The 55,155-nt window shown below is 68.3% G+C and carries 47 protein-coding genes and 4 pseudogenes (2 of these 51 running past the window's edge); 36 read left to right on the top strand and 15 right to left on the bottom strand.

Going from position 1 to position 55,155, the window contains the following annotated elements; all coding sequences use genetic code 11:
• Nucleotides 1–799: the 5' portion of a radical SAM protein gene (locus tag ACZ5RK_RS10835; protein ID WP_464909170.1), read on the bottom strand. 275 nt of this gene lie to the left of the window's left edge; only the first 799 of its 1,074 coding nucleotides appear in the window; its start codon is at nucleotides 797–799; its stop codon lies beyond the left edge, outside the window.
• Between the two features lie 18 nt (nucleotides 800–817).
• On the opposite strand from ACZ5RK_RS10835, the gene ACZ5RK_RS10840 reads away from it, so the two are divergent.
• From ACZ5RK_RS10840 to wecB, 4 genes are read left to right on the top strand one after another with little or no spacing between them, the layout of a single operon-like run.
• Nucleotides 818–1,660, top strand: coding sequence for a phosphotransferase family protein (locus ACZ5RK_RS10840; RefSeq protein ID WP_464909171.1), 843 nt, complete (start codon nucleotides 818–820; stop codon nucleotides 1,658–1,660).
• Between the two features lie 39 nt (nucleotides 1,661–1,699).
• The gene (upp, locus tag ACZ5RK_RS10845; protein ID WP_464909172.1) at nucleotides 1,700–2,326 is read left to right on the top strand and encodes a uracil phosphoribosyltransferase; all 627 of its coding nucleotides are present in this window, start codon (nucleotides 1,700–1,702) and stop codon (nucleotides 2,324–2,326) included.
• Nucleotides 2,323–3,408, top strand: a complete 1,086-nt coding sequence (locus ACZ5RK_RS10850) for an MraY family glycosyltransferase (RefSeq protein WP_464909173.1) — start codon at nucleotides 2,323–2,325, stop codon at nucleotides 3,406–3,408. Before upp ends, ACZ5RK_RS10850 begins: the two co-directional genes overlap by 4 nt.
• Entirely contained in the window at nucleotides 3,405–4,523 is a 1,119-nt protein-coding gene (gene wecB, locus ACZ5RK_RS10855) for a non-hydrolyzing UDP-N-acetylglucosamine 2-epimerase (protein WP_464909174.1), read from the top strand. The genes ACZ5RK_RS10850 and wecB overlap by 4 nt, the downstream gene beginning before the upstream one ends.
• Here wecB and ACZ5RK_RS10860 read toward each other — a convergent pair.
• Nucleotides 4,498–5,694 carry an MFS transporter gene (locus ACZ5RK_RS10860; RefSeq protein WP_464909175.1) on the bottom strand — a complete coding sequence of 399 codons (1,197 nt, stop codon included), beginning with the start codon at nucleotides 5,692–5,694 and terminating at the stop codon, nucleotides 4,498–4,500. The two genes, wecB and ACZ5RK_RS10860, sit on opposite strands and share 26 nt — an antisense overlap.
• 65 nt (nucleotides 5,695–5,759) lie before the next feature.
• Between ACZ5RK_RS10860 and ACZ5RK_RS10865 the strand changes: the two genes are divergently transcribed.
• From ACZ5RK_RS10865 to ACZ5RK_RS10885, 5 genes are read left to right on the top strand one after another with little or no spacing between them, the layout of a single operon-like run.
• Nucleotides 5,760–6,872 (top strand): site-2 protease family protein, encoded by a 1,113-nt coding sequence (locus ACZ5RK_RS10865; RefSeq protein ID WP_464909176.1) that lies wholly within the window; start codon nucleotides 5,760–5,762, stop codon nucleotides 6,870–6,872.
• A gap of 32 nt (nucleotides 6,873–6,904) precedes the next feature.
• Nucleotides 6,905–7,894 (top strand): TAXI family TRAP transporter solute-binding subunit, encoded by a 990-nt coding sequence (locus tag ACZ5RK_RS10870; protein WP_464909177.1) that lies wholly within the window; start codon nucleotides 6,905–6,907, stop codon nucleotides 7,892–7,894.
• 60 nt (nucleotides 7,895–7,954) lie between these two features.
• The gene (locus ACZ5RK_RS10875) at nucleotides 7,955–10,093 is read left to right on the top strand and encodes a TRAP transporter permease (protein ID WP_464909178.1); all 2,139 of its coding nucleotides are present in this window, start codon (nucleotides 7,955–7,957) and stop codon (nucleotides 10,091–10,093) included.
• Between the two features lie 28 nt (nucleotides 10,094–10,121).
• Nucleotides 10,122–11,099 (top strand): TAXI family TRAP transporter solute-binding subunit, encoded by a 978-nt coding sequence (locus tag ACZ5RK_RS10880; protein WP_464909179.1) that lies wholly within the window; start codon nucleotides 10,122–10,124, stop codon nucleotides 11,097–11,099.
• 4 nt (nucleotides 11,100–11,103) lie between these two features.
• On the top strand, nucleotides 11,104–11,523 hold the full coding sequence (locus ACZ5RK_RS10885) for a hypothetical protein (RefSeq protein WP_464909180.1): 420 nt from the start codon (nucleotides 11,104–11,106) through the stop codon (nucleotides 11,521–11,523).
• Here the strand turns inward: ACZ5RK_RS10885 and ACZ5RK_RS10890 are convergent.
• Both ACZ5RK_RS10890 and purU read right to left on the bottom strand, forming a co-directional pair.
• A complete protein-coding gene (locus tag ACZ5RK_RS10890; protein WP_464909181.1) occupies nucleotides 11,520–12,737 on the bottom strand; it encodes a S1C family serine protease in 1,218 nt (405 codons plus the stop codon). The two genes, ACZ5RK_RS10885 and ACZ5RK_RS10890, sit on opposite strands and share 4 nt — an antisense overlap.
• Nucleotides 12,738–12,783: 46 nt before the next feature.
• On the bottom strand, nucleotides 12,784–13,641 hold the full coding sequence (purU, locus tag ACZ5RK_RS10895) for a formyltetrahydrofolate deformylase (protein WP_464909182.1): 858 nt from the start codon (nucleotides 13,639–13,641) through the stop codon (nucleotides 12,784–12,786).
• Between the two features lie 19 nt (nucleotides 13,642–13,660).
• Here purU and rraA point away from each other — a divergent pair, with 19 nt between their 5' ends.
• On the top strand, nucleotides 13,661–14,155 hold the full coding sequence (rraA, locus tag ACZ5RK_RS10900) for a ribonuclease E activity regulator RraA (protein ID WP_464909183.1): 495 nt from the start codon (nucleotides 13,661–13,663) through the stop codon (nucleotides 14,153–14,155).
• Here the strand turns inward: rraA and mutL are convergent.
• On the bottom strand, nucleotides 14,049–15,683 hold the full coding sequence (mutL, locus tag ACZ5RK_RS10905) for a DNA mismatch repair endonuclease MutL (RefSeq protein ID WP_464909184.1): 1,635 nt from the start codon (nucleotides 15,681–15,683) through the stop codon (nucleotides 14,049–14,051). The two genes, rraA and mutL, sit on opposite strands and share 107 nt — an antisense overlap.
• Nucleotides 15,680–18,115 carry a DNA mismatch repair protein MutS gene (mutS, locus tag ACZ5RK_RS10910; RefSeq protein WP_464910090.1) on the bottom strand — a complete coding sequence of 812 codons (2,436 nt, stop codon included), beginning with the start codon at nucleotides 18,113–18,115 and terminating at the stop codon, nucleotides 15,680–15,682. Before mutS ends, mutL begins: the two co-directional genes overlap by 4 nt.
• Nucleotides 18,116–18,260: 145 nt before the next feature.
• On the opposite strand from mutS, the gene ACZ5RK_RS10915 reads away from it, so the two are divergent.
• The 3 genes from ACZ5RK_RS10915 to ACZ5RK_RS10925 are packed head-to-tail and all read left to right on the top strand — an operon-like array spanning nucleotide 18,261 to nucleotide 20,390.
• The gene (locus ACZ5RK_RS10915; protein ID WP_054647470.1) at nucleotides 18,261–19,538 is read left to right on the top strand and encodes a molybdopterin-dependent oxidoreductase; all 1,278 of its coding nucleotides are present in this window, start codon (nucleotides 18,261–18,263) and stop codon (nucleotides 19,536–19,538) included.
• Between the two features lie 10 nt (nucleotides 19,539–19,548).
• Nucleotides 19,549–19,953 carry a hypothetical protein gene (locus tag ACZ5RK_RS10920; protein WP_054647471.1) on the top strand — a complete coding sequence of 135 codons (405 nt, stop codon included), beginning with the start codon at nucleotides 19,549–19,551 and terminating at the stop codon, nucleotides 19,951–19,953.
• Entirely contained in the window at nucleotides 19,950–20,390 is a 441-nt protein-coding gene (locus ACZ5RK_RS10925; RefSeq protein WP_464909185.1) for an MOSC domain-containing protein, read from the top strand. Before ACZ5RK_RS10920 ends, ACZ5RK_RS10925 begins: the two co-directional genes overlap by 4 nt.
• A gap of 120 nt (nucleotides 20,391–20,510) precedes the next feature.
• Here the strand turns inward: ACZ5RK_RS10925 and ACZ5RK_RS10930 are convergent, their stop codons facing one another.
• Together ACZ5RK_RS10930 and glnA (ACZ5RK_RS10935) are read right to left on the bottom strand one after the other, a co-directional pair.
• The gene (locus tag ACZ5RK_RS10930) at nucleotides 20,511–22,169 is read right to left on the bottom strand and encodes a bifunctional metallophosphatase/5'-nucleotidase (RefSeq protein WP_464909186.1); all 1,659 of its coding nucleotides are present in this window, start codon (nucleotides 22,167–22,169) and stop codon (nucleotides 20,511–20,513) included.
• Nucleotides 22,170–22,727: 558 nt separating this feature from the next.
• Entirely contained in the window at nucleotides 22,728–24,167 is a 1,440-nt protein-coding gene (gene glnA, locus ACZ5RK_RS10935; protein ID WP_464909187.1) for a type I glutamate--ammonia ligase, read from the bottom strand.
• A gap of 317 nt (nucleotides 24,168–24,484) precedes the next feature.
• Here glnA (ACZ5RK_RS10935) and glnA (ACZ5RK_RS10940) point away from each other — a divergent pair, with 317 nt between their 5' ends.
• From glnA (ACZ5RK_RS10940) to ACZ5RK_RS10985, 10 genes are all read left to right on the top strand, one after another.
• Nucleotides 24,485–25,825 (top strand): type I glutamate--ammonia ligase, encoded by a 1,341-nt coding sequence (gene glnA / locus ACZ5RK_RS10940; RefSeq protein ID WP_464909188.1) that lies wholly within the window; start codon nucleotides 24,485–24,487, stop codon nucleotides 25,823–25,825.
• A gap of 145 nt (nucleotides 25,826–25,970) precedes the next feature.
• On the top strand, nucleotides 25,971–27,143 hold the full coding sequence (locus ACZ5RK_RS10945; RefSeq protein ID WP_464909189.1) for a branched-chain amino acid ABC transporter substrate-binding protein: 1,173 nt from the start codon (nucleotides 25,971–25,973) through the stop codon (nucleotides 27,141–27,143).
• Nucleotides 27,144–27,207: 64 nt separating this feature from the next.
• Nucleotides 27,208–28,176, top strand: a complete 969-nt coding sequence (locus ACZ5RK_RS10950) for a branched-chain amino acid ABC transporter permease (protein ID WP_464909190.1) — start codon at nucleotides 27,208–27,210, stop codon at nucleotides 28,174–28,176.
• Nucleotides 28,173–29,501 (top strand): branched-chain amino acid ABC transporter permease, encoded by a 1,329-nt coding sequence (locus ACZ5RK_RS10955; protein ID WP_464909191.1) that lies wholly within the window; start codon nucleotides 28,173–28,175, stop codon nucleotides 29,499–29,501. The genes ACZ5RK_RS10950 and ACZ5RK_RS10955 overlap by 4 nt, the downstream gene beginning before the upstream one ends.
• Nucleotides 29,498–30,277 carry an ABC transporter ATP-binding protein gene (locus ACZ5RK_RS10960; RefSeq protein WP_464909192.1) on the top strand — a complete coding sequence of 260 codons (780 nt, stop codon included), beginning with the start codon at nucleotides 29,498–29,500 and terminating at the stop codon, nucleotides 30,275–30,277. Before ACZ5RK_RS10955 ends, ACZ5RK_RS10960 begins: the two co-directional genes overlap by 4 nt.
• On the top strand, nucleotides 30,274–30,987 hold the full coding sequence (locus tag ACZ5RK_RS10965; RefSeq protein ID WP_464909193.1) for an ABC transporter ATP-binding protein: 714 nt from the start codon (nucleotides 30,274–30,276) through the stop codon (nucleotides 30,985–30,987). The genes ACZ5RK_RS10960 and ACZ5RK_RS10965 overlap by 4 nt, the downstream gene beginning before the upstream one ends.
• Before the next feature lie 88 nt (nucleotides 30,988–31,075).
• The gene (locus tag ACZ5RK_RS10970) at nucleotides 31,076–32,659 is read left to right on the top strand and encodes an ABC transporter substrate-binding protein (RefSeq protein ID WP_464909194.1); all 1,584 of its coding nucleotides are present in this window, start codon (nucleotides 31,076–31,078) and stop codon (nucleotides 32,657–32,659) included.
• Nucleotides 32,660–32,712: 53 nt separating this feature from the next.
• Nucleotides 32,713–33,723 carry an ABC transporter permease gene (locus ACZ5RK_RS10975; RefSeq protein WP_464909195.1) on the top strand — a complete coding sequence of 337 codons (1,011 nt, stop codon included), beginning with the start codon at nucleotides 32,713–32,715 and terminating at the stop codon, nucleotides 33,721–33,723.
• A 4-nt stretch (nucleotides 33,724–33,727) separates the two neighbouring features.
• Nucleotides 33,728–34,576 carry an ABC transporter permease gene (locus ACZ5RK_RS10980; protein WP_054647014.1) on the top strand — a complete coding sequence of 283 codons (849 nt, stop codon included), beginning with the start codon at nucleotides 33,728–33,730 and terminating at the stop codon, nucleotides 34,574–34,576.
• 54 nt (nucleotides 34,577–34,630) lie between these two features.
• Complete coding sequence (locus ACZ5RK_RS10985) at nucleotides 34,631–35,683, top strand: protease complex subunit PrcB family protein (RefSeq protein WP_464909196.1); 1,053 nt, start codon at nucleotides 34,631–34,633, stop codon at nucleotides 35,681–35,683.
• A gap of 49 nt (nucleotides 35,684–35,732) precedes the next feature.
• Here the strand turns inward: ACZ5RK_RS10985 and ACZ5RK_RS10990 are convergent, their stop codons facing one another.
• The 6 genes and pseudogenes from ACZ5RK_RS10990 to ACZ5RK_RS11015 form a co-directional block, all read right to left on the bottom strand.
• Nucleotides 35,733–36,878 (bottom strand): bifunctional folylpolyglutamate synthase/dihydrofolate synthase, encoded by a 1,146-nt coding sequence (locus ACZ5RK_RS10990; RefSeq protein WP_464909197.1) that lies wholly within the window; start codon nucleotides 36,876–36,878, stop codon nucleotides 35,733–35,735.
• Between the two features lie 3 nt (nucleotides 36,879–36,881).
• Nucleotides 36,882–38,697: pseudogene (locus tag ACZ5RK_RS10995) on the bottom strand (ABC transporter ATP-binding protein).
• Nucleotides 38,694–40,430 carry an ABC transporter ATP-binding protein gene (locus tag ACZ5RK_RS11000; protein ID WP_464909198.1) on the bottom strand — a complete coding sequence of 579 codons (1,737 nt, stop codon included), beginning with the start codon at nucleotides 40,428–40,430 and terminating at the stop codon, nucleotides 38,694–38,696. Before ACZ5RK_RS11000 ends, ACZ5RK_RS10995 begins: the two are co-directional and overlap by 4 nt.
• Before the next feature lie 153 nt (nucleotides 40,431–40,583).
• Nucleotides 40,584–41,414, bottom strand: coding sequence for a hypothetical protein (locus tag ACZ5RK_RS11005; RefSeq protein WP_464909199.1), 831 nt, complete (start codon nucleotides 41,412–41,414; stop codon nucleotides 40,584–40,586).
• A gap of 5 nt (nucleotides 41,415–41,419) precedes the next feature.
• Entirely contained in the window at nucleotides 41,420–42,409 is a 990-nt protein-coding gene (locus tag ACZ5RK_RS11010; protein ID WP_464909200.1) for a M20/M25/M40 family metallo-hydrolase, read from the bottom strand.
• On the bottom strand, nucleotides 42,409–43,062 hold the full coding sequence (locus ACZ5RK_RS11015) for a response regulator transcription factor (RefSeq protein ID WP_464909201.1): 654 nt from the start codon (nucleotides 43,060–43,062) through the stop codon (nucleotides 42,409–42,411). The genes ACZ5RK_RS11010 and ACZ5RK_RS11015 overlap by 1 nt, the downstream gene beginning before the upstream one ends.
• Before the next feature lie 52 nt (nucleotides 43,063–43,114).
• Here ACZ5RK_RS11015 and ACZ5RK_RS11020 point away from each other — a divergent pair.
• Nucleotides 43,115–44,345 (top strand): annotated as a pseudogene (locus ACZ5RK_RS11020) (class I SAM-dependent RNA methyltransferase).
• On the opposite strand, the gene ACZ5RK_RS11025 reads toward ACZ5RK_RS11020, so the two are convergent.
• Nucleotides 44,331–45,299 carry a LysM peptidoglycan-binding domain-containing M23 family metallopeptidase gene (locus ACZ5RK_RS11025; protein WP_464909202.1) on the bottom strand — a complete coding sequence of 323 codons (969 nt, stop codon included), beginning with the start codon at nucleotides 45,297–45,299 and terminating at the stop codon, nucleotides 44,331–44,333. The pseudogene ACZ5RK_RS11020 and the gene ACZ5RK_RS11025 sit on opposite strands and share 15 nt — an antisense overlap.
• 28 nt (nucleotides 45,300–45,327) lie before the next feature.
• Between ACZ5RK_RS11025 and aroQ the strand changes: the two genes are divergently transcribed.
• The 12 genes and pseudogenes from aroQ to ACZ5RK_RS11085 all read left to right on the top strand — a co-directional run.
• Nucleotides 45,328–45,768, top strand: a complete 441-nt coding sequence (gene aroQ / locus ACZ5RK_RS11030) for a type II 3-dehydroquinate dehydratase (RefSeq protein ID WP_464909203.1) — start codon at nucleotides 45,328–45,330, stop codon at nucleotides 45,766–45,768.
• 97 nt (nucleotides 45,769–45,865) lie between these two features.
• Nucleotides 45,866–48,283, top strand: a complete 2,418-nt coding sequence (gyrA, locus tag ACZ5RK_RS11035) for a DNA gyrase subunit A (RefSeq protein WP_464909204.1) — start codon at nucleotides 45,866–45,868, stop codon at nucleotides 48,281–48,283.
• Nucleotides 48,284–48,595, top strand: a complete 312-nt coding sequence (gene cutA / locus ACZ5RK_RS11040; protein WP_054647224.1) for a divalent-cation tolerance protein CutA — start codon at nucleotides 48,284–48,286, stop codon at nucleotides 48,593–48,595.
• Nucleotides 48,592–48,963: pseudogene (locus ACZ5RK_RS11045) on the top strand (hypothetical protein); the annotation flags it as partial. The gene cutA and the pseudogene ACZ5RK_RS11045, both read left to right, overlap by 4 nt.
• 102 nt (nucleotides 48,964–49,065) lie before the next feature.
• Entirely contained in the window at nucleotides 49,066–49,296 is a 231-nt protein-coding gene (locus tag ACZ5RK_RS11050) for a hypothetical protein (RefSeq protein ID WP_464910091.1), read from the top strand.
• Nucleotides 49,297–49,372: 76 nt separating this feature from the next.
• Nucleotides 49,373–49,981 (top strand): helix-turn-helix domain-containing protein, encoded by a 609-nt coding sequence (locus tag ACZ5RK_RS11055; RefSeq protein ID WP_464909205.1) that lies wholly within the window; start codon nucleotides 49,373–49,375, stop codon nucleotides 49,979–49,981.
• A gap of 55 nt (nucleotides 49,982–50,036) precedes the next feature.
• Nucleotides 50,037–50,684, top strand: a complete 648-nt coding sequence (locus ACZ5RK_RS11060; protein WP_054647225.1) for a DUF502 domain-containing protein — start codon at nucleotides 50,037–50,039, stop codon at nucleotides 50,682–50,684.
• Nucleotides 50,685–50,696: 12 nt separating this feature from the next.
• Nucleotides 50,697–51,058 (top strand): annotated as a pseudogene (locus ACZ5RK_RS11065) (hypothetical protein).
• The gene (locus ACZ5RK_RS11070; RefSeq protein ID WP_464909206.1) at nucleotides 51,055–51,735 is read left to right on the top strand and encodes a response regulator transcription factor; all 681 of its coding nucleotides are present in this window, start codon (nucleotides 51,055–51,057) and stop codon (nucleotides 51,733–51,735) included. The pseudogene ACZ5RK_RS11065 and the gene ACZ5RK_RS11070 overlap by 4 nt, the downstream one beginning before the upstream one ends.
• A gap of 119 nt (nucleotides 51,736–51,854) precedes the next feature.
• Nucleotides 51,855–53,105: a sensor histidine kinase gene (locus ACZ5RK_RS11075; RefSeq protein ID WP_464909207.1), complete on the top strand. Its 1,251-nt coding sequence runs from the start codon at nucleotides 51,855–51,857 to the stop codon at nucleotides 53,103–53,105.
• A 33-nt stretch (nucleotides 53,106–53,138) separates the two neighbouring features.
• Entirely contained in the window at nucleotides 53,139–53,849 is a 711-nt protein-coding gene (locus ACZ5RK_RS11080) for a (Fe-S)-binding protein (RefSeq protein WP_464909208.1), read from the top strand.
• On the top strand, nucleotides 53,839–55,155 hold the 5' portion of the coding sequence (locus ACZ5RK_RS11085) for a LutB/LldF family L-lactate oxidation iron-sulfur protein (protein ID WP_464909209.1). 81 nt of this gene lie beyond the right edge of the window; 1,317 of the gene's 1,398 nt are visible here — the first part of the coding sequence; the start codon lies at nucleotides 53,839–53,841; the stop codon falls past the right edge of the window. Before ACZ5RK_RS11080 ends, ACZ5RK_RS11085 begins: the two co-directional genes overlap by 11 nt.

The raw sequence follows: 55,155 nt of genomic DNA on the forward strand, positions 1-55,155 counted from the left end.
GCCCGGCCGCCTTCAGGGTCCGCACCAGGGGAAGGGCCTCCTTGGGGTGGCCGGGCTTCCGGAGGAGGGCGAGGAGGGGAGGGTGGCCCGTCTCCAGACCGAGGTAGACCCGCCTAAGCCCCAGGAGGCGAAGCCTCCTCCACCAGGAGGCCTCCTTCTTGAGCCCGGTGAAGAGGTCCAGGAAGCCCAAGACGGGCTCCCCGGGAAAGGCCCGGCCCACCTCCTCCAAGAGGGGGAGGAGGGGCTCGGCCAGGGCCAGGGCGTTCCCGTCGGCCAGGAAGACCCCCCGCCTGAGAAGCCTCCCCTGCCCCAGGAGGGACAAGACGGCCTGGATGTGCTCCCGGAAGGCCTCGGGGGTGCGCTTCTGGAAGGGGCGGTCCTGGTAGAAGCTGCAGAAGGCGCAACGGTTCCAGGTGCATCCGGTGGTGGCCTGGAGGACCACGGAGAGGTAGGCGTCGGGCGGAAGGATGCTAATGGGCCAGGGGTAGGCCTCCCGGTAGGGCCGGGAGTCCAGGAGGCTTTCCGGGGTCCAGCGGAGGACCTCCCGCCGCCTCTTTGCATCCTTCAGGTGGGCCTCGGCCAGGGCCAGGACCTCCCGGTAGACCTCCAGGGCCTCTTCCCGGGAAAGCCGCTTCCTTCTCCGTTCCCCCTCCCGCTTCCGCAGGTGAAGGCTTCCGTCCAGGGCGCGCTTGAAGGTCTCCCCCCGGCGGAAGTAGTGGTAGGGGCGGCCCTCCCGGTCAAAGGAAAGTACCCGGTCCCCCAGGGAGAGGAGGGTGGCCTCGGGGCGCAGGAGCTCCACAAGGCTAGAATAAGCCCCGTGGCCGTGGCCGCCTTGAAGGGCCTCCTTCCCCCCGAAGGCTTCGCCCGCCTCACCCCTCTGGGGGGGTTTGAGGCCCGGGTCTACACCGACGGGGAGCGGGTCTACAAGGTCTACCGGAAGGAGGAGGCCCACCTGGCGGCCCTCGAGGCCAAGAGGATGGCCCGGGCCGGCCTGGGAAGCTTCGTCCTGGGGGTGGCGGAGGTGGAGGGCCAAGGCGTCCTCATCACCCGCCGCTTCCCCGGGAAGCCCTTCGCCCCGGAGGCCTTCTCCCAAAAGACCCTCGCCGCCCTCTCCCACCTTTTCCTCGCCCTCCACCGCCTGCCGGAGCCGGGATACGTCTCCGAGGAGGAACTTCTCGCCCGGCTCTCGGCCTTCGCCCAAAGCCTCGAGGGGGTGCCCGAGGCCTTGGACCTGGTCCGGGCCCTGAGGCGGGAGGTGGCCCTGGCCGCCGGGGCGGAGCGCCGCTTCTGCCACCGGGACGCCTGGGCGGGCAACCTCCTGGTGAAGGCCCCGGGGGAGGAGGGCCCGGAGGTGTTGCTGGTGGACTGGGTGCGCTCGGGAGGCGACGACCCCGCCCGGGACCTGGCCCTCCTGAAGACGGGAAGCCTGGACCTCCTGGGGGAGGAAAGGGCCCGGGAGGCCCTCTTCCGCATGGCCCGCCTCTACCCCCAGGAGGTGAGGGAACGCCTGGCCTTCTACGTGCCCCTCACCTACCTCCACGACCTCCACTGGTTCAGGACCAAGCACCGGGCGGGTTTCCTCGAGGCCCTTAAGGAAAAGCTCCCCAAGGCCCTGCGCTTTTTCCAGGACTGCTTTCCCGTCCGGGGAAGGGGGTGCTAAGGTTGCGGAACCCCCGGGCAGGGGCTTAGGCTCGTGGGGATGAGGATCACCCTGGTGGACCACCCCCTTATCCAGCACAAGCTGGCCCACCTCCGGGACAAAGGCACGGGCCCCAAGGACTTCCGGGAACTGGCGGAGGAGGTCTCCCTCCTCATGGCCTACGAGGCCATGCGGGACCTGGAACTCACCGAGGCCTGGGTGGAAACCCCCGTGGCCCCGGCCAGGGTCCGGGTGCTCTCCGGGAAGAAGCTCGCCCTGGTGGCCATCCTCCGGGCAGGGCTCGTCATGGTGGAGGGCATCCTGAAGCTCGTCCCCCACGCCCGGGTGGGGCACATCGGCCTCTACCGGGACCCCGAGTCTTTAAAACCCGTGCAGTACTACGCCAAGCTTCCCCCGGACATCGCCGAAAGGAGGGTTTTCCTCCTGGATCCCATGCTGGCCACGGGGGGAAGCGCAAGCCTTGCCCTCTCCCTCCTCAAGGAACGGGGGGCCACGGGCATCAAACTCATGTGCATCATCGCCGCCCCGGAAGGCCTGGAGCGCATCGCCCAGGACCACCCCGACACCGAGGTGGTGGTGGCGGCCATTGACCAGCACCTCAACGACCACGGCTACATCGTCCCCGGGCTGGGCGACGCCGGGGACCGGATCTACGGGACCAAATGAGCGAGCTTCTAAGGCGCCTAGGCATCGCCGACCCCACGGGGCCGGGATGGCTCACCGTGGCCTTCGTCTTCCTCCTGGCCCTTTTCTTCACCTGGCGTTTCCTGCCCCAGGTGCGCCGCTTCGCCCTGAAGGTGGGCTGGGCCGACCTGCCCAACGAACGGCGCCTCAACCGGGAGCCCCTCCCCAACGCCGGGGGGCTCGCCGTCTACGCCGGGGTGGTCCTCGCCCTGGTGGTGGCGGCCTTCCTCCGGCCCATCCTGGTGGAAAACGTCCTCATCCAGGTCCTGGCCATCCTCCTGGGGGGGGCCTGGCTGGTGCTGGTGGGCTTCATTGACGACCAGTTCGGCCTCCCGCCCCTTTTCCGCCTCTTCGTCCAGACCCTCTCCGCCCTCCTCCTCATGGCCGTGGGGGTGCGTTTTGAAGCCGCCTTCGGCACGCCCTTGGACCCCGCTTTGGGCCTCCTCCTCACCTGGCTTTGGGTGGTGGGGATCACCAACGCCTTAAACCTCATGGACGGCCTGGACGGCCTGGCGGGGGGCATCGCCTTCATCAGCGCCGTGAGCCTCCTCTTCGTCTCCGCCCAGTTCCCCTTCTGGGCGGCGGGCACCCTGGTCCTCTCGGCGGTGGCCGGGGCCGCCTTGGGATTTCTGCGGCACAACCTCCACCCGAGCCGCATCATCCTGGGGGACGCCGGGGCCTACTTCCTGGGCTACACCCTGGCGGCCACCGCCCTCCTCGGCAACCTCAAGCTCACCACCTTCTTGGGCCTCCTCCCCCCGGTCCTCTTCCTCCTCCTCCCCATCCTGGACACCACCCAAGTGGTCCTGAAGCGGCTTCTCCGGGGGCAGAACCCCCTCTCCACCCCGGGCAAGGACCACATCCACCACCGCCTCCTGGCCCGGGGGCTCTCCCAAAGGCGGGTGGCCTTTCTCCTCTGGGGGGTGGCCCTCCTCTTTAACCTGATGGCCATGGCCTACCTGGGGATGCCCTGGGAGGCCATTTTGGCGAGCCTCCTGGTCACCTTCCTGGGCCTCTCCTGGGTGACCTACCGGAGGCTTAGAGCGCTTTGGAGGGGAGAATGAAGCGCGTGGTCCTCGCCTTCGGCACAAGACCTGAGGCCACCAAGATGGCCCCCGTGTACCTGGCCCTCCAGGAGATCCCTTACCTGAAGCCCCTGGTCCTCCTCACAGGCCAGCACCGGGAACAGCTCCGCCAGGCCCTCTCCCTCTTCGGCATCCGGGAGGACCGGAACCTGGACGTGATGCAGGAGCGCCAGGCCCTCCCCGACCTCGCCGCCCGCATCCTCCCCCAGGCGGCGAGGGCCCTCAAGGAGATGGGGGCGGACTACGTTCTGGTCCACGGGGACACCCTCACCACCTTCGCCGTGGCCTGGGCCGCCTTCCTGGAAGGGATCCCCGTGGGCCACGTGGAGGCGGGGCTTAGGAGCCACAACCTCAAGGAGCCCTTTCCCGAGGAGGCCAACCGCCGCCTCACCGACGTCCTCACCGACCTGGACTTCGCCCCAACCCCCCTGGCCAAGGAGAACCTCCTTAGGGAGGGGAAGCGGGAGGAGGGGATCCTGGTCACGGGCCAGACCGGGGTGGACGCCGTGCTCCTGGCCGCCCGGCTCGGCCGGCTTCCCGAAGGGCTTCCCGAAGGGCCTTACGTGACCGTGACCATGCACCGCCGGGAGAACTGGCCCCTCCTCCCGGACCTGGCCCGGGCCCTCAAGCGGGTGGCCGAGGCCTTCCCCCACCTCACCTTCGTTTACCCGGTGCACCTGAACCCCGTGGTGCGGGAAGGGGTCTATCCGGTCCTCCGGGGGGTGAGGAACTTCGTCCTTCTGGACCCCCTGGAGTACGGCCCCATGGCCGCCCTCATGCGGGAAAGCCTCCTCCTCGTCACCGACTCCGGGGGCCTCCAGGAGGAAGGGGCCGCTCTGGGGGTTCCCGTGGTGGTCCTGAGGAACGTGACGGAAAGGCCCGAGGGCCTCGAGGCGGGCATCCTCAGGCTGGCCGGCACCGACCCCGAACGGGTCTTCCGGGTGGTCAGGGAGCTTCTGGAAAACCCCGAGGAGCTCGCCCGCATGCGGAAGGCCCGAAACCCTTACGGGGACGGGAAGGCGGGGGTGCGGGTAGCCAGGGGCGTGGCCTGGCGGCTCGGCCTGGGGCCTAGGCCCGAGGACTGGACCCCTTAGGCCAGGGGCGAAGCTGGTAGAGGCCCACCAGGAGGACCAGTCCCCCCAGGGCCAAGGCGGCAAGCCGCCCCCCCAGGAGCTCAAAGAGAAACCCCGTGAGGTAGGCCCCCAAAGGCCCCGTGCCCAGCATCACCAGGCTGTAGACCGCCATGACCCGGCCCCTCAAGCGGTCCGGAACGGAAAGCTGCACCAAGGTGTTGGCGTTGATGAGGACGGAGATCATGCCAAACCCCCCGAGGGCCAAGAAGAGGGGCACCCAAGGCCGGTAGGCCCAGAAGAGGCCCAGGTGGGCTAAGGCCAGGGCGAAGGCGCCCAGGAGGAGGCGACCGGGCCTCGGCCTCCCCGTAAGGGCCATGACCAAGGCCGCCCCCAAAGCCCCAAGCCCCACGCTGGAGACCAGAAAGCCGTAGCCGGTGGCGGAAAGGGAGAGCACGAGCCGGGCGTAGGCGGGGACCAGGGTCTGGAAGTTCATGCCGAAAAGGCTGGCGAAGAGGACCAGCCCCACCACCCGGCGCACCAAGGGGTGCTCCAGCACAAAGCGCACCCCTTCCAGGGCCTCCCGCCACCAGCGGCCCTCCCCTCCCCCGCCCAGGGGCCCCGGGGCGAGGCGGAGGAGGACGAGGAGGAGGGGGAAAAAGGAGAGGGCATTGGCCAGGTAGGCCACCCCTACCCCGTAGAGGGCGATCAAGACGCCCGCCAAGGCCGGCCCCAGGAGGCGGCTTAGGTTGAAGCCCAAGGAGTTCAGGGCGATGGCCCCGGGGTAGCGCTCCCGGCCCGCCAGCTCCACGGTGAAGCTTTGGCGCACGGGCTGGTCCATGGCGTTCAAGGCCCCGTAGAGGAAGGCGAAGAGGAGGACGTGCCCGTAGCGCACCCACCCCGTGAGGATGAGGAGGGCCATGAGGAGGGCCAGAAGCATCATCCCCCCCTGGGTGAAGAGGAGGAGGTTCCGCTTGGGGTAGCGGTCCGCCAGGACCCCGGCGGGCAAGGAGAAGAGGAGGGAGGGCAGGAACTGCAAGGCCACCACCAGGCCGAGCCGCTCGGCGCTTCCCGTGAGGAGGAGGACCAGCCACCCCTGGGCCGCCGCCTGCATCCAGGTGCCCATCTGGGAAACGAAGAGGGCGAGCCAGTAACCGCGGTAGCGGGCGTCTTGGAGGAGGGCCAGGGCCAGCACCCCCCCATCCTACGACTGACCGCCCAGTCATAACCGGGGAGCCCCGCCCCGGCCTATACTGAGGCATGCTTCAGCGCGGGCTTTTCCTCTTCCGCCTCCTGGGCATCCCCCTCTACCTGGACCTCTCCTTCCTGGTGGTCCTCCCCCTCTTGGCCCTGCTCATCGCCGGGAACCTGCCCCTTTACCTGAGGCTCTTCGGCCTCCCCCAGGAAGAAGGCCTCCTCCAGGGGCCCCGGCCCTTCCTCCTCGGCCTCCTGGCCGCCACGGGGCTCTTCCTCTCCGTTCTCCTCCACGAGCTCGGCCACGCCCTCGCCGCCCACCGCTACGGCATCGCCACCCGGCGCATCACCCTTTGGCTCCTGGGCGGGGTGGCGCAGCTGGAGCGGATCCCCCAAGAACCCCTAAAGGAGCTCGGGGTGGCGGTGGCGGGGCCCCTGGTGAGCTTCGCCCTCGCCCTCCTCTTCTGGCTCCTGCGCCAGGAGGAGGGGGTGGTGGGGTTCCTCACCCACTACCTGGCCCTGGTGAACCTCACCCTGGGCCTTTTCAACCTCCTCCCCGCCCTGCCCCTGGACGGGGGGCGGGTCTTCCGCGCCCTCCTCGCCCTAAGGAAGCCCTACCTTCAGGCCACGAGGCAGGCCCTGGCCCTGAGCCAAGCGGTGGCCCTGGCCCTAGGGCTTTTCGGGCTTGTGGCCTTCAACCCCTTCCTGGTCCTCACGGCCTTCTTCGTGTATATGGCCTCGAGGGCCGACGCCGAGGCCACCCTCCTGGCCCAGGCCCTGGAGGGCTTAAGGGTGCGGGACCTGATGACCCAGGACCCCATCGTCCTTGCCCCCGGCCTCCCCGTGGGCGAACTCCTAAGGCTTTCCCTCCTCCACAAGGTCTCCGGCTTCCCCGTGGTGGCGGAAGGGCGGGTTTTGGGGGTGGTGGGGCTGGAGCACCTGGAAGGGGCCGACCCGGAGGCCCCCCTGGAGCGCTACCTCCAGCCCCCCCTCTTCCTCTCCCCCGAGGACACGGCCTTGGGCGCCCTGGAACGCATGGCCGAACGGGGGTACGCCCGGGCCCTGGTCCTGGAGGAGGGAAGGCTTGTGGGCATCCTCAGCAAAACCGACCTCTTGCGGGCCTTCCAGGCAAGGCTCCTGGGCCTTTCCTCCCTTGACAGGACCCCCGGGCCAAGGTAGGGTATGGGCGCAAAAGTATGCGGGAGGTGAACATGAAGCGAAGCCTTATCCTCTTGGCCCTGTTGCTTGCGGCCTCTGGGGTGGCCCAGAAGCCCAAGGTGGTCATCGGCACCGGAAGCACCGGGGGGGTATTCTTCTACTACGGCACCGCCATGGCCGACATCCTCAACAAGGCGGGGGCGGTGGAGGCCCAGCCCGTGCAGACCGGGGGCTCCTACGACAACCTCCAGCTCCTCCGCGACCGCACCAACCCCCAGGGGAACACCTTCTACTGCGCCCTCACCACCACCGACTCCGCCTACGTGGCCTACACCGGGGAAGACCCCCGCTTCAAGGAGAAGCCCGCCAAGAACCAGCGGGTGCTCTTCTACATGTACCCCTCCTTCATCCACCTGGTGACCTCGGAGAAGACTGGCATCAAGCTGGTGCAGGACCTCAAGGGCAAGCGGGTCTCCACCGGCCAGCCCGGCTCCAGCACCGAGAACCTGGCCCTCCTCGTCCTCCAGGGCGCCGGGGTGAAGCCCGAGTCCTTCGCCAAAAGGGAGCGCCTGCCCGTGGCCGAGGCGGCCAAGGCCCTGGCCGAGGGCACCCTGGACGCCTTCTTCTGGGTGGGGGGGTTGCCCACCAGCTCCATCGTGGAGCTCTCCCAGACCCTAACCCGCAAGGGGGACCGGATCCACCTGGTGCCCATTGACCCCAAGAGCACCACAGCCCAGGTGGTCCTGAAGCGCTTCCCCGGCCTGGTGGACACCTACAAGGTGCCCAAGAGCGTCTACAACACCCGCACCGACGTGCCCGGCCTGGCCACGGGCAACATCGTGGTCTGCCCCGACACCCTGCCCGCCGAGGCCGCCTACGCCATGGTGAAGGCCATCTTTGACAACCTGGACACCCTGCGCACCGCCGTGGCGGCCGCCAAGGACACCAGCCTCGAGGCCACCGCCCGCCTCCACGGCAAGCTCCCCATCCCCTTCCACCCCGGGGCGGAGCGCTACCTGAAGGAAAAGGGACTCCTCAAGTAAGAACCCGCACGCGCCCGGGGTCGGGGCACCCCCGGACCCCGGGCCTTCTTGGAGAACCCCATGGAGCTAGAACGCCCGGCCTTCCCCTCCACCCCCCTCACCCGGCTCACCCACTGGGTCCTGGTGCTGGGGGCCCTCTTCAGCCTGTACCTGGTCCTCCACCCCTTCACCCCCCTCGCCCGGGCTGAGGTCCCCATCCTGGATCAGGTACAGCTACAGCGGAGCACCCACGTCCTCTTCCTCCTCCTGGGCGCCTACCTGGTGAGCTTCTACCTGCCGCGGAGGCGCACGCCCGGGGCCTGGGTCTACTTCCTCTTCAGCCTCGTGCCCCTCTACAACTTTCTCTTCCCCAACGTCCCCGGGGTCAGCCTGCCCCCCGCCGCCAAGCTCACGGGCCTCCTCTACTGGGCGGTGGCCGTCTTGCCCGCCCTCCTCCCTGGCCTAAAGCGCCCCGCCGACCTCCTGGCGGTCCTCCTCGCCCTCTTCCCCACCCTGTACCAGCTCCGCCACTTTGAGGAGCTGGTCTACCGGGCCGTGCTTCCTGAGCCCTGGGACATGGCCATGTCCTTCGGCCTCATCATGCTGGTCCTGGGAGCGGTCTACCGCCTCCTGGGCCCCGTGATGCCCGTGCTCGTCCTCTTCTTCTTCGGCTACAACCTCTACGCCGACCTCTTCCCCGGGGCCTTTAGGGGAAGCCGCCAGGGCATTGACCTCCTCCTGGGCAAGACCTTCAACGAGACGGAGGCGGGCATCTACGGCCTCATCACCGGGGTTTCCGCCAAGTACCTGGTCTACTTCACCCTCCTTTCCGGCATGATCGGGGCCCTGGGCCTGGGCAAGGTGGTGGCCAACATGGCCCTGGCCCTGGTGGGCAAGCACCCCGCCACCCCCGGGCGGGTCACGGGCATCGCCAGCGTCTTCATGGGCATGTTCTCGGGAAGCGGGGCCGCCGACACCCAGTTCGTGGCCGCCCTCACCAAGCCCCTCTACGAGCGGGCGGGCTACGACCGCCTCATCGCCGCGGGGCTCGTGGCCACCGCCGGCACCATCGCCCTCATCACCCCGCCCGTTTTGGGCTCCATCGCCTTCATCATGGTGGAGATCCTGCAGATCCCCTTGCTGAAGGTGATCGTCATGGCCATAGGCCCCGCCCTCCTCTACCTCACCACCGTCCTCGCCTTCAACGAGTTCTACGCCCGGAAGGCGGGGCTAAAGCCCGTGGCCCCGGAGCTCGGCATGGGCCGCAGGGCTTACGTCCTGCGCTATAGCTTCATCTTCCTGCCCATCCTCCTCATCGTGGCCATGCTCTACCTGGGCTATGAGGTGCGCACCGCCGCAAGCCTCGCCCTGGTCCTCTTCGTGGTCTTGGCCTACCTGGACCCCACCCTAAGGCCTAAGGGCCTAGGCCCCCTCTTCCAGGGGCTCGCCGAGGGCTTCCGCACCCTGCTTCCCATCGGCACCGCCGTCACCGCCGCCAACCTCATCTTCGCCAACATGGTCATCTCCGGGCTACCCTCCAAGTTCAGCCAGCTCTTGCAGCAGGCCTCCGGGGAGAGCCTCCTCCTCGCCACCCTCATCACCGCCCTCTTCAGCCTGGTCCTGGGGATGGGCGTCCCCCCCACGGCCACCTACGTCCTCACCTCCGCCCTCACCGCCCCGGCCATCGTCGCCTTGGCGGTGAAGAACTTCACCGCAGAGGGCCTGAGCCCGGAGGCCTCCCAACAGGCCGCCCTCCTCGCCACCCACATGTTCCTCTTCTACTACGCCGTCTTGGCAGACGTGACCCCGCCCGTGGCCCTCTCCGCCTACGCCGCCGCCAGCGTCTTCGGCACCAACCCCCTGCAGACCGGGGTCTACGCCGCCCGGGTGGCCCTCTCCAAGTACCTGGTGGGCTTTTTCTTCCTTCTGGCCTATTCGGGCTCGGCCCTCCTCATCGTGCCCGTCCTGGAGACCGCCCCCCCTGGAGAGGCCTGGGCCCTCATCCTCTGGCGCTTCCTGGCGGTGGGCGCGGGGGTGGTCTACCTCTCCGCCTCGGGGGCCGGGTACACGCGGAGGCCCCTTAAGCGCTGGGAGGCTTGGGCCCTGGGGGTCTTGGCCGCACTTCTCTTCGTGCCCCAGCCCTACCTGAACCTGGCCGCCTTCCTTCTGGGCCTCCCCTTCTTCCGCAAGGGCTTGACGGGAGGCCCCAAGGGGGCTTAGGGTAGGGCCGAAGGAAAGGAGGAAGGGGATGAAGCGAGTCCTGCTGGCCCTTTTGGCCCTGAGCGGTCTAGCCCTAGCCCAGAAGCCCAAGGTGGTCATCGCCACGGGCGGGGTGGGCGGGGTCTACTTCTACTACGGCACGGCCCTGGCGGAGATCTTTACCAAGGCGGGAGTCGCCGAGGCCCAGGCCATCCAGACGGCGGCCTCCATTGACAACCTCCTCCTCCTGGAGAACCGCACCGGGGGAGGCACCTACTACTGCGCCACCGTCCTCCCCGACTCCGCTTATCTGGCCTACACAGGAGGGCACGAGCGCTTCAAGGACAGGCCCGCCAAGAGCGCCCGCATCCTCTTTGCCATGTACCCGAACTACCTGCACCTCGTGGCCCGGGAAGGGGCGGGCATCCGGGTGATCCAAGACCTGAAGGGCAAGCGGGTCTCCACCGGGGCCCCGGGCTCGGGCACCGAGGTGGAGGCCCTTCTGGTCCTCCAGGCGGCGGGCCTCTCCCCCAAGGACTTCGCCAAGCAGGAGCGCCTGGGGGCGCAGGAGAGCGCCAACGCCCTTTCCGAGGGCAACCTGGACGCCTTCTTTTGGTCGGGTGGCCTGCCCACCGGGGCTATCACCGAGCTCTCCGCCGCCTTGGCCCGCAAGGGGCAACGCCTCTACCTGGTGCCCATTGACCCCAAGAGCACCGTGGCCCAAACCTTCCAGAAGCGCTTCCCCGGCCTCGCCGGAACCGGGGTGATCCCCAAGGCCACCTACAACACCCGCGCCGACACCCCCACCCTAACCTTCTGGAACCTCTTCGTCTGCCCGGCAAGCCTCCCGGAGGATGCGGCCTACGCCCTCACCAAGGCCACCTTTGAAAACCTCCAGGCCCTCCGGCAGGCGGTGGCCGCCGCCAAGGACACCTCTTTGGAAAACGCCGTGCGCTTCGTGGGCGGCACCATCCCCTACCACGAGGGGGCGCTGCGCTACTTCCGCGAGGCGGGGGCCTTGAAGTGAAGCGGTGGGTAAGGCGCTCTTGAGGCCCTGGGCCCGGCTCCTCAAGAGCTGGGCCTTTTGGCTCGGCCTGGGGGCCCTCTCCCTGCTCCGCCTGGTGGCGGTGGAGGAAGGGGAAACCAGGCGCTTCGTCCTCCTCCTTCCCTGGGCGGAGGGGCGGGTGGAGTTCGTGAACTCGGTGACGGGAAAGCCCGTGCTTCTGGAGTTTCGGCCCCTCTTCCGCTTCCAGGGCTTCCGGGCCTACACCGATGCCGAGACGGAGGCCTACTACACCGCCGGGGCCTACCCCTGGAACGAGGCCCTGGCCAAGGAGAGGCAGAGGGAGCTCTACTACTGCTCGGAAACGGGCCTGGCCCTCCGCCTGGGGGAAAGCTGGTTCCAAGCGGAGGGCGGATGCCTAAGGGTGAGGCTCCTTTGGCCCCCTTAGCGGATCACCTGGGGAACCACCCTGAGGGTCAGGGTACGCCCCTGGCGCCAGACCTTGAGGGCCACCGCCTCCCCCGGCTTCTTGGCGTAGAGGACCTGCCGGAGCTGGGCGATGGAGGTGAGGGGGATCCCCTCCGCCTCCAAGAGCACGTCCCCGTCCACCCCCACCTGCAGGGCCTCCCCCGTGGGAAGCTGGACGTAGGCGAAGCGGCTTGGCGGTCTCAGGCCCGCCCGCTCTGCGGGGCTATTCCGCTCCACCTCCTGGACCATGAGGCCGGTGTCGGGGAGGCCATACTGCTGGCGGAGCCTCTCCGGGTAAAGGGAGAGGGGAGTTAAGGACACCCCAAGCCGGGGTCGGTTTCTAATGATGGCTTCGGCGGTGAGGGTTTTCCCCGACCGGAGCTCGGGCAGGTACTGCTTCACCAGGTTGATGGGCAGGGCGAACCCCACCCCGGCGAACTGGGCGGCCCCGAACTGGCCCGTGGGGGTGAAGATGGCGGTGTTGATGCCGATGACCTCGCCCCGGGAGTTGAGGAGGGGCCCCCCGGAGTTCCCGGGGTTGATGGCAGCGTCCGTCTGGATCACCTGGGGCACGAGGCCCGAATCGTCCCCGATGGCCCCGGGGTTTTCCCGTATGGCGGAGACGATCCCTTGGGTCACGGTGAACTCCAGCCCGAAGGGGTTCCCCATGGCGATGGCCTTCTGCCCCACCCGGATCCGGCCGGAGTCCCCCAGGACCAGGGGCACCAGCCTGTCCTTAGGGGCGTCCACCTTGAGGAGGGCCACGTCCAAAGGGGGGGCCGCCCCCACCAGGCGGGCCCGGTACTCCTTGGGGTCGTTGTGGAACTTCACCGTGATCTGGCTTGCCCCCTCCACCACGTGGTAGTTGGTGAGGATATACCCCTCCTTGTCTATGACGAAGCCCGAGCCCGTGCCCTGCTGGGGCGGGGCCTGCAGGAAGGGGGCGAAGAACTCAAACCCCGGGGGGAGCTGGACGCTCTGGGGCCGGGTGACCACGGACACGTAGACCACCCCGTCCCCGTAGCGCTCCACGATCTCCACGGTGTTGCGCTCGTACTCCAGAAGGCCCCCGTCCGCCGGGAGTGGGGCGGTCTGGGGGCGGGGGGTCTGGCCTTGGGAGAGACCCCACCAGAGCACCGCCCCGGCCATCAGGGAGAGCACCAAAAACCCCACGAAGGAACGGCCTAGGTTCATGCGCCACCTCCTGGCCTAACCTTACCCCCGCCCCGTTAGGCGGCGATTAGACAAAGACCACGGTGCGGTTCTCGTGGACCAGGATGCGGTCCTCCAGGTGCCAGCGCACCGCCCGGGCCAGGACGGTCCTTTCCAGCTCCTGCCCAAGCCTTCTCATCTCCCGCACCGAGTGGCGGTGAGAGATCCGCACCACGTCCTGTTCAATGATGGGGCCCTGGTCCAGCTCCTCGGTGACGTAGTGGGCCGTGGCCCCGATGAGCTTCACCCCCCGCTCGTAGGCCTGGCGGTAGGGGTCGGCCCCGGCGAAGGCCGGGAGGAAGGAGTGGTGGATGTTGAGGATGCGCATGGGGTAACGCCCCACGAAGCGGGGGGAGAGGACCTGCATGTAGCGGGCTAAGACCACGAGCTCCACCTTCTCCTCCTCCAGGAGGGCCAGGATCCTCTCTTCCGCCTCCTCCTTGCGGCCCTTTTCCACGGGCACGTGGTGGTAGGGGACACCGAAGCGCTCCACCTCCTCCTTGCGGTCCGGGTGGTTGGAAACCACGAGGCGGAGGTCCATGGGAAGCTCCCCCACCCGGTAGCGCCAAAGGAGCTCCAGAAGGGCGTGGGCGGGCCTGGAGACGAGGATGGCGGTGCGCTTCCTCTCGGAGGCGTAGGCCAGGCGCCATTGCATCTGGAAGCGGCTGGCCACCACCTCCTGGAAGGCCCGCTCCAGGGCGGGGCGGGCCAGGTCCAGGTGGGAGGCGGTGAAGGCCACCCGCATGAAGAAGGTGCCTCCCTCGGGGTCGGTGGAGTGCTGCTGGAGGTCGGTGATGTTGGCCCCGTGGGCGTAGAGGAAGCCGGTGACGGCGGCCACGATGCCGGGGCGGTCCGGGCAGGTGACGAGAAGCCTCGCCTCCTCCATAGGGGCTACTATATCCCCTATGGAAGGGCGGACCGCGGACCTCTCGGACCTCCACCCGGAAGGGGAAACCCTCCCCATGGTCTTCAAGAGCTTCGGCGGAAGGACCCGTTTCCAGGGAAGGGTCAAGACCCTGAAGGTGCACGAGGACAACGCCCTGGTGCGCAGGGTCCTGGAGGAAGGCGGGGAGGGCCAGGTCCTCTTCGTGGACGGGGGAGGCTCCTTAAGAACGGCCCTCCTCGGGGGAAACCTGGCCCGCCTGGCCTGGGAGCGGGGCTGGGCGGGGGTGGTGGTCTACGGGGCGGTGCGGGACGCGGAGGAGCTCGAGGAGGTCCCCATGGGCCTCCTCGCCCTCGCCGCCACGCCGAGGAAGAGCGCCAAGGAGGGCAAGAGGGAGGTGGACGTGCCCCTCAGGGTTCTCGAGGCGCGGGTTCTTCCGGGGTGGTTCCTGGTGGCCGATGAAGACGGGCTTCTTCTCCTGCCCGAGCCCCCGAGCGGCGGCCAAAGCGCCGGATGAGCTCTTCCTCTCTCAGGGCCAGGAGGACGGGCCTCCCGTGGGGGCAGACCCAGGGGGTCTCACAGGCCAGGAGGGCGTCCAGGAGGGCCTGGCCCTGGGCCCTCCCCAGGGGGTGGCCCGCTCTAAGGGCGGGCAGGCAGGAAAGCCGGGCCAGAAGCTCCTTAAGGCTTCCCCCCTCGCCCCGCAAGGCCTCCTTGAAGACGGGAGGAAGCAGAAGGGGGTAAGGGTGGAGGAAGGGGGGCGCCTCGAGGAGGCGGACCCTCGAGGGCCCAAAGGGCTCGTAGACGAAGAGCCGGCCCTCCATCCCCTGGCCCAGACGCTCCTCCTCCCCGGGGGAAAGCTCCACCAGGACCGGGTACGGGAGGGGGGCCAGGCCTTCCGCCTCCAGGCGCCGCTTCAACTCCTCAAAGATCACCCGCTCGTGGGCGGCGTGCTGGTCCACGATGTAGAGGGTGCCCTCCCCTTCGGCCAGGAGGTAGCTCTCCCGGAACTGGGCGAGGAAACGGAGCCGGGGCAGGCCGGAAGGGGTGGGCGGGGAAAGGGGAAGAAGGGGCTTGGGCCCCTCGAGGAGGCGGGCCAGGTTCTTCCGGGCCAAAACCCCCCGCAGGGCCTCCTCCACGAAGGCCTCCGCCTCGGGCTCCAGGAAGACCTCCTCCTTACGGGCGTCCAGGCGGAGCCGGAAGGCGGAAGGGGGAAGCCTCAGGTTCAGGACCCCCACGGGGAAGTGCCCCTCGGGAAGGAGTTCCCGGTAGGCCCGGCGCACCGCCTTAAGGAGCCCGGGGGGAAAGGCCACGGGACGGCCGTTCACCGCGAGGAAGAGGGCGTCCTCCCGGGTGCGGGAAACCTGGGGACCGGAGAGGAGGCCCCAAAGGGCAAACCCTCCCTCCTCCGCCTCCACGGGGAAGAGCCTTTCCGCCAAGACCCTGCCGAAGGCGAGCCGGGCCGCCTCCATAAGCCCCGCCCCGGGGAAGAGGAGCCTGGCCTCCCCCTCCACGAAGAGGGCGAGGGCCAGGTGGGGGTGGTGGAGGAGGTAGCGCCTCGCGAGCTCCAGGACCCCCCGGACCTCCCCCTTGGGGTCCCGCCCCTCCCCCGCGAAGAGGCCCAGGACCTCCACCCGGGTCCCCGGGGGGGCGGGGCCCTCCTTCACCTCCACCCGCCCCCCCTTGGCCAGGAGGAAACCGCCCCCCAGTTGCCCCCGGGGCCGGGAGCGGATCTTGAGGGTGGCGGCCTGCCTCAGGGCGTAGAGGGCCTGGCCGCGGAAGCCCAGGGTGTGGATCCTGGCGGGGTCCTGAAGCTTGCTGGTGGCGAAGGGCTCCACGGAGAGAGGCAGGTCCTCCAGGGCGATCCCCTCCCCATCGTCCTCCACCACGATCCCCTCAAGCCCCCCGCCCAGGAGCTCCACCCGGACCCTTCGGGCCTTAGCGTCCAGGGCGTTTTCCAGAAGCTCCCGCACGGCGTCTTTCACCGAGAGGAGGACCTCCCCCTGGGCGAGGAGGCCCCGGAGCTCGGGAGGAAGGGGGCGGATCACCCCCTCATGCTACCCAAGGGGGCACCCAGGGCCAAGGACCTCAGCTCGTGGAGGAGCCTCAGGGCCTCGAGGGGGGTGAGGCGGTCGGGGTCCAGGGCGAGGAGGCGCTCCAAGACCTCCTCCAAGACCCCTTCCCGCCTGGCGGCCATGGCCTGGAGGAGGGCCTTGGCCCGGGCCACCACCTCCCCCGGCAGGCCCGCCATGGCCGCCACCTCCACCCCGTAGCTCTTGGAGGCGGGCCCCGGAAGGACCTGGTGGTAGAAGACCAGCCCTCCCGCCTCCTCCTTGGCGGCCACGTGCAGGTTCTGGAGCCGGGGGAGGGCGAGGGCGGTGAGCTCAAAGTAGTGGGTGGCGAAGAGGGTGTAGCACCGCCTCTCGTGCAGGGCCTCGGCGAGGGCGGTGGCGATGGCCACCCCGTCCAGGCTGCTGGTGCCCCGGCCCACCTCGTCCAGGAGGACGAGGCTTCTTTCCGTGGCCTCCTTGAGGACGAGGGCCACCTCCTCCATCTCCACCATGAAGGTGCTCTTCCCCCCGGCGAGGTCGTCGGAGGCTCCGATCCTCGTGTAGATCCCGTCAAAGAGGGGGAGCTCCGCCTCCTCCGCGGGGACGAAACTCCCCATCTGGGCGAGGAGGGCGATGAGGGCGGTCTGGCGGAGGAAGGTGCTCTTCCCCGCCATGTTGGGCCCGGTGACGAGGACGAGCTCGTGGGCCATCTCCAGGTCGTTGGGGACGAAGGTGGTGCGGCGCTCCACCACCGGGTGGCGCCCGGCCCTTATGCGAAGCCTCTCCCCGAAGCGGGGCCTGGTGTAGCCGTAGCGCACCGCCACCTCGGCGAGGGCGGCGTAGACGTCCAGCTCGGCCAGGACCCTGGCCGCCTCCCTCAGGACCTCCGCTTCCCTTTTGGCCCGCTCCCTCAGGGCGAGGAAGACCTCCTCCTCCCGCCTCTTGATGAGGGCCTCGAGGCGGTAGAGCTCCCTTTCCCGCTCCTTCATCTCCGGGAGGGCGTAGCGCTGCCGGTCCTTGAGGGTCTGGAGGGGGCGGTACTCCTTGGGCACCTGGTGGTAATAGGGGCGGGTTACCTCCAGGTAGTAGCCGAAGACGGCGTTGTAGCCCACCTTGAGGGTGGGGATGCCCGTCCTCCCCCTCTCCCTCTCCTCCAGCTCAAGGAAGTAGGCCACCCCCTCGGCGTGGGCCCGCCTTAAGGCGTCCAGATCGGGGTCGTACCCCTCGCGGATGAGCCCCCCCTCGGAGACCTTGAGGGGCGGGTCCTCCACCAGGGCCGCCCTTAGCTCCTCTAGGAGCGGGGAGAGGTCGGGAAGCCCTACCTCCTCCCCCAGAAGGCCCTTAAGCTCGGGGAGGATCTCCAGGCCCCGCCTTAGGGCGGCGAGGTCCCTCGGGCCTGCCCGGCCGAGTTCCAGCCTGGTGGCCAGGCGCTCCAGGTCGGCAAGGCGGAAGAGGAGCCTCCGGAGGCCCTCCCGCAGGGCCCCCTCCCGCACGAAGCGCTCCACCCGGTCAAGCCTCGCCTCCAGGAGACCCCTTTCCAGGAGGGGGTGGCGGAGCCAGGCCTGGAGGAGCCTGCGGCCTGAGGCGGTGCGGGTCTCGTCCAAGGCCCCGAAGAGGGTGTCCTGGCCCCTTAGGGGCTCAAAGACCTCCAGGGCCTTCAGGCTGGCCTCGGGCAGGCGCACGAAGGCCCCGGGGTCGTAGAGGCGGAAGGGGCGCACGCTCAAGGCCCCCCCCTGGGTGGCCCGGGCGTAGGCCAGGAGGGCCCCCTGGGCCCGCCTCAGGGCCAAAGGACCCTCCCCCTGGGGCTCAAAGGGGGCCTCGGAGAGCATCACGGGAAATCGCTTCCGGAACTCCGCCACGAAGGCCTCGTTCTCCCGAAGCTCCGGGGCGAGGAGGACCTCGGCGGGCCGGTGGCGGAAAAGCTCATCATAGAGGGCGCTTTTTCCCTTGAGAAGGGTCCCCTTGAACTCCCCGGTGGAGACGTCCAGGAAGGCCAGGCCCCACCCGTCCCCGGTGGCGATGGCCGCCAGGTAGTTGGCCTCCCGGGGGAGGAGGGCCTCCTGGGTGAGGGTCCCCGGGGTGAGGAGCTGGGTCACCTCCCGCCGCACGAGCCCCTCCGCCTCCTCGGCGGGCTCCACCTGGTCGGCCACCGCCAGGCGGAAGCCCATCCTTAAGAGCCTCTCGGCGTAGGCATCAAAGGCCCTTATGGGAATCCCCGCCATGGGGGTGGTGAAGTCCTTGCTGGTCTTGTGGGTGAGGACTAGGCCCAAGGCGCGGGCGAGCCTTTCGGCGTCCTCCCCGAAGCACTCGTAGAAATCCCCCACCTGGAAGAGGAGGAGGTAGTCCGGGTAGCGGTCCCGAAGCTCCACGTACTGCTGGAGAAGGGGCGGCAGGGGTCCTGGGCCTTCGCCCTTGAGCATGGCTTCCATCATACGCCGGGAAAGGCCCTTCCAGATACCCAAAAGCCTTTCCGAGCGGGAAGCGCCCTCGCAGGTGCGGGCTTTCCTCCATACCCCCCCTTTGACAAGGAAGCCCTGCCCCGGTAAGGTACAAATGTCCCCTAGGGAGGACACTATGAGGAAAGTGGATAGAAGGCAACTTCTCAAGCTTTTGGGCGCTGGGGGGGTTCTGCTCGCCTCGAGGCCCGCCTTGGCCCAAGCCTCGGCCCAGGCGGAGGAGGCCCTTCCCAGCTTCACCGGGCCCAAGGCCAACCCCTACTGGAATGGGGTTCATCCCTATGCCGTCTACCCGCAAAAGCTTCCCTTGCTGCGCATGACGGACCGCCCCATCCAGCTGGAGACGCCGCGCCACTACTTCCGCACCCCCTTCACCCCTAACGAGGCCTTTTACGTCCGCTACCACCTGGACGAGATCCCCAACGAGATTGACCTCTCCGTATGGCGCCTAAAACTGGAAGGGAACTTTGAACGCCCGGTGGAGCTTTCCCTCGAGGACCTCATCCGCAAATTCAAGCCCGTATCCATCGCCGCCGTGAACCAGTGCTCGGGCAACTCCCGAAGCCGCTTCCAGCCCAGGGTCGCTGGGGGGCAGTGGGGCAACGGGGCCATGGGCAACGCCCTCTGGACGGGGGTGCGGCTTAAAGACCTCCTGGACTACGCCGGGGTGAAGCCGGGCACGGTGCAGATCCAGTTTGAAGGGCTGGACCGGGGCAAGGGGCCGGAGAACCTAGGCTCAGGCCGCTTCATGAAGTCCCTGGACCTGAACGACCCCGTCATTGAAGAAACCATCCTGGCCTACCTGATGAACGGGGAGCCCCTCCCCATGCTGAACGGGTTTCCCGTGCGCCTGGTGGTGCCGGGGAAGTTCGCCACCTACTGGCTCAAGCACCTCACTTGGATCCGGGCCCTCACCCAGGAGGACAAAAACTTCTGGATGGCCACAGCATACCGCATTCCTGACACCCCTAATGGCTCCACCACCCCCGAGGACGTGGCGGCGGGCAGGGTAAAGACTGTGCCCATCGGCAAGGTCAACATGCCCGTGCGCTCTTTCATCATTGACCCCGATGGCTCCTATCCCCTGGTGGCGGGAATGCCTGCCAAGATCCGGGGCATCGCCTTCAGCGGCCACGGCAAGGTGGTGAAGGTGGAGGTTTCCACCGACAACGGCCAGACCTGGCGCCCCGCCATCCTGGGCGCCGACTACGGGAAGTACTCCTTCCGCACCTTTGAGTACACCTGGCGGCCCGAGCGCCCGGGCACTTACACTCTGGCGGTGCGGGCCACGGACGAGAAGGGAAACGTCCAGCCGGATACCGGGGTCTGGAACCCCGGCGGCTACCTTTGGAACAAGATCGAGCGCCAGGAAGTGGTGGTCCTGGCGGCCAAGTAGGGAGGAGATCATGAGGAAGCGCTGGCTTATTCCCTTGGGGCTTTCCCTGCTGGGCTTCGTGGTGGCCGAGGTGCCCGGGGTGGTGGCGGGCAACTACGCCCAGGGGCCCCTGGGCCTCACCCTCCAGCCGGCCCCGGCCAAGCCGGGGGAGGGCACGGTGTACAAGGTGGGGGCCTACCCCCTCTACACCGCTGAGCTGGCGGATGGGGAGGGCAAGGAGCTGGTGATGGGCTACTGCTCCATCTGCCACAGCGTCACCTACATCACCATGCAACCGCCCCTGGCCAACTGGAAGCCCACCGTGGACAAGATGCTGAAGACCTACGGGGGCGAGAAGTTCATCCCACCGGACGCGGCGGAGAAGATCCTCGCCTACCTGCAGGCCCACTACACCCCGGAGACCCGCAAGGAATGAATCGGGTCGTCTCCCTCCACCTGGGCCGGGAACCGGGCCTTCCCAAGCCCCAGGTGGAGGAGCTCTTCCTCGTGGCAGGCCACGGCGCCCTGGGGGACCGGCATGCCGGCAAAGACCCCGACCGGGCGGTCTTGGTGGCGGGGCTTGGCCCTTACGAGAAGGCCAAAGGAATGGGGATAGAGCTCCCCTACGGGGCCCTGGGGGAAAACCTCCTCCTCTCCCTGGACCCGCACGGACTTCCCCCGGGAGCGAGGCTAAAGGCGGGGGAGGCCCTTCTGGAGCTTTCCTACGTCTGCACGGTGTGCAACAGCCTTTCCCAGTTTGACCTCCGCCTGCCCAAGCTCCTCTACGGGGGGCGGGGGGTGTACGCCCGGGTCCTCCAGGGCGGGTGGGTGCGGGTGGGGGACCCGGTCCTCGTCCTCGTCCCCGTGCGCTGAGCGCCTGCGCCACACGAAGGCCCTTTTGTGGCCCTGTCGCGGCGAAAGATGCGACCACCCCCGGGGAGGTCTCCCCGGGGGCCCTCTCTTGCCTTCGGCGCCAGGAAAGGCGGGACGGGTTTACGCCCCCACCAGGCCCGGCACCCGGTAGGCAAAGTAGGCGGGCCTCTCCCCCTTGGGCTCGTTCAGGACTTCTACACGGCCCTCGAGGCCCGCCTCCACCGCCTTGAGCTCCTTCAGGTAGTCCATGAAGCTCTCGGCGTCGGCGAAGCCCGTGTCCACCCTGTAGCCCTTGGCCTCCTTGAGAACGGTGAAGCCGTCGCCCCCGTTGGCGATGAAGTTGTTCACCACCACCCGGTAGGTGGCCTCGAGGTCCAGGGGCACGTACCCCTTCTCCGTCCTCACCTCCACCCGCACCACCCGGCTCCCCGCAGGCCGGGAGAGGTCAAAGGTGTAGCGGAGGCCGGAGACCTGCAGGAATCGGCCCGCCTGGTTCTCCCACTGGGAGACGCCGTTCTCCAGGGCGGCCAGGACCTCCTTCCCCTTGAGGTCCATCACCACCAGGGTGTTCCCGAAGGGCAACACCTCGTAGACCTTGCCCACGGTGATGGGGCCTTTGGGGATGGAGGCCCGGATGCCGCCGCCGTTTTGCAGGGCGATCTGGGTGCCGGCGTTCTTGGTCTTCCAGAGCATCCCGTCGGCGATGAGGTTCCCCAGGTTGCTCTCCCGCCTGCGCACGATGGCCCTCTCCCCCACCAGGTCCACCTTGGCCTCGGCGATGACCTGCCCCATGAGGGCCATCACCGGCTGGGCGTAGGCGAGAAGGGCCTCCCTGGCAAAGAAGTCCTCCGGGGCGGCCTCCGGGGTCATGAGGAGGGGCTCGCCCTTGTAGGCCACCACCTCCCCCTTGGCGTCAAAGGTGACCTCCAGAAGGCCCACCACCTTGCCCCACTCCCAGGCCTGCACCACCAGGACCTCCTTCCCCTCGGGGTTCCTGACCACCGTGGGGTAGGGCCCCATGGGGCTAAGCTCCTTGTGGGGGAAGCTTCCCAAAAGGGTGTGGGAGTGGCCCCCCACGATGACCTGGGCCCCCACGAGCCTCCGGGCGAGCTTGAGGTCTTCGCCGTAGCCCAGGTGGGAGAGGACCACGATCTTGTTGACCCCCCGCTTCAAGAGCTCGTAGACCGCCTTCTGGGCGCTCTCGTAGGGGTCCAGGAAGGCCACGGTGGGACCGGGGTTGGCGATCTCCTTGGTGTCCGGGGTGGTGAGGCCGATGACCCCGATCCTCTCCCCCCCCACCTGCACCACGGCGTAGGGGGCGAAGAGGCCCTGGAGACGGGGCTCGCGGCTTGCGTCCACGTTGGCGGAGACCACCTGGAACCGGGCCCCCTTGAGGAAGTCCGCCAAGGGGCCGGGGCCCAGGTCAAACTCGTGGTTCCCCAGGGCCATGACCCGGTAGAGGGCCCGGTGCATAAAATAACGGTCCGCCAGGCCCCGGTACTGGTTGAAGTAGAGGGTGCCCTGGAAGACGTCCCCCGCGTCCAGGAAAAGGAGGTTCCGCCTCGAGGCCCTAAGCCGGTCAAAGAGGGCGATCCGGCGGGCCACCCCTCCCACCGGGGTCTTCTTGCCGGAGAGGGTGAGCTCCACGGGCTCCAGGTGGGCGTGGGTGTCGTTGGTGTGGACCAGGGTTAGGGTAAAGCCCCCTTGGGCCTTACCGAAGGCTACCCCCAGGGGGGTCAGGGCCAAACCCGCTTTCAATACCTCCCGCCGTCTGAGCATACGCAACCTCCGGCCCTTAGTCTACCCACCCCCAGGTCAGGAGAAGGTCAAGTTCCCCCTTTATGACCTTGCACTGCGCTAAGTACACGTCAAAGCTTCCAGGGGGTCTACCTCCAGGGCTCTTCTTCCCTTCCCCCTCCCCATGCCCCCAGGAAGAACGCCCAGGGGGTGAGCAAGTCCAGCCCTGCCCGGAAGAGGCCCTTACCAAGCCGCGCGTGCCCCTTGGGCCTGACCGGACCCCACCCGGTGCGGAAAGACCTCCGTCCGAAAGGTCCACACGAGGGCTAGGCTCGAGAGGGACTACCGGGTGGGCAAGCTTCTCCCCGTCACATGCATGGACTCCAGGTCCGACCCCTGCCCCTTCAGGGCACAAACTCTATCCCCCACCTAAGCCCGTACACTTCCCGCACCCGCCGGGGTCTAGGCCTCCTGCCCAACCGGGTGGGCGCAGGTTCATCTTAAAGGGGGGGTTCCCGGTTTTAACGTGTACTGAGCCAAGCGGCATCCAAAAGCGTCAGGAGGGGCGGGAACCCCTCCCGACGCCGGTCCAGACGCCCCCTAGAGGTCGTAGTAGAGGTAGTACTCCATGGGGCTAGGTCTCAGGCGTACCTGGGCCGCCTCCTCCCGCTTTAGGCGAATCCACTCCTCCAAGAGGTCCTCGGTGAAGACCCCACCCTTGAGGAGGAAGGCGTGGTCCCGCTCCAGGGCGTCCAGGGCCTCGTCCAGGGTCTTGGGGAGGTGGCGGATGCGGCGGGCCTCGCGGGCGGGCAGGGCGTAGAGGTTCTTGTCCACGGGCTTGGGGGGCTCGAGGCCCCGCTCAATCCCGTCCAGCCCCGCCATGAGCATGGCGGCGAAGGCCAGGTAGGGGTTGGAGGAGGGATCGGGGGCCCGGTACTCAATCCGCTTGGCCTTGGCCGCCTCCGGCCCCACCTGGTACATGGGCACCCGGACTACGGCGGAGCGGTTACGCTTGGAGAGGATCAGGTTCACTGGGGCCTCGTAGCCGGGAACCAGCCGGCGGTAGGAGTTAACTGTGGGGTTGGTCAGGGCCGCCAAGGCCGGTCCGTGGGCCAACAACCCGGCTACATAGTGCAGGGCCAATTGGGAGAGTTCGGCGTAGCCCTTCTCGTCGTAGAAGAGGGGGGTGCCGTCCTTCCAGAGGGACTGGTGGGTGTGCATGCCGCTGCCGTTGTCCCCGTAGATGGGCTTGGGCATAAAGGTAGCCGTCTTCCCCGCCTGGTAGGCCGTGCTCCGGACCACGTACTTGTAGAGCATGACCTTGTCGGCCATGCGGGTGAGGCGGTCAAAGCGGATGTCAATCTCCGCCTGGCCGGCGGTGGCCACCTCGTGGTGGTGCACCTCCACCTCAATCCCTACGGCCTCGAGGTTCTTAACCATCTGGTTGCGGAGCTCCTGATACTTGTCCACGGGCGGGGCCGGGAAGTAGCCCTCCTTGGGGCGGATCCAAAGCCCATCCCCTCCCTCCCTGCCGTTCCCGTTGGCCAGGGCCTCCACGGAGTAGAGGCGGAAGCCGGCATCGTAGGGGTCCACGGTGAAGGCCACCTTGTCAAAGATGAAGAACTCGATCTCCGGCCCCCAGTAGCTCACGTCGGCAATGCCTGTCGCCTTGAGGTAGGCCTCGGCCCGCTTGGCAACCCCCCGGGGATCGCGGCTGTAGGCGGCCTTGGTGATGGGGTCGTAGACGTCGGCCACGAAGACCAAGGTGGGACGGCTCGCAAAGGGGTCCAGGAAGGCCGTGGTGGGGTCGGGGAAGAGGAGCATGTCGGACTCGTGGATCTCCTGGAAGCCGCGAATGGAGGAGCCGTCAAACCCCGCCCCCTGGGTGAAGAGGTCCTCGTCTACCGCCCGCGCGGGCAGGGTGAAGTGCTGCCACCTTCCCGGCAGGTCGGCGAAGCGGAGGTCCACGAACTCCACACCCTTTTCCCGAATGTAGGCCAGCGCCTCTTTGGGGTTTTGGAACATCCTCACCACCCCCACCCGTAGTTATACGCCGGGGCTCGGCAAAATGTCAAGCTACTCTTGGACAATCGTTCACTTTGTTGTGTACGACCTGCAACTTCTGTCCGGGTAAAGTTCACTTAGGTGCGGCAATCCTTGCCAATCGTAAGACAAAGTTGGGACACTAAGCCAATCGCTCTGGGCCGGACCCATTCTTCAGTACGGTCGTGCAGGCTACCCTGCATGCGAAGGCAAAAATCTTGACTCCAACCCGGGGATGGAGTAGGCTACTTGCGACAAGGGATCGGCTGCCTTTGTCCGTATGTGCAAGAAAGTCGGTACAGGAGGTCAAGGAGATGGCGCAGACCAAGGCGGAAATCCTCAAGGCGCTCAAAGGGGAGAAGGTCAAGTTCTTGCGGCTCCAGATCACCGACATCCTGGGCGTGGTCAAGAACGTGGAGGTTCCCGAGTCCCAGTTTGAGAAGGCCCTGGACGGGGAGATCATGTTTGACGGCTCCTCCATTGAGGGCTTCACCCGCATTGAGGAGTCGGACATGCTCCTCAAGCCCGACTACAACACCTTCGTCATCCTCCCCGACCAGGTGGAAGACCCCGCCCGGGGCCGGGTGGCCCGGCTCATCTGCGACGTGACCTACCCCGATGGCCGCCCCTTTGAGGGAGACCCCCGCTTCGTGCTCAAGCGGCAGATTGAGCGCCTTAAGAAGCTCGGGTTTGACAACATGTACGCCGGCCCCGAGCCCGAGTTCTTCCTCTTCCTGAGAACCCCGGAGGGCCTCCCCACCACCGAGACCCACGACAAGGCGGGCTACTTTGACCTGGCCCCCATTGACAAGGGGGAGGAGGCCCGCCGGGACATGGTGAACGCCCTGGTGGCCATGGGCTTTGAGATTGAGGCCAGCCACCACGAGGTGGCCCCCGGGCAGCACGAGATCGACTTCAAGTACGCCGATGCCCTCACCACCGCCGACAACATCGCCACCTTCAAGTGGGTGGTGAAGCGGATCGCCCTCAACCACGGCCTCCACGCCACCTTCATGCCCAAGCCCATCCGGGGCATCAACGGCAGCGGCATGCACACCCACCTCTCCCTCTTCAAGAAGGGGGAGAACGCCTTCTTTGATCCCAAGGCCGAGTACCAGCTCTCCCAGACCGCCCTCCACTTCATCGCCGGGCTCCTGGAGCACGCCGAGGGCATGGTGGCCATCACCAACCCCCTGGTGAACTCCTACAAGCGCCTGACCCCAGGCTACGAGGCCCCTACCAACATCGCCTGGTCCGCCTCCAACCGCTCCGCCATGATCCGGATCCCCGCGCGCCGCGGCGTGGGCACCCGGGCGGAGCTCAGGATGCCCGACCCCTCGGCCAACCCCTACCTGGCCCTGGCGGTCATGGCCGCCGCCGCTATAGATGGCATTGAGCGCAAGCTCCTGCCCCCGCCCCCCATCCAGCGGAACATCTACCAGATGAGCGTGCGGGAAAGGCGGAAGCACAAGATCCGCGAGCTTCCCGGGACCCTCCGGGAGGCCCTCGAGGCCCTCCGGAAGGACCCCGTGATCCAGGAGGCCCTGGGGGAGCACGTCTACACCCACTTCCTCCAGGCCAAGCAGATGGAATGGGACGACTACCGGGTCACGGTCCACCAGTGGGAGCTGGACCAGTACCTGGCCACATACTGACCCCGGGTATCCCCGCCCCCACCCTGAAGGGGGGCGGGGACTGACCCACAGGTCAGGAATAAACTTTCAGCGGGGCATTGACAAACCCACCTACCCCCCCCTTAGAATAGGGCCGCAACGCGAACGCGTGCTTAAGGAGGTTGGTATGAGGAAAATCGGGCTTCTGGTAGCAGGCGCGGCTGCACTGGGCATGGCCTTGGGACAGGCCAACGTCATCAAGATCGCCACCCAGTCCCCCCTCTCCGGTCCCCAGGCCGCCTTGGGCGAGCAGATCAAGCTGGGGGCGGAGCTGGCGGTGGAGGAGGCCAAGGCCCGGTTCAAGGCCCTGGGCTTTGACCTGGTCCTGGTGCCCTACGACGACCAGGCCAACCCCGATGTGGGCGTGGCCAACGCCAACCGCATCATCAACGACCCCGACATCCTGGGCGTGGTGGGCCACCTGAACTCCGGCGTGGCCATCCCCTCCAGCGAGGTCTACGCCCGGGTGAACCTGGTGATGGTCTCCCCCGCCAACACCAACCCCCGGGTCACGGACCGCAGGCTTCCCAACGTCAACCGCATCTGCGGGCGCGACGACGTGCAGGGGCCCGTGGGAGCGGAGTACGCCTTCAACAACCTCAAGGTGAAGAACGTCTTCGTCATCCACGACAAGACCGCCTACGGCCAGGGCCTGGCGGAGGAGTTCAAGAAGCGCCTCGAGGCCCTGGGCGGCAAGGCGGTGGCCTTCGTGGGCACCGAGGAGCAGTCCAACTTTACCCCCATCATCAACCAGATCCGGGGAGCCCGGCCCGTGCCCGAGCTCATCTACTTCGGGGGCATCTACAGCCAGATCGGGCCCTTCGTGAAGCAGCTCCGCGAGCGCGGCGTAAAGACCCGCCTCATGGGCGGCGACGGCCTGGACTCTAGCGAGTTCGTGCGCCTGGCAGGCAAGGAGAACGCCGCCGGCACCTTCTACACCACGGTGGCCGGCCCCGTCTCCGCCTTCCCCAAGGCCAAGGCCGTGGCCCAGCGCTTCAAGCAGAAGTACGGCAAGGACATGGAAGGCTTCGGCATCTACGCCTACGACGCCGCCAACGTGATCCTCACCGCTTTGGAGAACGCCATCAAGGCCGCCGGCAACAAGAAGCCCACCCGGGAGCAGGTGAGCCAGGAAGTGCGCAAGGTCAAGATGGAGGGGCTCACCGGCACCATTGAGTTTGACGACAAGGGTGACAACAAGAAGGCCAAGTACTTCGTCATGCAGGTGGCCGCAAGCGGCAACTGGGCCGACAACAAGCTCATCCGCGTGATCGAGATGGCAGCCCCCGGCGCCAAGTAGGCCTCGAGGAAGAGCAAGGGGGTGGCCTGAGGGCCACCCCCTTGGCCCGGAGAAAGGAGGTCCTTTGCTAGAGCAGATCCTCTCCATCCTGCCCCAGGTGATCTTTGACGGCCTGGTGCTGGGGTTTGTCTACGCCATGGTGGCCCTGGGGTACACCATGGTCTACGGCGTGCTGGAGCTCATCAACTTCGCCCACTCCGAGATCTTCATGATCGGGGCCGTGGTGGGGGTAGAGGTCTTCCGCTACCTGGCTCCCCATGTGCCAAACGGCTTCCTCCTCCTCCTCATCGCCCTCCTCCTGGGCGGGGCCCTGGCCGGGGGGACGGCCATCCTGGTGGAGCGCCTCGCCTACCGCCCCTTGAGGAAGCGGGGCACCACCAACCGCCTGGTCCCCCTCATCACCGCCATCGGGGTCTCCTTCATCCTCCAGGACCTGGTGCGCCTCATTGAGGGCCTCTGGCACAACGAGTTCTTCCTGCGCATGCGCACCGTGGAGGACCTGGAGGGCTCCTTTAACCTCTTCGGCGGGGCCATCTTCGTCCAGACCAAATCCCTGATCCTCATCGTGGTCTCCATGGCCATGCTGGTGGGCCTCACCTATCTGGTGAACCGCACCAAGCTGGGGGTGGCCATCCGCGCCGTGGCCCAGGACCTTTCCACCGCCAGCCTCATGGGCATTGACCCCGACCGCATCATCTCCCGCACCTTCCTCATCGGCGGCTCCTTGGGCGGGGTGGCCGGGGTGCTCTTCGCCCTGCAGTACACCACGGTGAGCGCCTACGTGGGCTTCCTGCCGGGCATCAAGGCCTTCACCGCCGCCGTTTTGGGCGGGATCGGCAACATCCCCGGGGCCATGCTGGGAGGCCTCGTGCTCGGCCAGCTGGAAAACTTCTTCGGCACCTACCTGCCCATCCTTACCAACGGCAACTTCGGCACCGAGTACAAGGACGTGGTGGCCTTCCTCATCCTGATCCTCATCCTCCTCTTGCGGCCCCAGGGCCTCCTGGGGCAGGTGGTCAAGGAGAAGGTATGAACGCCCTTGCCCTCGTCCTAAGCCTGGGCTACCTGGCCCTCGCCTTCTGGGCCCCGGGAGCCTTGAGCAACTTTTTCGGCCTAGGCGCCCTCCTCTACGCCGCCTTCGCCCGCCTTTCCCCGAACGCCCGCGCCCTAAGCCTGGCCCTCCTCACCCTGGCCTTCACCCTAAACCTGCAACGCTCCGGCAACACCCTAGGCCTCATCGGCCTGGTGGGCATCCTGGTGGCCCTCACCACCCTGCCCAGGATCCCCACCTGGATCCGGGTCCTCCTGGGCCTGGCCATCCTCCTCCTTTCCGTCCCCATCGCCGGCTTCGCCAACACCTTTGTCTTTGAGCTGGGCATCCAGATCGGCATCTACGCGGCCATGGCCCTGGGCCTCAACGTGGTGGTGGGGATGGCGGGGCTTCTAGACCTGGGTTACGCCGCCTTCTTCGCCGTGGGGGCCTACACCTGGGCCATCTTCGGCTCGGAGCAGGCCAGGAACTTTCTAAAGGGCCACTTCCCCCTGCCCGGGGAGTACATGTACCTCTTCATGGGGATCGCCATCGTCACCACCGCCATCACCGGCCTCCTCATCGGCCTGCCCGCCCTGCGCCTTAGGGGGGACTACCTGGCCATCGTCACCCTGGGCCTGGGGGAGGTGGTGCGCATCCTGGCCAACAACCTGGACCACCCCATCAACTTCACCAACGGGCCCCAGGGCATCACCCCGGTGATGCGCCCCCCCATAGACGGGTTCCGCTGGCTCATGGCCCACCTGGGGGTGCGCCTGGACCAGACCACGGACTACCAGCTCTTCTTCTACTTCCTGGTCCTCCTCATGATCGGCCTGGTGGTCCTGGTCAACGTCAACCTGGCCAACTCCCGCTTTGGCCGGGCCTGGGTGGCCATCCGGGAGGACGAGGTGGCCGCCCGCTCCATGGGGATTCCCCTCCTGCCCACCAAGCTCCTGGCCTTCATGACCGGGGCGGCCTTCTCCGGGGTCATGGGGGTCATCTTCGCCGCCCAGCGCACCTTCGTCTCCCCCGAGTCCTTCACCCTCCTGGCCTCCATCACTATCCTGGCCATGGTCATCCTGGGGGGAATGGGCTCCATCCCGGGGGCCATCCTGGGGGCGGCCGCCCTCACCATCCTCAACCTGGACGTCCTCAAGACCTTCAGCGAGTTCGTGCGCACCAGCTTTCCCCAGATTCCCAGCCAGGTGGACCCCGCCAAGTACGAGAGGCTGGTCTTTGGGCTTATCCTGGTGCTCATGATGATCTTCCGCCCGGAAGGGCTTATCCCGGAAAGGCGCCACCGGGCGGAGATGGAGGAAGCATGAAGGCCCTGGAGGTCCATGGCGCCACCAAGCGCTTCGGCGGCCTGGTGGCCGTGAACGACGTGAGCCTCTCCGTGAACCAGGGGGAGATCTTCTCGGTCATCGGCCCCAACGGGGCGGGCAAGACCACCTTCTTCAACCTCCTCACCGGCATTTACGCCCCCGACGAGGGCCGGATCCTCTTCTTCGGCAAGGACATCACCGGCTTCTCCCCGGACCGCGTGGCCAAGGAGGGAGTGGGGCGCACCTTCCAGAACATCCGCCTCTTCGGGGCCATGACCGCCCTGGAGAACCTCCTGGTGGGCATGCACGTCCACATCCGGGTCCCCTACTTCCACGCCGTCTTCCGCACCCCCCTTGCCCGAAAGGAGGAGCGCCGCGCCAAGGAGGAGGCGGAGCGGCTCCTCGCCTACGTGGGGCTTCTCCACCGAAAGGACGAGCTGGCCAAGAACCTCCCCTACGGGGAGCAGCGCAAGCTGGAGATCGCCCGGGCCCTGGCCCTCAAGCCCAAGCTCCTCCTGCTGGACGAGCCCGCCGCCGGGATGAACCCCAGGGAGACGGAGGAGCTTCAGGAGTTTATCCAGAAGCTCCGGGAAGAGCTGGGCATCACCATCGTCCTCATTGAGCACGATATGCGCCTGGTGATGCGCATCTCCCACCGCATCGCCGTGCTGGAATACGGCTCCAAGATCGCCGAGGGCACCCCCGAGGAGGTGCGCAGGAACCCCCGGGTCATTGAGGCCTACCTGGGCAAGGGGGCGGCGGGAGGTGTGGCATGAGCCTCCTGGAGCTTAAGAACGTCCACACCTACTACGGGCACATCCACGCCCTCAAGGGCATCTCCCTCCGCGTGGAGGAGGGGGAGATCGTCACCCTCATCGGCTCCAACGGGGCGGGCAAAAGCACCACCTTGCGCACCATCAGCGGCCTGGTGAAGCCCAGACAGGGCGAGGTCCTCTTCCGGGGGAAGCCCATCCACCGCCTGCCCGCCCACGAGATCGTGGCCCTGGGGGTGGGGCACGTGCCCGAGGGACGGAAGATCTTCCCCCGGCTCACCGTGGAGGAGAACCTGGAGATCGGGGCCTACCTGGAGAACGACCGCAAGGTGGTCCAGGAGCGGAAGGAGCAGGTCTACGCCCTCTTCCCCAGGCTCTACGAGCGCCGGGGCCAGAAGGGGGGAACCCTCTCGGGGGGGGAGCAACAGATGCTGGCCATCGGCCGGGCCCTCATGCAAAACCCCCGCATCCTCCTCATGGACGAGCCCTCCATGGGCCTGGCCCCCGTTTTGGTGGACGCCATCTTTGAGATCATCCAGAAGCTGAACCGGGAAGGGCGCACCATCCTTCTGGTGGAGCAAAACGCCCGCCTGGCCCTGCAGATCGCCCACCGGGGCTATGTCCTCGCCACGGGGGAGATCACCCTCCATGGGCCCGCCCGGGAGCTCGCGGAAAACCCCGAGGTGCAGAGGGCCTACCTGGGGGAAGGGTGAGGGGATACCCCGGGCTTGCGCCCCCTTGGGGGGGCGCTTTATACTTGGTCCGGCACGCCAAGGGGAAAGGACCCCAGAAAGGAGCTCTATGAAAGGAAAAGCCTTACTCGGTCTTGCCGTGGCCTTGGGCCTTGGCCTCGCCCAGAAGACCCTGGTGTTTGGGGCCAACGGGGAGCCGGTGAGCCTCGAGCCCGGCAACATCACGGACGGCATCTCCATCTACGTCCAGCGCCAGATCTACGACACCCTGGTGGACTTCAAGCCGGGGAGCACGGAGGTCACGGCCGGCCTGGCCACCAGCTGGTTCAGCAGCCCAGACGGCAAGGTCTGGACCTTCCGCCTGCGCCAGGGAGTGAAGTTCCAGGACGGCACCGAGCTCACCGCCGAGGCGGTGAAGTTCAACGTGGAGCGCTGGTGGGACCCCAAGAACCCCACCCGCATTGACGCCGCCGCCCGCTACGAGATCTGGCCCGAGCTGTTCGGCGGTTTCAAGGGCGAGGAGGGCTCCTTACTGAAGGAAATCCAGGTGGTGGACAAGTACACCATCCGCTTCATACTCACCCAGCCCTTCCCCGCCTTCCCCGCCGCCATCGGCTCGGGCTATTTCGGCATCGCAAGCCCAAGCGCCATAAGGAAGGACGGGGCCAAGTACGGCTCCCCCACGGGAAGCGCCGTGGGCACCGGCCCCTTCCGGCTGGTGGAGTGGCGGCCCGGGGAGCAGATCGTCTTGGAAAGGAACCCCACCTACTGGAAGGCGGGCCTCCCCAAGATGGACCGGGTGGTCATCCGGGTCATCAAGGACCCCGCCGCCCGGCTGGCGGCCCTGAAGGCCGGCACCATTGACTTCACCACCGACATTCCCCCGGCCAACCTCAAGGACCTCGAGGCCGACAGGAACCTGGCCGCGGTCTTCCGACCCTCCTTCAACGTGGGCTACCTGGCCCTGAATCCCTCCCACAAGCCCCTCTCCGACCCCAGGGTGCGCCAGGCCATCGCCATGGCCATCAACAAGAAGGCCATCGTCCAGGCCTTCTGGGGGAAGCTGGGCCTCACGGACGGCCACTTCACCCCGCCCTCCATGAAGGCTTTCCAGTCTCCCAAGGTCACGGACTACGAGTTCAACCCGCAGAAGGCCAAGGCGCTCCTGGCGGAAGCGGGCTACCCCAACGGCTTTGAGATGGAGCTCTGGTACATGCCCGTCTCCCGTCCCTACTTCCCCACCCCCAAGGAGATCGCCGAGGCTATGGCCGCCGACCTTTCGGCCCTGGGCATCCGGGTGAAGCTCCAGACCAAGGACTGGGCCAGCTACCTGGCGGACCGCAAAAAGGCCCCGGGCTTCCAGGCCTATATGCTGGGCTGGACCGGGGACTACGGCGATCCCCAGAACTTCTTTGACCCCCACTTCGCCTGCCCCATCGCCGACCTCTTTGACGGCAGCGGGAAGCCCCTTTGCGTGAAGGAGCTGGGCGACCTCCTCACCAAGGCCGCCACCACCCCCAACCTGGAGGAGCGGAAGCGCCTCTACCAGCAGGCCGACGAGCTCACCTTCAACCTGGCCCTGCGCATCCCCATCGTCCACTCCCAGCCCCTCCTGGCCAGGCGCCAGAACGTCACCGGCTGGACCCCCAGCCCCCTGGGCTCCGAGTCCTTTGCGACCATAGAGAAGCGCTAAGGCGGTGTTCCCCGGACCCCCTTCGGGGGGTCCGGGCTTTTTGAGGCGAAGAAATGGGGAGCTACATTTTGCGAAGGCTTCTGGGGCTTGTCCCCGTGCTCCTGGGCATCACCCTCTTGGTCTTCACCTTCCTCCAGCTCATCCCCGGGGACCCCGCCCAGGCCATCCTGGGGGAACGGGGCACCCCGGAGCAGCTTGCGGCCCTCAGGGAAAAGCTCGGGCTCAACCGCCCCCTCTACGTCCAGTACCTCACCTTCCTGAAGAGCGTCCTCACGGGGGACCTGGGCCAAAGCGCCGTCTCCACCATCCCCGTGGCCGAGGAGCTGAAAAGGCGCTGGCCCGCCACCTTTGAGCTGGCCCTGAGCGCCACCTTGGTGGCGGTGGCGGTGGGCATCCCGGTGGGCATCCTGGCGGCGGTGCGCAAGAATAGCCTCCTGGACACCCTTTCCATGAGCCTCTCCTTGGTGGGGGTCTCCATGCCCGTCTTCTGGCTGGGACTCCTTCTGGTCTACCTCTTCGCCGTGAACCTCCACTGGCTCCCCACGGGGGGCAGGCTTTCCACGGAGCTCGCCCTGGACTTCCGGCCCCTGAGCGGCTTCCTCCTCCTGGACAGCCTCCTCCAGGGCCGGCCTATGGTGCTCCTAGACGCCCTGCGGCACCTGGTCCTCCCCGCCCTGACCCTGGGCACCATCCCCCTGGCCATCCTCACCCGCATCACCCGGAGCGCCATGCTGGAGGTCCTTTCCCAAGACTACGTGCGCACCGCCCGGGCCAAGGGCCTGGCCGAGCGCCAGGTCATCCTCAAGCACGCCCTCAAAAACGCCCTCTTGCCCGTGGTCACCATCATCGGCCTCCAGTTCGGCACCCTCCTGGGCGGGGCCATCCTCACCGAGACCATCTTCTCCTGGCCCGGCATCGGCTCCTACATCTACGAGGGCATCCTCAACCGGGACTACCCCGTGGTCCAGGCCGGGGTCTTGGTGGTGGCCACCGCCTTCGTCCTGGTCAACCTTCTGGTGGACCTTTCCTACGCCCTTTTGGACCCCCGCATCCAGTACCGGTGAAGCCATGGAAACCCCGACCCGCCAAGCCTTCCGGCGCTTTCTGAAGTCCCCTTCCGGTAAGGTGGGGCTTCTCCTCACCCTTTTCTTGGTGCTCCTGGCCCTCCTCATCCCCGTCCTCAAGCCCTACGACCCCTCCACCGACCGCGACTACCTCAACCGGCTCAAACCCCCTTCCCTGGAACACCCCTTTGGCACCGATCATTTGGGCCGGGACCTCTTCACCCGGGTCCTGCACGGGAGCCGCATCTCCTTGCAGGTGGGGGTGATCTCGGTGAGCCTCGGCCTGGTCCTGGGAACCCTCCTGGGGCTTCTCGCCGGGTTTTACCGGGGGAAGACGGAGCTTCTCATCGGCTGGCTGACCGACCTCCTCCTGGCTTTTCCCGGAACCCTCCTGGCCATCGCCATCGTGGCCGTGTCCGGCCCCAGCCTGCAAAACGCCATGCTGGCCATCGGCATCGTCCAGGTGCCCGTCTACATCCGCCTGGCCCGCTCCATGGTCCTCTCCTTGCGGGAACTGGATTTCGTCCAGGCGGCCATGGCTTTGGGAGCGGGCAACGGGCGCATCCTCCTCAAGCACCTCCTGCCGGGCACCCTGCCTCCCCTGGTGGTCCAGGCCACCCTGTCCATCGGGACGGCCACCCTCGAGGCCGCCGCCTTGGGCTTCCTGGGCCTAGGGGCCCAGCCCCCCGCTCCCGAATGGGGGGCGATGATCGCCGACAGCTTCAAGGGAGGCTACGCCATGAACGCCCCCTGGACCATGATCTTCCCCGGGCTTTTCATCATGGTCACCGTGCTGGCCTTCAACCTCCTGGGGGATGGCCTCCGGGACGCCCTGGACCCCAGGAGCCGCTAAGCTGCTTAAGGGAAGCTTAAAAGCAAGGGGAAAAGAGAGGGGTATCATGGAAGCATGAGAAAAGGCCTTCTCGTCCCCCTGCTTCTTCTTCCCTTCCTTGCCGCCTGCGAGGTGCTTCAGGGCTCGGGCTACCGGGTGGCCGAGGCCCAGCTCCTCTTCCCCGAGGCCACGGAGCGCTGGACCTACTTCTACGGGGAACCCAGGGAGGTGCGCCTGGGGGAGAAGGTGCTCAGGCTGAGAAAACCCGGAGGGGAAAGCCTCTGGGCCGTGCCCGGGGCCCTCTGGGTGGAGGACAGCCCCCTTCTCCGGGAAGTGGGGCCCGCCCTAAGGCCCCTGGCCGAGGCGGTGCGGGGGATCTCGGGAAGCCTCGTGGAGGTGAGGGCCCAGGCCGCCCTGCGCTCCAGCTGGCTCTACGATGGGGCAGGCTGGGTGCGGCTCACGGGAAGCCTGAAGGAAGAGGAACGGCGCACCCTGGTCCAGCCCGCGGACTACCAGACCCCAGACCTCTACGCCTTCACCGGCCCGGAGACCCAGGTCCTCCTGCGGGAGGTGCTGGCCCGGCGGGGCGGGCGGCAGGTGGTGCTTTTTGAACTCTCCGAGCCCGTGCTGCGGCCCCTCGGCCTGGACCCCGCCCCCGAGGCCTACCGGGTGGGAACCCTTTTGGTGCAGTATGGGCTTAAGGTGGAGCTCGTGAGCCCGCCCGCTCCCCTTTACCGCATCCTGAGCCAGGGCACCAACGCCGCCTACGCCGAAACCGAACCCCGGGCCTATCTGGCCAACAACCCCACCCGCTTCGCCGAGGTCTGGGGGCTGGCGGTGGGCAACCGTCTTCCCCGCCCCCCCGCTCCCGGGGTGGACTTCCGCACCCGGAGCGTGGCCGCCTTCTTCTGGGGCCTTAAGCCCACCGGCGGGTACGGGCTGGAGGTGGCCGGGGTCACCTACGCCGGGGACGCCGCCCGGGTGGTCCTCGCCCTCACCTCCCCCAGGCCCGGGGCCATCGTCACCCAGGCCCTCACCAGCCCCTACGTGATCCTGGAGCTCAACCGGGTGCGCCGGGTGGTCTTCGCCGACCCTTCAGGGCGGGTCCTGGCCGAGGCCCAGGACTAGGGGAGACTTTTTCGGGGCCCCCACCGCGGCGAAAGCCGCGGTGGGGTACTTACCCCCGCGGGCGGAGCCGTCCCACCAGGTACAGGGAGCCCGTGGCCAGGACCGGGACCCCGTCCTCCTCCGCCCGCTTTAAGGCGTCCTCCAAGGCCTCCCACGGGTCCTCAAAGAAGGGCGCCCCCAGCTCCCGCCCCAAAGCCCCTTCCCCCGCCCGGGTGTAGCGGACGCTCCTGGCCTTGGGCAGGAGGTGGGCCAGGAGGCCCTTCACGTCCTTCCGGGGAAAGGCGCCAAAGACCAGGTGGTAGGCGGAAAACTCCCGGGCCAGGGCCTCCGCCGCCGGGGGGTTGTGGGCCCCGTCCAGGTAGACCTCCACCCCCTTCACCAGGAAGCGCTCCAGGCGCCCCGGGTTTTGCGCCTCCCCAAGCCCCCGGGCGATGGCCTCCTCGGGAAAGCCCAAAAGCCTCAAGGCGGCCGCCGCCAGGCGGGCGTTCTCCTCCTGGAAGGCCCCCTTGAGACCGGGGGGGACGGGAAGGGCGAAGAGAGGGTCCTGAGGGTCCAGGAGGTAAAGGGGGGCTCCCCTTTCCTCCGCCACCCGCCGGGCCACCTCCAGCCCCACCCCCCTCGCCCCCGTGACCACCGGGACCCCCTCGCGAAAGGCCCCGGCCTTCTCCCGGGCCACGGCCTCCAGGGTGCCCCCCAGGGCCTCGAGGTGGTCCTCCCCCACGTTGGTGAGCACGGTGAGGACCACCCGGGAGAGGGCATGGGTGGCGTCCTTCTCCCCCCCCACCCCGGCCTCCACCGCCGCCAGCGAGACCCCCACCTCCCGGAAGTGCAGGAAGGCCAGGGCGGTGGCCAGGTCAAAGAAGCCCGGGGGCTCCTCCCAGGCCTCCCCCTTGGCCCACTCCACGAAGGCCACCACCCTCTCCTCGGGGACGAGGCCCAAGTGGGTGCGGATCCGCTCGCGGAAGTCCACCAGGTGGGGGCTGGTGTAGGCCCCGTAAAGGAGGCCCCGGGCGCGGAAGGCGGCCTCCAGATAGGCCACCACGCTCCCCTTGCCGTTGGTGCCCAGGACGTGGACCGCCCGGAAGCCCTCCTCCGGGTGGCCCAGGCGGGCGAGGAGGGCCCGCACCCGGCCCGTCCCCCGCTCCCCCTGCCTCCTCCTTTGGAAAAGCCAGTCCAGAGCCTCCCGGTAGGTCATGGCCTATTCCGCGTACTGCAGGCGGTAGAGGGTGGCGTAGTACCCTCCCTTCTCTAGCAGGGCCTCGTGGGTCCCCTCCTCCACCAGGCGCCCTTTGCGGAAGACCAGGATGCGGTCCACCCGCCTTATGGTGGAGAGGCGGTGGGCGATGAGGACAGAGGTCCGCCCCTCCATGGCCTTGTAGAGGGCCTCTTGCAGGCGGGCCTCGGTCTCCGAGTCCACGTTGGCCGTGGCCTCGTCCAGGATGAGGAGAATATCGGGGCTCATGAGGAGGGCCCGCACCAGGGCCAAAAGCTGTTTCTCCCCCGTGGAAAGCCCCGCCCCCCTCTCCCCCAGGAGGGTGTGGTACCCCTGGGGCAGGCGCAGGATGGCCTCGTGCACCCCTAAGAACCTGGCCACCTCCACCACCCTCTCCTCGGGGATGGAGGGGTCAAAGAGGCGGAGGTTGTCCAAGACGGTGCCGGAGAAGAGGAAGGGGTCCTGGAGGACGATGCCGATATGGCGGCGAAGCTCCTCCTGGCGGTAGGCCCGCACGTCCTCCCCGTCCACGAGGACCTGGCCCCGCTGGGGATCGTAGAAGCGGGCGATGAGGCTCACCACGCTGGTCTTCCCCGCCCCCGTGGCCCCCACCAGGGCCACCTTCTCCCCCGGGCGGAGGCGGAAGGAAACCCCCTTCAGGACCCAGTCCTTCTCCGTGGGCTCCACCCCCTTGGGGGTGTAGGCGAGCCAGAACGTCCTTGAACTCCACCTCTCCGAGGAAGCGCCGGATGGGCTTGGGGTTTTCCGGGTCCTTAAGCTCCTCCTCGGTGTCCAAAACGCCGAAGATGCGCTCGGCGCTGGCCATGGCCCCCTGGAAGAGGTTGAACTTGTCGGAGAGGTCCTGCAGGGGCTGGAAGAGCTGGCGGGTGTAGTCCACAAAGGCCACCAGAAGCCCCAGGGAGGCCACTCCCCGCACCACCTCTCCCCCGCCGTAGAAGAGGAGGCCCGCCACCGCCAGGTCGCCCAGAAAGCCCACCACGGGGAAGAAGAGGGCGAACCAGCGCACGATCTCCACCCAGGCCCGGAGGAGGTCCTGGCCCAGGCGGTCAAACTTCTCCTCCCGCTCCCTTTCCCGGGCGAAAAGCTGGATGGTCTCCACTCCGGAGAGGTTTTCCTGGAGGGCGGCGTTAAGGCGGGCAAGCCTCAGGCGCATCTCCCGGTAGGCGGTGCGCATGCCCTTCCGCACCCAGGCGGTGACCCAGAGGAGGACGGGGACCACCAGGAGGACCACCAGGGTGAGCTTGGGGCTCAAGGCCAGCATGAAGGCGAGAAGGCCAAAGAGGGTGAAGAAGTCGGCGATGACCCCCACCAGCCCCCCGGTGATGAACTGGTTGATGGCGTCCACGTCGGAGGTGATGCGGGTCATGAGGCGGCCCACGGGGTTTCTGTCGTAAAAGCCCGGGTGGAGGCGCATGAACTTGGCGAAGAGGGCGCTCCTCAGGTCAAAGAGGACCCGTTGCCCCACCCACTGGATGAGGTAGGTCTGGCCATAGGTGGCGGCGAAGTTCACCCCCCGCACCAGGAGAAACCCCAGGCTCACCCAGAGGAGAAGGTGGAACCGCTCGGCGAGGGGCTTGGCCTCCTGGGGGGCCAGGGCCCCGTCAATGGCCCACTTGAAGAAGAGGGGGGTGAGGGCGGCGGTGAGGGTGGTGAGGAGGAGGAAAAGGAGGGCCAGGCCCACCTGCAAGCGGTAGGGCTTGACGTACCGGAGGATGCGGGCGAAGAGGACCCGGTCAAAGGCCTTGGCGTAGGCGTCCTCCGGCCCCGGGGAAACGCTCATCCCTCCACCTCCCGCTCCATGCGCTGGATGCGGTCCAGCTCGGCGTAAAGCCCCCCGGCCTCGAGGAGGCTTTCATGGGTTCCCTCCTCCACGATCCTCCCCCCGTCCAAAACGATGATCCAGTCGGCGTGGCGCAGGGTGGCGGTGCGGTGAGAGATGAGAAAGGTGGTCTGCCGCCCCAAGACGGTCTTCAGGCCCTGGAGGATCCGGGCCTCGGTCTCGGTATCCACGGCGCTTAAGGCGTCGTCCAGGATGAGGACCTTGGGCCGCTTGGCCAGGGCCCGGGCCAGGGCCACCCGCTGGCGCTGCCCCCCGGAGAGGGTGATGCCCCGTTCCCCTAGGACCGTCCCGTACCCCTGGGGGAAGGAGAGGATCTCCTCGTGGATCCCGGAAAGCCGCGCCGCCCACTCCACCCGCTCAGGGTCCGGACGGTCCAGGCCGAAGGCGATGTTTTCCAGGATCGTCTCGCCGAAAAGGAAAGGTTCCTGGGGGGCCACCCCCACCGCCTGGCGCAGGACCTTGAGGGGCAGGCGTCGGGCCTCGTACCCCCCCACCCACACCCGCCCCTCCGTGGGGTCCAGAAGGCGGGGCACCAGGGCGGCCAGGAGGCTCTTGCCCGACCCCGTGCGCCCGGTGATGCCCAGGGTCATGCCCTCGGGGACGGTGAGGGTGAGGTCTTTGAGAAGCCAGCGTCCCTCGGCCTGAAGCCCCACCCCCTCCAGGCGCACCTCTCCCGAGAGGGCCTCGAGGGCCACCAGCAAGGGATCCTCCCGGAGAAGGGGCTCCCGGTCCAGAAGCTCCAGGAGGCGCTTCAGGCTGGTAAGCCCCCGCTGGTACATGGCCATGACCCAACCCAGGCCCAGGATGGGCCAGGTGAGCTGGGCCAGGTAGGCGTTGAACTGCACCAGCTGGCCCACGGTCATCTCCCCCCGCACCACCATCCCTCCCCCCGCCCACAAGACGGTGAGGAAAGCGAACCCCATGAGAAAGCCCAAGAGGGCCTGCATGGGGCCCTCCACCCGGGCCAGGGCCAGGCTCTTTTCCACGTAGACCCGGTTGAGGTCCTGGAAGCGGGAGAGCATCCGGCCTTCCAGGGCGTACCCCTTGACCACCCGGACGCCGCTGAAGGCCTCCTGGGCCAGGGTGCTGATGCGGTCAAAGGCCTCCTGGGCCTCGCGGTAGCGGCGGTCCACGAGCCGGAGCAGGTAGAACACCAGGAGGGCGATGACCGGCAGGATCAGGGTGAGGTAGAAGGCCAGGCGGGGGTTGACGGCGTACATGGAGCCGAAGGCCAGGAGGACCATGAAAGAGAGGCGGCTTCCCATCATGATCCCCGGGCCCACCATCTCCCGCACCGCCGAGAGGTCGGTGTTCAGGCGGTTCATGAGGTCCCCCACCCGGGTCTTTTGGTAGAAGCTCCGGTCCAGGCGGAGCAGGTGGTGAAAGAGGTCCTTCCTGAGGTCGTACTCCACCTGGCGGCTGGCCACCACCGACAGGCGACGCATGGCGTAGGAGAGCAGGGCCGAGGCCGAGGCGGCCAGGAGGAGGTAGAGGGCGTACCGGCCGTAGGGTCCTCCGTGGCTCACGGCGTCCACGGCGAGGCGCAGGAAGTAAGGCCCCAGGACGAAAAAGAAGATGGAGGCCAAGCCCGCCAGGACCCCCAGGAGGTAGCGACCCCGGTAGGGAAAGAGGTAGGGGAGGAGGCGGGAAAGAAGGGCTGACCGCTCGGTCATGTTCTGAGTCTAACGCAAAAGGCCCGAGGCTCAAGGGGCCAGGCCACAGGCCTACGGGCCCGCACCCTGGCTCCGCAACATAAAGGCCTTTACCTAAAGGCCCGGGAAAGCTCTTTTGGGACCCCCGTTGCGGCGCAAGCCGCAATGGGGTACCTAGGCCTCCATCTCCCTCTTGAGGGCCCTAAGCTCCCCTTCCCAGTCCTCCCCCAGGGTGAGGAGGCGGTGGGGCTTGGTGAGCCTCCGGGCCGCCTTCCTGAGAAGGCCTGGGATGGGCGGGCAGGCGTAGGAGACCACCAGGAGCAGGGCCTTGACCCGGCCCAGGCGGTGGAGGTAGTGGACCATGCCGAGAAGCTCCCGGTCCGTGGGCAGGTCCACGGGAAGAAGCCTTTCCCCCTCCTCCCGGAGGCGTTCTGTGGGCTGGTCGGGGAAGTAGGGGAGGAGGTCCACCCGGGCCAGGGCCTCCGCCACCCCTTGGCGGAAGCCCTCGTCCTCCAGGAGGTAGGGCTGGGCCACCACCCCCACGCTTCCCGGCGGGGTCTTGAGGGGCGGAGCGGGCTTGAGGAGGCTTTTGGTCTGGTCCAGGGCCCGGCCCACCCGCATGGGGTTGCGGGTGAGGATCTGGCCGATCTCCCCCGCCCGGCCCAAGACCCGTTCCGAAAGCTCCGCCGGCACCTTGAGCACCGGGGGAAGCCCGGGGTAGTAGCGGTGGAGGGTGGCCTCGAGGTCCAAAAGCCAGGGGCACTGCCCCCCGCCCCGCTCCGACTCCACCCCCCCCTGCAGGTCGGGAAGGAGGAGGTAGTCCACTCCCTGGGCCTTCAAGGCCTCCACCTGGGCAAGAAGCCCCTGCACGGGCAGGCAGTAGGGCAGGCGGGCATCGGGGTCCGTCGAGGCCCGCACCACCTCCACCCCCAAGGCGCGAAGGTAGGCCTCCCAGAAGCCCAGGTACCGGCGGGAAAGGAAGCCCTGAAGGACGCCCACGCGCATACGCCCTATCCTACGCCAAGGGCCCGGAGAAAGGAAAGGAGCGCCCTCCGCCCCTCATGGAGGCTTTGGGGAAGGACCCACTCCTCCTCGGTGTGGGCCCCGCCCCCCCGGTAGACCCCCAGGGCCAGGGCGGGAATCCCCCGCTCTATGGCGGCGCTGGCGTCGGTGGAACCCGCCTGGAAGAGGGGCTTCTCCCCTATGGCCTTCAGGGCCTCCGTGGCCGCCCACCTAAGGGCCTCCGTGGCGGTGGCCCCGGCGGGCCTCTCCCCCAGGACCTCCAGGCGGAGGTCCACCCGGTGGCCCCGGGCCGCTTCCGCCACCACCTCCTTGGCCTGTGCGAAGAGGCGGGAGAGGTCCTCCGGGGCCTCGGCCCGGATCTCCAGGAGGGCCGAGGCCTCCTTGGGCAGGGCGTTCACCGCCTGGCCCCCCCGGAGGGCGCTGGCGTTGAGGCTCGCCCCCCCTTCCCGGCGGAAGAGGTCCTGGAGGCGGTGTAGCCCCTCGGCCAGGGCAAAGACGGGGTTGGGGCTTCCCCGGTCCCCCCAGGCGTGCCCCCCAGGGCCCAGGAAGCGGGCCCGGAAGCGCACCGAGCCCAAGGCCCGGTCCACCACCCCCGGGAGGTAGCCGTCCACGGCCACCACCACCTTGGGGCCGAGGGCCGCCACCAGGGCCCTGGCCCCCTTCAGGTTCCCCAGGCCCTCCTCCCCCACGGTGAAGCCCCGCACCACCCCGGGGATTTCCGGCAGGGAGAGGAGGACGGCCACCCCGCTGGTGTTGTCCCCCACCCCAGGACCGTAGAGCCTCTCCCCCACCCGCCGGGGAGGGGCCGGGGGCAGGACGGTGTCCAGGTGGGCGAGGAGCAGCACCTTCCCCTCCCCCGCCCACACGTTCCCCACCCCGTCCCTCCGGGCCCCGGGAAGGTGCCGGGCCACAAAGGCCCCCCTGGCCTCCTCCCCCTCCAGGGGGGCGAGCTCCAGGAGGAAGCGCACCGGGTCCACTACTCTTCCGGCTCGGGCTGGACCAGCCCCTCGCGGATGGCGTAGAGGGCGGCCTGGGTGCGGTTGTTCAGGTGGAGCTTCTGGAAGATCTCGGAAAGGCGGTTGCGCACCGTCTTCTCCGAGAGGCCGAGCTCGGCGGCGATCTCCAGGTTGGTGTAGCCCTGGGCCAAAAGCTTCAGGATCTGCACCTCCCGCTCGGAAAGCTCGGCGTGCAAGGAGGCCTGGCCCTCCTTCTTGGCCCGGAAGTCCTGGATGATGCGCCCGGCCAGCTCCGCGTCCAGCAGCACCTCCCCGGCGTGGACCCGGCGGATGGCCTCGGTGAGCTCCCGGGCGTCGGTGTCCTTGAGGAGGTACCCCCTCGCCCCCGCCTTCACCGCCTCAAAGACGTAGGCGTCCTGACGGTACATGGTGAGGATGATCACCCTGGCCTGGGGCCACTCCTTGAGAATGGCCTGGGTGGCCTGCACCCCGTCCAGCCCCGGCATCTGGATGTCCATGAGGATCACGTCGGGCTTGGCCTCGAGGGCATGGCGCATGGCCTCCCAGCCGTCCTTGGCCTCCCCCACCACCCGGAAGTCCCCCTCCGCCTCCAAAAGGCTTTTGAGCCCCTGGCGGAAGAGGGCGTGGTCGTCTGCCAACAGCACCCGGATCACCCCCTCATTGTAGCGCTCCCCCCGCCCGAGGGCCCGGTGGTAGGGTGGAGGGGTGAAGGTCCTAACCGTGGAAAAGCTGGTGCCCGGGGGCTACGGCCTGGCCCGGAGCGAAGAGGGGGTGGTCCTCGTCAAGGGGGGACTACCGGGAGAGGCGGTGCGGGGAACGCCCGTGCGCCGCAAGGGGGCCCTCTTCCTGGAAGGGGTGGAGGTCCTCTCCCCCCGGGAGGACCGCTACCCCCACCCCCTCCCCCCCTCCGCCGACCTGCCCCTCCGGTACGAAGCCCAGCTTCCCCTCAAGGAAGGCCTGGTGGCCGAGGCCTTAGAGCGCGTCGCCAAGCTCTCCTTTCCCTTAAGCCCCATCCGGCCCTCCCCCAGGCCCCTGGCCTACCGCACCGCCGCCCAGTACGCCCGCCACCCCCTGGGGGGCCTGGCCTACCGCCTCCCGGAAAGCCACGCCCTCTTTCCCGTGGAGGAGGACCCCCTGGTGGCCGAGCCCCTGGCCTGGGCCCTGGAGGTCTTAAGGCTCTGGCCCCTCCCCGTGGAGGAGGTGGCCCTAAGGGGGAGCCTCCTAAAGGGCCAGGTCCTCCTGGGGCTCATCGGGGGGGACCCGGAGGGCCTAAGGCGGCCCGCCAGGGCCTTGGTGCGGGAGGGCTTCGCCGGGGTGGTCTGGGCCGAGCCCTCCCCTAAGGGGCGCTTCCGGGGGCAGGTGCGCCCCCTGCACGGGGAAAGAACCCTCCTGGAGGCCTTCGGCCCCCTCACCGCCACGGTGAGCGTGGAGAGCTTCGCCCAGGTGAACCCCCAGGCCATGGGGCTCCTTCTGGAGGAGGCCCAGGGGCTGGTCTCCGGCGGGAAGAGGGCCCTGGAGCTCTACGCGGGCTCCGGCCTCCTCTCCCTCCTCCTCGCCCCCCGCTACGAGGAGGTGGTGGCGGTGGAGATCAGCAAGGAGGCGGTGCGGCGGGGGGAGGCGGACCGGAGGCGCCTGGGGGTGGAAAACCTCCGCTTCCACCGGGGAGACGCCCGGGAGGCGGGAGGGCTTGGGGCCTTTGACCTGGTGGTCCTGGACCCCCCTCGAGGCGGCCTCGCCCCCGAGGTCCGGGCCTACCTCAAGGAGAGCCGCCCCCGGGAGATCCTCTGACGTGGCCTGCGACCCCGCCACCTGGGCCCGGGACGTGGGGGAACTGGTCCGGGCAGGCTACGGGCTGGCCTTCCTCAGGCCCTACGATTTCTTCCCCTTCACCCACCACGTGGAGGTCCTCTCCCTCCTCCGCCTAGGGGAGGGGTAGGCCGGAGAAAAAGGGTCTGGGGTCCACCGGCACCCCGAAGAGGCGCACCTCCAGGTGCAGGTGGGGGCCGGTGGAAAGCCCCGTGCTCCCCAGAAGCCCCACCACCTGCCCGGCCTTCACCCGCTCCCCCAAGCGCACCTTCCGCTCCCTCAGGTGCCAGTACCCCGTGCAAAGCCCCGCCCCGTGGGCCACCACCACCGCCTCTCCCCGCACCTTAAGCCTCTCCGAAAGCACCACCACCCCTCCCGCCACCGCCTTCACGGGGGTGCCCGGGGAAGCGGCGTAGTCCAGGCCCTCGTGGTAGGAGGTGAAGAGGCCGCCGTACCGCCTCCTCACGCCGAAGGGGCTCGTGATCCGCCCCGGGAGGGGGGGCCGGAAGACCAGGCCCCAGGGCCCGGGGCCCTCCTTAGGGCAGGCGGCCACCACCCTCTCCCGCTCAGCCTTGACGGCGGGGTCCTGCAGGAGGGCCTCCAGGCGGGGGGGAAGGTCCAGGGCCTCCTGGCCGTACCCCCCGGGGGCGACCGGCAGGGGCCAGGCCACCTCCTCCCCTTCCAGAAGCAGGCGCAAAGGGGCTTCCCCGGCTTCCGCCAGGGCGTTCACCGGCACAAGGCCGAGGAGGCCCTGCCCCACGGGGAAAAGGGGAACCCGCACCCCCAAAAACTCGGCAAAGCCCTCCCGGTACCCCTCCACCCGGAGGGCAAAGGCCTGTCCCTGCACCGGGAGCGAGAGGTAGACCCTCCCTTTGGGAAGGGATCTTTCCAGGGTCGGGCGGATCCAGAGCCGCTGCCCCACCTGGATGCGGTCCGGGTCCTTCAGCCCGTTGAGCCGGGCGAGGGCCTCCACCGTGGTGCCGTAGCGCTTGGCGATGGCGAAGAGGGTCTCCCCGGGGGCCACCACGTGGACCTGGGCCCAGGCGGAGGCCAAGAGGAGGACGAGGCCCCAAAGGCGGCCCATGGGCTTATCCTAGGGCAAAGGAGCCCCTATGGTCCTCATCCTGAACGGACCCAACCTGAACCTCCTGGGCGAGCGGGAACCCGAGGTCTACGGCCGTACCACCCTGGAGGAGCTGGAGGCCCTATGCGAGGCCTGGGGAGCGGAGCTGGGCCTCGGCGTGGCCTTCCGCCAAACCAACTACGAGGGCCAGCTCATCGAGTGGGTGCAGCAGGCCCACAAGGAGGGGTTTCTGGCCATCGTCCTGAACCCCGGGGCGCTGACCCATTACTCCTACGCCCTCCTGGACGCCATCCGCGCCCAGCCCCTCCCGGTGGTGGAGGTCCACCTCACCAACCTCCACGCCCGGGAGGAGTTCCGCCGCCACTCGGTCACCGCCCCGGCCTGCCGGGGGATCGTCTCCGGCTTCGGGCCCCTTTCCTACAAGCTGGCCCTCCTTTACCTGGCGGAGACCCTGGAGGTGGGGGGCTGACCTTTTCCGTGGATTCTTTCCATATATCTCCGGAGGCGCCGGGGGAAAGCCCCGTGCTATAATGAAAGCTGGCGTCTAAACGCCCGCTAGGAGCGCTATGGCCCAGGTACTGCCTGTAGAGATCACCGAGGAACTCAAGCAGAGCTTCATCAACTACGCCATGTCCGTCATCGTGGACCGGGCCCTGCCCGACGTGCGGGACGGGCTCAAGCCGGTCCAGCGGCGCATCCTCTTCGGGGCCTACCAGGAAGGGGTGCTCCCGGGCCGCAAGCACGTGAAGAGCGCCAAGATCGTGGGGGAGGTCATGGGCAAGTACCACCCCCACGGGGATGCCGCCATCTACGAGGCCCTGGTGCGCCTCGCCCAGCCCTGGAACCTGCGCTACCCCCTCGTGGACGGCCAGGGGAACTTCGGCTCCATAGACGGCGACCCCCCGGCGGCCCAGCGCTACACCGAGGCCAGGCTCTCCCCCCTGGGGGCGGAGATGCTCCTGGACATAGACAAGGAGACGGTGGACTTCCGCCCCAACTACGACGGCTCCCTCAAGGAGCCCGAGGTCCTTCCCTCCGCCATCCCCAACCTCCTGGTGAACGGGGCGAGCGGCATCGCCGTGGGCATGGCCACGAGCCTCCCCCCCCACAACCTCTCCGAGGTGGTGGACGCCCTGGTGGCCATGGTGGACAACCCCGGGATCACCCTGGAGGAGGTCATGGCCCACCTCCCCGGCCCCGACTTCCCCACCGGGGGGAAGCTCTCCCGGAAGGGCATCAAGGAGGCCTACGCCACGGGGCGGGGAAGCCTAAAGGTCCGGGCCAAGGTGCGCGTGGAGGAAAAGGGCCAGCGCCCCACCCTGGTGGTGACGGAGATCCCGTACCAGGTGAACAAGGCGGGCCTCATCGCCCAGATCGCCGCCCTGGTCAAGGCCAAGAAGCTCGAGGACATCGTGGCCTTAAGGGACGAGTCCGACCGCCAGGGCCTCCGCATCGTCATAGAGCTCAAGCGGGGGGCCAACCCCCAGGTGGTCCTCAACCAGCTCTACAAGCACACCGCCCTCCAGACCACCTTCACGGTGAACCTCCTGGCCATCGTGCACGGGGAGCCCAAGGTCCTCTCCCTCCTCTCCCTCATGCGCCACTACCTGGACCACCGCAAGGAGGTCCTTAGGCGCAAAAGCCTCTTTGAGCTCAAGAAGGCGGAGGAGCGGGCGCATATCCTCGAGGGCCTCCTCATCGCCCTGGACCACATTGACGAGGTCATCGCCCTGATCCGCGCCTCCCAGGACGCCGAGGAGGCAAGGCGGGGCCTCATGGGGCGCTTCGGCCTCACGGAACCCCAGGCCCAGGCCATCCTGGACATGCGCCTTCAGCGCCTGGTGGCCCTGGAGCGGGAGAAGCTTCTGGGGGAGTACCGGGAGCTCATGGAGGAGATCGCCCGCCTCAGGGCCATCCTGGAGGAGGAGTCCCGCCTTCTCGCCGAGGTCAAGGCCGACCTCCTCCGGGTCAAGGCCAGGTACGGGGACGCCAGGCGCACCCACATCACCGAGTTTGAGGAGACCTTCGCCCCCGAGGACCTGATTGAGGACGAGCCCATGGTCATCACCCTCACCGCCCAGGGCTTCTTAAAGCGCATCCCCCTGGAGGGCTACCGGGCCCAGGGGCGGGGGGGCAAAGGCCTCATGGCCGGCAAGACCAAGGAGGAGGACGAGGCCACCCAGGTCTTCGTGGCCGACGCCCACGACGACCTCCTCTTCTTCACCAACCGCGGCCGGGTCTACCGCCTCAAGGTCTACGAACTCCCGGAGATGGGCCGCCAGGCCCGGGGGGTGCACGTGAAAAGCCTCCTGCCCCTCTCCGAGGAGGAAGAGGTGGCCACCCTCCTCTCCGTGCGGGGCCTCGAGGGGGAGGGCTACCTGGTCTTCGCCACGGAACGGGGCCTCGTCAAGCGCACCGCCCTCAGGGAGTACCAGAACCTGGGCCAGGCCGGGCTCATCGCCATAAGGCTCCAGGAGGGGGACCGCCTGGTGGGGGTGGCCCTCTCCGACCCCGAGGACGAGGCCATCCTGGCCACGGAGGAAGGACAGGCCATCCGCTTCCCCCTGGAGGAGGTGCGGGCCACGGGACGGGACAGCCAGGGGGTGACCGGCATCCGCTTCAAGAAGCCCGGGGACCGGGTGGTCTCCCTGGTCACGGTGAAGCCCGGGGAGATGGTGGACCTCCTCTCCGTGAGCACCCGGGGCTACGGCAAGCGCACCCCCCTCGCCGAATACCCCCTGCAGGGCCGGGGAGGCATGGGGGTCATCACCTACGCCGTCTCCGCCCGGGTGGGAAGGCTCGCCGCCCTCCTCAAGGTGCGGGGCACGGAGGACCTCCTGGTGCTCTCCAAGAAGGGCCTCGCCATCCGCACCCCCGTGGCGGAGATCCGGCAGTACTCCCGGGCCACCGCCGGGGTGAAGGTGATGAACCTCCCCGAGGAGGACGAGGTGGCCAGCGCCTTCGTGGTGGAGGAGGAGAAGTAGATGGAAGAGGTGGTCTTCATCACGGTGCCCAACGAGGAGGTGGCGCGGACCCTGGCCAAGACCCTGGTGGAGGAGCGCCTGGCGGCCTGCGTGAACATCGTCCCCGGGCTCACCTCCATCTACCGCTGGCAGGGGGAGGTGGTGGAGGACCGGGAGCTTCTCCTCCTGGTCAAGACCACCACCCACGCCTTCCCCCGGCTCAAGGAGAGGGTCAAGGCCCTCCACCCCTACACCGTGCCCGAGATCCTGGCCCTGCCCATCGCCGAGGGGAACCGGGAGTATCTAGACTGGATTCGGGAGAATACGGGATGACCCCGGACGTGCTGGACTTCCTCCGGGCCCTTCACCAAGAGGGAGCCCGGTTCTTGGTCATCGGGGGGTACGCCCTGGCCTTCTTCGGAAGGCCCCGCTTCACCAAGGACCTGAATCTCTGGGTGGACGCCAAGGAGGCGGAGAGGGTCCTTGCCGCCATCCACCGTTTTTTCGGCGGGGACGACCTGGGCCTCACCGTAGAAGACCTGGCAAGCCCAGGGGTGGTCCAGCTGGGCTACGCCCCCAACCGCATTGACCTGGTCATCCTGGACGCCCCTTCCTTTGACGAGGCCTTCGCCCGGGCCCTGGAAAGAGAGGTGGAGGGGGTTAGGGCCCCCGTGGTCCACCCCGAGGACTTCAAGGCCCTCATACCACCCCATGCTGGCTTGGGCCAGCATGGGGGCCCCGGTGAAAGGTTCCTGGGAAGGCTTCCCCGAGCCGGTAGGGCGAAGGAAACGGGGAGAAAGGGTATGAGAACCATCCGGCCCGTGGCCCGCCGCTTCCCCCTGGACACCCCCCCCGACGACCGCACCGAGTGGCAGGCCGTACCCCTGGAGGAGCGCCTAAAGGCCGTCTGGGAGATGGCCCTCTTCTGGGCCAGAATGGAGCTGGCCGAGGCGGAAAGGGAGGGGAGGAGGGCGGAGATCGCCATAGAGCGGCTCCTCCCCGTGGCCAGGCGGCGCCCCTTGGGGAAGGGGTAGCCGGGCAGGGATTTTTGCAACCCAAAGGTTTACAAAATCCCCGGGGGCGTGCTAGCCTGGGGATGAGGAGGGAAGCATGACCCAGGCCCGCGAAACCGTAAGCTTCAAGCCCGGAGAGGTCATCCTCTACCCCGGGGTGCCGGGGCCCAGGGAACGGGCCTACCGGGTGCTGGAGGGGCTGGTGCGCCTCGAGGCGGTGGACGAGGAGGGCAACGCCCTCACCCTGCGCCTGGTCCGCCCCGGGGGCTTCTTCGGCGAAGAGGCCCTCTTCGGCCAGGAGCGGGGCTACTTCGCCGAGGCGGTGACGGAGGTGGTCCTGGAACTCCTGCCCAAGGAGCCCACGCCCGAGGTGCTTCAGGAGCTGGCCCGGCACCTGGCCCAGGCCCTGGGGGGCGCCTACCGCCGCATCGAGCGCCTGGCCACCCAGAGGCTCAAGAACCGCATGGCCGCGGCCCTTCTGGAGCTGGCGGAAACCCCCCTGGCCCAGGAGGAGGAAGGGCAGCTGGTCCTCCACGCCACCCACGACGAGCTGGCCGCCGCCGTGGGGAGCGTGCGGGAGACGGTGACCAAGGTCATCGGGGAGCTGGCCCGGGAGGGGTACATCCGCTCGGGCTACGGCAAGATCTTCCTCAAGGACGTGCAGGGCCTCAAGGAGCTGGCCCAGGCCCGGGGAGACGGCCGGTAACCCCACCCTGGTTCCCCGCCCCACCCGGGCGGGGCCTCGGCGTAAACTGAGGGCCATGCGGCTCCGGCAACGCCTCCTCACGGGCCTGGTCACCCTTTTGCCCCTCCTGGTCACCCTCTACTTCCTGGGCTGGGTCTACACCTATTCCGGGGGCTACATCCAGGGCTTCCTCCGCCTCCTGAGCCTGGAGGTCCCCCCGGCCTACGTGCCCCTCCTCCCCTTCGTGGGCCTCTTCCTGGCGGCGGTCCTCATCTACCTGGTGGGCGCCCTGGCGGAGAACTACCTGGGCCGGAGGCTCATCCTCTCCTTGGAGCGCTCCCTTCTCCTCCTCCCCATCGTGCGGGACATCTACAAGGCGGTGCAGCAGATCGCCCACACCCTCTTCGGACAAAGGGAGGTGCAGTTCAGCCGGGCGGCGGTGATCGAGTACCCCAGGCGGGGGCTTTACACCCTCTGCTTCGTGGTCCAGCCCGTGGGGCGCCGCCTTCCTCCCCTGCCCGAGGGGTACACCGCCGTCCTCGTGCCCACGAGCCCCGTGCCCGCAAGCGGCATGGTGGTCCTGGTCCCCTCGGAGGAGGTCATCCCCCTGGACATCAGCGTGGAGGAGGCCCTCAAGTACGTGGTCTCGGCGGGCTTCCTCCTCCCGGAAAAACCCCAAGGCCCCTTAACCTCCCTCCCACAAAAGGCGGAAAACCTCTCCTAGAATGGGGGAAAGATGCGGCGCCTCCTCCTCCTTCCCCTCCTCCTGGCCACGGCCCTGGCGGCCCTCCCTCCCCTCCTCGGCCCGGCCCTGCCTTCGGGCGCAGAGCTCAGGCTCCTCTCCCCGGACTTAAAAACCCTCTTCGGGGCCTGGAGGGTGGAGGGGAGGCGGCTCCTTCCCCTCTCCCCCCCGCTTGCCCCTAGGGCGGGGCAGGAGGTGCAGCTTCTCCTGGTCCTCCCGGGGGAGAAACCCCGGGCCTTCCCCGGCGTGGCCGAGCGGGGGACGTCCTCCTCCCCTGGGAAAAGGAGCGGGTGAGCCTCTTAAGGCTCCTCAAGGAGGTCTACGGCCTCGCCCCTCCGGAAAGGCTTTGGCCATGAAGCGCATCCTCCTCATTGAGGACGACCTCGAGGTGGCCCGCCTGGTGGAGCTGGAGCTCAAGGAGGCGGGCTTCGCCGTGGACTGGGCGGGAAGCGGCATGGAGGGCCTGGTGAAGCATCGGGAGAAGAAGCCCGACCTGGTGGTGCTGGACCTGGGCCTGCCCGACCTGGACGGGGCCGAGGTGGCCCGAAGGATCCGCGCCACCGACGAGACCCCCATCCTGGTCCTCACCGCCCAGGACGCCGTGGACCGCAAGGTCTCCCTGCTCTCCGAAGGGGCGGACGACTACCTGGTGAAGCCCTTCCACCCCGCCGAGCTCCTGGCCCGCATCCAGGTGCAGCTCCGCCACAAGGGGGAGGGGGAGGTCCTCTCCGTGGGGCGGCTTGAGCTTTACCCCAAGAGGCGGCAGGTCTTCTTCGGGGAGCGGGAGGTGCGGCTTTCCCCCAAGGAGTTTGACCTCCTCTCCCTCCTCATGAGCCGCCCGGGGCGGGTCTTCTCCCGCCAGGAGATAGAGGAGCGCATCTGGGGGAAACCCCTGGGCAGGGATTCCAACCTGCTGGACGTCCACGTGGCCAACCTCCGGGCCAAGCTCCGGGAGGCCGGGGCCTACGGGTACCTGCGCACGGTGCGGGGGCTGGGCTACGCCGTGCGCCAGGGCAAGGGGGAGGAAGGCTAAGTGCCCGCACTTTGGTTTCGCAACATGGGATGCCCAAGCCGGGGCCGGGGGGAGGTTTTTGGGGGGCCCCCACCGCGGCGAAAACCGCAGTGGGGTACTTAGGTCCGGCGGGGGTTTCGGTGCTCTCCTTCCGCGCCCGCCTTTTTCTGGCCTTCAGCCTCCTCTGGTTTCTCTTCCTGGGGGGGGCCTTGTACCTGGCGGGGCGGGGAGTGGAGCGGGCCCTCCGCGGCCACCTCGAGGCCACCCTCCTCCAGGACGCCCGCAAGGTGGCCGAGGCCTACCAAAAGGGCCAGGCGGGCACCCTCCTCACCACCGGGGGGGTGTACCTCCACCTCTACGCCGAGGACGGGGAGCCCCTGGTCCTCACCCGCCCCGACCACCGCCTGCCCCGGGAGGCCCTGCGGCAGGCGGGGCCTGAGCCCAGGGCCCTCTGGGCCCCGGGCTTCGCGGGGGCGGTGGTGCGCACTCCCTTGGGCCTCCTGGCCCTCACCGCCGAGACCGCTCCCATTGAGGCCGCCCTGGCCGCCCTGAGGCGGGCCCTTCTGGAAGCCTTCTCCCTCCTCTTCCCCCTGGGGGTGGTCCTGGTCTACCTCGCCGCCCGCCTGGCCGCCCGGCCCTTGGAGGAGGCGGCCAAGGCCATCGCCACCCGCAGCCCCGAGCGCCTGGACCCCGTCTCCTTACGCCTTCCCAAGGACGAGTTCGGCCGCATGGTGGAGGCGGTGAACGCCCTCCTCCAGGCCCTCAAGGAGGCCAAGGAACGGGAAAGGGCCTTCCTGGCCGAGGTGAGCCACGAGCTCAGAACCCCCCTCACCGTGCTCCTCGGCCACCTTGACCGCCTGGGGCGGAACCCCGGGGACCTCGAGGCCCTAACCACCGCCCAAAGGACCGCCGAAGGCATGGGCCGCCTGGTGGAGGACCTCCTCGCCCTGGCCCGGGGCGAGGCGGGCTTCCGCTTCAGCCCCCACATCGTGGACCTGAAGGCCCTGGCGGAGGAGGCCGCCAAGGAGCAGGGGGTGGCCTTCCAGGGGGAGGAGGCCGAGGTCCTGGGCGACCCCGACCGCCTCCTGCAGATGCTCCGCAACCTGGTCGCCAACGGGGTGCGGGCCGCGGGGAAAGAGGGGGTGGCGGTGCGGCTACGCCGGGAAGGGGGCCACGCCCTCCTGGAGGTGGAGGACGCGGGGCCGGGAATCCCCGAGGACCTCCTTCCCCGCCTCTTCCGGCGCTTCGCCCGGGGGCCTGGGGGCGGGACGGGGCTTGGCCTGGCCATCGCCCAGGCCATCGCCCAGGCCCACGGGGGGGGGATCTCCGTGGAAAGCCGCCCCGGGCGCACGGTCTTCCGGGTGCGGCTCCCCCTCCTGGAGGAGGAGTAGGCGCTCCCCCGGCCTCGGGTATGCTAGGGCCAAATGCGCGTGGCCCTCTTCATCACCTGCCTGGCGGACCAGTTCTACGCCGAGGCCGGCGTGGCGGCGGTGAGGCTCCTAAGGGCCCTGGGCGTGGAGGTGGACTTCCCGGAGGGCCAGACCTGCTGCGGCCAGCCCGCCTTTAACGCCGGCCACTGGGACGAGGCCCGCTTCCTGGCCAAGAGGACCCTGAGGGTCTTTGAGGAGGCGGAGTACGTGGTCCTGCCCTCGGGAAGCTGCGCCAGCATGGTCAAGAACCACTACCCAGAGCTCCTTCCCGGGAACAAGGAGGCCCTGGAGATGGCGGGAAAAACCTACGAGCTCTCCCAGTTTCTGGTGCGGGTCCTGGGGGTGGAGAAGCTGGGGGAGGGCCTCAAGGGGAAGAAGGTGGCCTACCACCACGGCTGCCACGCCCTGAGGGAGCTTGGGGTGAGGGAAGAACCTCTCCTCCTCCTCCAAAACGCCGGGGCGGAGCTCTCCCCCTGGGAGGCTTCGGAGGAGTGCTGCGGCTTCGGGGGGCTCTTCGCGGTGAAGCTCCCCGAGGTCTCCTTGGCCATGGCGGACCGGAAGCTTTCCACCCTACCCGAAGCCGAGGTCCTCACCTCCACGGACGCGGGCTGCCTCCTCCACCTCTCGGGGCGCCTGGGCAAGAAGGGCAAACCCCTCCGGGTGGCCCCCTTGGCCACCCTGCTCTGGGAGGCCTATGCGGGCTAAGGCGAAGCTCTACCCCAAGGAGGCGGCAAGGCTTTTAAGGGAAAAGCCCGGGGTGCGGGAGGCGGTCACCGGGGCCACCCTCCACTTTGAAAGGAACCGCCTCCGGGCCTACGCCGAGGTCCCCATAGAGGAGTGGCGGGAGAGGGCCAAGGCGGTGAAGGACCACGTCCTAAGCCACCTGGACCGCTACCTGGAACTCGCGGAAAAGCGCCTTCTGGAAAACGGGGTCCGGGTGCACTGGGCGGAAACCCCCGAGGACGCCCACCGGGTCCTCAGGGAGATCGTCCAAAGGCACGGGGTGAGGCGGGCGGTGAAGGCCAAGAGCATGCTCACCGAGGAGCTCGCCGTGAACCCCCTCCTGGAGTCCTTGGGGGTGGAGGTCTACGAGACCGACCTCGGGGAGTACCTGATCCAGCTTTTGGGCGAGCCCCCAAGCCACATCGTGGGGCCGGCCATCCACCTCTCCCTGGAGGAGATCCAAAGGCTCTTCCACGAGCGCCTCGGCACCCCTTTGGACGCTCCCCCCGAGGCCCTGGCCCAGGTGGCCCGGAAGGTGCTCCGGGAGGCCTTCCTCTCGGCCGGGCTCGGCATCAGCGGGGCCAACTTCCTGGTGGCCGAGACCGGCACCCTGGCCCTCATGGAGAACGAGGGGAACATAAGGCTTTCCACCTCCCTCCCCCGGGTGCACGTGGCCTTCGTGGGGATAGAGAAGCTCCTTCCCCGCTTTGCTGACCTCGCCCTCTTCCTCCCCCTCACCGCCCGGGCGGCCACGGGACAGCGCCTTTCCACCTTCGTCTCCCTCATCCAGGGCCCGGCCAAGGAGGGGGAGGAGGGCCCGGAGGAGGTGCACGTGGTCCTGGTGGACCATGGCCGCACCGCCCTCCTCCACGACCTCGAGGCCTGGGAGGTGCTCCGCTGCCTCCGCTGCGGGGCCTGCCTCAACGCCTGCCCCGTCTACCGCCAGACCGGGGGACACCCCTACGGCTACGTCTACTCCGGGCCCATCGGGGCGGTGCTGGACCCCGGCCTCCTCACCCTGGAGGAGGCCTACTCCCTCCCCTACGCCTCCACCCTCTGCGGGGCCTGCCTCGAGGCCTGCCCGGTGAAGATCCCCATCCCCAAGCTCCTCCTCACCTGGCGGCACCGGGCCGTGGCCGAGGGCCTCGCCCCCCCCTGGGAAAGGGCCGCCATGAAGGCCTTCCGCCAAGTGATGGAAAGCCCTGCCCTCTACCGCCTCTTCTCCAAGGGGCTAAGGGGCCTCCCCCTGCCCCAGGACCTCCTCCCTCTCCTCAAGGCCTGGACCGAG

Source organism: Thermus kawarayensis JCM 12314, assembly GCF_055393575.1.

What these genes read in the sequence shown, in the direction of transcription:
- ACZ5RK_RS10970 (WP_464909194.1), top strand. Translation starts at nt 31,076, where the DNA reads ATGAAAGGAAAAGCCTTACTCGGTCTTGCCGTGGCCTTGGGCCTTGGC.
- wecB (WP_464909174.1), top strand. Translation starts at nt 3,405, where the DNA reads ATGAAGCGCGTGGTCCTCGCCTTCGGCACAAGACCTGAGGCCACCAAG.
- ACZ5RK_RS10865 (WP_464909176.1), top strand. Translation starts at nt 5,760, where the DNA reads ATGCTTCAGCGCGGGCTTTTCCTCTTCCGCCTCCTGGGCATCCCCCTC.
- ACZ5RK_RS10930 (WP_464909186.1), bottom strand. Translation starts at nt 22,169, where the DNA reads ATGCTCAGACGGCGGGAGGTATTGAAAGCGGGTTTGGCCCTGACCCCC.
- ACZ5RK_RS11080 (WP_464909208.1), top strand. Translation starts at nt 53,139, where the DNA reads ATGCGCGTGGCCCTCTTCATCACCTGCCTGGCGGACCAGTTCTACGCC.
- aroQ (WP_464909203.1), top strand. Translation starts at nt 45,328, where the DNA reads ATGGTCCTCATCCTGAACGGACCCAACCTGAACCTCCTGGGCGAGCGG.
- upp (WP_464909172.1), top strand. Translation starts at nt 1,700, where the DNA reads ATGAGGATCACCCTGGTGGACCACCCCCTTATCCAGCACAAGCTGGCC.
- ACZ5RK_RS10870 (WP_464909177.1), top strand. Translation starts at nt 6,905, where the DNA reads ATGAAGCGAAGCCTTATCCTCTTGGCCCTGTTGCTTGCGGCCTCTGGG.
- cutA (WP_054647224.1), top strand. Translation starts at nt 48,284, where the DNA reads ATGGAAGAGGTGGTCTTCATCACGGTGCCCAACGAGGAGGTGGCGCGG.
- ACZ5RK_RS10980 (WP_054647014.1), top strand. Translation starts at nt 33,728, where the DNA reads ATGGAAACCCCGACCCGCCAAGCCTTCCGGCGCTTTCTGAAGTCCCCT.
- glnA (WP_464909188.1), top strand. Translation starts at nt 24,485, where the DNA reads ATGGCGCAGACCAAGGCGGAAATCCTCAAGGCGCTCAAAGGGGAGAAG.
- ACZ5RK_RS10850 (WP_464909173.1), top strand. Translation starts at nt 2,323, where the DNA reads ATGAGCGAGCTTCTAAGGCGCCTAGGCATCGCCGACCCCACGGGGCCG.
- ACZ5RK_RS10890 (WP_464909181.1), bottom strand. Translation starts at nt 12,737, where the DNA reads ATGAACCTAGGCCGTTCCTTCGTGGGGTTTTTGGTGCTCTCCCTGATG.
- ACZ5RK_RS10945 (WP_464909189.1), top strand. Translation starts at nt 25,971, where the DNA reads ATGAGGAAAATCGGGCTTCTGGTAGCAGGCGCGGCTGCACTGGGCATG.
- ACZ5RK_RS10880 (WP_464909179.1), top strand. Translation starts at nt 10,122, where the DNA reads ATGAAGCGAGTCCTGCTGGCCCTTTTGGCCCTGAGCGGTCTAGCCCTA.
- ACZ5RK_RS10975 (WP_464909195.1), top strand. Translation starts at nt 32,713, where the DNA reads ATGGGGAGCTACATTTTGCGAAGGCTTCTGGGGCTTGTCCCCGTGCTC.
- ACZ5RK_RS11055 (WP_464909205.1), top strand. Translation starts at nt 49,373, where the DNA reads ATGACCCAGGCCCGCGAAACCGTAAGCTTCAAGCCCGGAGAGGTCATC.
- ACZ5RK_RS10915 (WP_054647470.1), top strand. Translation starts at nt 18,261, where the DNA reads ATGAGGAAAGTGGATAGAAGGCAACTTCTCAAGCTTTTGGGCGCTGGG.
- ACZ5RK_RS10990 (WP_464909197.1), bottom strand. Translation starts at nt 36,878, where the DNA reads ATGACCTACCGGGAGGCTCTGGACTGGCTTTTCCAAAGGAGGAGGCAG.
- rraA (WP_464909183.1), top strand. Translation starts at nt 13,661, where the DNA reads ATGGAAGGGCGGACCGCGGACCTCTCGGACCTCCACCCGGAAGGGGAA.
- gyrA (WP_464909204.1), top strand. Translation starts at nt 45,866, where the DNA reads ATGGCCCAGGTACTGCCTGTAGAGATCACCGAGGAACTCAAGCAGAGC.
- ACZ5RK_RS11025 (WP_464909202.1), bottom strand. Translation starts at nt 45,299, where the DNA reads ATGGGCCGCCTTTGGGGCCTCGTCCTCCTCTTGGCCTCCGCCTGGGCC.
- ACZ5RK_RS11000 (WP_464909198.1), bottom strand. Translation starts at nt 40,430, where the DNA reads ATGACCGAGCGGTCAGCCCTTCTTTCCCGCCTCCTCCCCTACCTCTTT.
- ACZ5RK_RS11060 (WP_054647225.1), top strand. Translation starts at nt 50,037, where the DNA reads ATGCGGCTCCGGCAACGCCTCCTCACGGGCCTGGTCACCCTTTTGCCC.
- ACZ5RK_RS11050 (WP_464910091.1), top strand. Translation starts at nt 49,066, where the DNA reads ATGAGAACCATCCGGCCCGTGGCCCGCCGCTTCCCCCTGGACACCCCC.
- ACZ5RK_RS11070 (WP_464909206.1), top strand. Translation starts at nt 51,055, where the DNA reads ATGAAGCGCATCCTCCTCATTGAGGACGACCTCGAGGTGGCCCGCCTG.
- ACZ5RK_RS10960 (WP_464909192.1), top strand. Translation starts at nt 29,498, where the DNA reads ATGAAGGCCCTGGAGGTCCATGGCGCCACCAAGCGCTTCGGCGGCCTG.
- ACZ5RK_RS10965 (WP_464909193.1), top strand. Translation starts at nt 30,274, where the DNA reads ATGAGCCTCCTGGAGCTTAAGAACGTCCACACCTACTACGGGCACATC.
- ACZ5RK_RS10920 (WP_054647471.1), top strand. Translation starts at nt 19,549, where the DNA reads ATGAGGAAGCGCTGGCTTATTCCCTTGGGGCTTTCCCTGCTGGGCTTC.
- purU (WP_464909182.1), bottom strand. Translation starts at nt 13,641, where the DNA reads ATGGAGGAGGCGAGGCTTCTCGTCACCTGCCCGGACCGCCCCGGCATC.
- ACZ5RK_RS10955 (WP_464909191.1), top strand. Translation starts at nt 28,173, where the DNA reads ATGAACGCCCTTGCCCTCGTCCTAAGCCTGGGCTACCTGGCCCTCGCC.
- mutS (WP_464910090.1), bottom strand. Translation starts at nt 18,115, where the DNA reads ATGGAAGCCATGCTCAAGGGCGAAGGCCCAGGACCCCTGCCGCCCCTT.
- ACZ5RK_RS10925 (WP_464909185.1), top strand. Translation starts at nt 19,950, where the DNA reads ATGAATCGGGTCGTCTCCCTCCACCTGGGCCGGGAACCGGGCCTTCCC.
- ACZ5RK_RS10875 (WP_464909178.1), top strand. Translation starts at nt 7,955, where the DNA reads ATGGAGCTAGAACGCCCGGCCTTCCCCTCCACCCCCCTCACCCGGCTC.
- ACZ5RK_RS11005 (WP_464909199.1), bottom strand. Translation starts at nt 41,414, where the DNA reads ATGCGCGTGGGCGTCCTTCAGGGCTTCCTTTCCCGCCGGTACCTGGGC.
- ACZ5RK_RS10985 (WP_464909196.1), top strand. Translation starts at nt 34,631, where the DNA reads ATGAGAAAAGGCCTTCTCGTCCCCCTGCTTCTTCTTCCCTTCCTTGCC.